Origin of the sequence: Eikenella sp. Marseille-P7795, from assembly GCF_916618725.1 — a bacterium.
Classification (GTDB): Bacteria; Pseudomonadota; Gammaproteobacteria; order Burkholderiales; family Neisseriaceae; genus Eikenella; species Eikenella longinqua.
Genome location: NZ_CAKAJZ010000011.1, coordinates 1 through 55,111, shown reverse-complemented (window position 1 = coordinate 55,111; position 55,111 = coordinate 1). Strand labels below are relative to the sequence as shown.

The 55,111-nt window shown below is 59.2% G+C and carries 54 protein-coding genes, 2 tRNA genes and 3 pseudogenes (1 of these 59 cut by a window edge); 28 read left to right on the top strand and 31 right to left on the bottom strand.

The window, feature by feature from the left end:
* The 4 genes from LG371_RS11730 to LG371_RS11715 form a co-directional block, all read right to left on the bottom strand.
* Window positions 1–838, bottom strand: the 5' portion of a protein-coding gene (locus LG371_RS11730; RefSeq protein ID WP_225748595.1) for a phosphomannomutase/phosphoglucomutase. 542 nt of this gene lie to the left of the window's left edge; only the first 838 of its 1,380 coding nucleotides appear in the window; it begins with the start codon at window positions 836–838; the stop codon falls past the left edge of the window.
* A 176-nt stretch (window positions 839–1,014) separates the two neighbouring features.
* Window positions 1,015–1,320 carry a hypothetical protein gene (locus LG371_RS11725; RefSeq protein ID WP_067591719.1) on the bottom strand — a complete coding sequence of 102 codons (306 nt, stop codon included), beginning with the start codon at window positions 1,318–1,320 and terminating at the stop codon, window positions 1,015–1,017.
* Between the two features lie 113 nt (window positions 1,321–1,433).
* A complete protein-coding gene (locus LG371_RS11720) occupies window positions 1,434–1,820 on the bottom strand; it encodes a hypothetical protein (RefSeq protein ID WP_067591716.1) in 387 nt (128 codons plus the stop codon).
* 63 nt (window positions 1,821–1,883) lie between these two features.
* Complete coding sequence (locus LG371_RS11715) at window positions 1,884–3,461, bottom strand: von Willebrand factor type A domain-containing protein (protein WP_370632697.1); 1,578 nt, start codon at window positions 3,459–3,461, stop codon at window positions 1,884–1,886.
* Window positions 3,462–3,952: 491 nt separating this feature from the next.
* Here LG371_RS11715 and LG371_RS11710 point away from each other — a divergent pair, with 491 nt between their 5' ends.
* The 5 genes from LG371_RS11710 (at window position 3,953) to bfr (LG371_RS11690) (ending at window position 8,462) form a co-directional block, all read left to right on the top strand.
* Window positions 3,953–5,413 (top strand): TrkH family potassium uptake protein, encoded by a 1,461-nt coding sequence (locus LG371_RS11710; protein WP_225748593.1) that lies wholly within the window; start codon window positions 3,953–3,955, stop codon window positions 5,411–5,413.
* 162 nt (window positions 5,414–5,575) lie between these two features.
* Window positions 5,576–6,553 carry a 3-oxoacyl-ACP synthase III family protein gene (locus LG371_RS11705; RefSeq protein ID WP_225748592.1) on the top strand — a complete coding sequence of 326 codons (978 nt, stop codon included), beginning with the start codon at window positions 5,576–5,578 and terminating at the stop codon, window positions 6,551–6,553.
* A 47-nt stretch (window positions 6,554–6,600) separates the two neighbouring features.
* A complete protein-coding gene (greB, locus tag LG371_RS11700) occupies window positions 6,601–7,092 on the top strand; it encodes a transcription elongation factor GreB (protein WP_225748615.1) in 492 nt (163 codons plus the stop codon).
* Window positions 7,093–7,506: 414 nt separating this feature from the next.
* The gene (gene bfr / locus LG371_RS11695) at window positions 7,507–7,971 is read left to right on the top strand and encodes a bacterioferritin (RefSeq protein ID WP_067591702.1); all 465 of its coding nucleotides are present in this window, start codon (window positions 7,507–7,509) and stop codon (window positions 7,969–7,971) included.
* A gap of 17 nt (window positions 7,972–7,988) precedes the next feature.
* Complete coding sequence (gene bfr, locus LG371_RS11690) at window positions 7,989–8,462, top strand: bacterioferritin (protein ID WP_067591699.1); 474 nt, start codon at window positions 7,989–7,991, stop codon at window positions 8,460–8,462.
* 201 nt (window positions 8,463–8,663) lie between these two features.
* Here the strand turns inward: bfr (LG371_RS11690) and LG371_RS11685 are convergent, their stop codons facing one another.
* Window positions 8,664–9,170: a glutathione S-transferase gene (locus tag LG371_RS11685; RefSeq protein WP_225748591.1), complete on the bottom strand. Its 507-nt coding sequence runs from the start codon at window positions 9,168–9,170 to the stop codon at window positions 8,664–8,666.
* A 184-nt stretch (window positions 9,171–9,354) separates the two neighbouring features.
* Window positions 9,355–10,083, bottom strand: a complete 729-nt coding sequence (gene rph, locus LG371_RS11680) for a ribonuclease PH (RefSeq protein ID WP_225748614.1) — start codon at window positions 10,081–10,083, stop codon at window positions 9,355–9,357.
* A 216-nt stretch (window positions 10,084–10,299) separates the two neighbouring features.
* On the opposite strand from rph, the gene LG371_RS11675 reads away from it, so the two are divergent.
* From LG371_RS11675 to LG371_RS11665, 3 genes are all read left to right on the top strand, one after another.
* The gene (locus LG371_RS11675; protein ID WP_225748590.1) at window positions 10,300–10,590 is read left to right on the top strand and encodes a hypothetical protein; all 291 of its coding nucleotides are present in this window, start codon (window positions 10,300–10,302) and stop codon (window positions 10,588–10,590) included.
* Between the two features lie 103 nt (window positions 10,591–10,693).
* A complete protein-coding gene (locus LG371_RS11670; RefSeq protein WP_067591693.1) occupies window positions 10,694–11,254 on the top strand; it encodes a pseudouridine synthase in 561 nt (186 codons plus the stop codon).
* Window positions 11,255–11,335: 81 nt separating this feature from the next.
* Window positions 11,336–12,205 carry an NAD(P)H-hydrate dehydratase gene (locus tag LG371_RS11665; protein WP_225748589.1) on the top strand — a complete coding sequence of 290 codons (870 nt, stop codon included), beginning with the start codon at window positions 11,336–11,338 and terminating at the stop codon, window positions 12,203–12,205.
* 434 nt (window positions 12,206–12,639) lie between these two features.
* Here the strand turns inward: LG371_RS11665 and LG371_RS11660 are convergent, their stop codons facing one another.
* A complete protein-coding gene (locus tag LG371_RS11660) occupies window positions 12,640–14,178 on the bottom strand; it encodes a peptidylprolyl isomerase (RefSeq protein ID WP_225748588.1) in 1,539 nt (512 codons plus the stop codon).
* Window positions 14,179–14,294: 116 nt separating this feature from the next.
* Between LG371_RS11660 and LG371_RS11655 the strand changes: the two genes are divergently transcribed.
* Window positions 14,295–14,444 carry a hypothetical protein gene (locus LG371_RS11655; RefSeq protein WP_156503494.1) on the top strand — a complete coding sequence of 50 codons (150 nt, stop codon included), beginning with the start codon at window positions 14,295–14,297 and terminating at the stop codon, window positions 14,442–14,444.
* Between the two features lie 10 nt (window positions 14,445–14,454).
* On the opposite strand, the gene LG371_RS11650 is transcribed toward LG371_RS11655, so the two are convergent.
* On the bottom strand, window positions 14,455–14,724 hold the full coding sequence (locus LG371_RS11650; RefSeq protein WP_067591684.1) for an HU family DNA-binding protein: 270 nt from the start codon (window positions 14,722–14,724) through the stop codon (window positions 14,455–14,457).
* Between the two features lie 196 nt (window positions 14,725–14,920).
* The gene (gene lon, locus LG371_RS11645; protein ID WP_225748587.1) at window positions 14,921–17,362 is read right to left on the bottom strand and encodes an endopeptidase La; all 2,442 of its coding nucleotides are present in this window, start codon (window positions 17,360–17,362) and stop codon (window positions 14,921–14,923) included.
* A gap of 424 nt (window positions 17,363–17,786) precedes the next feature.
* Here lon and glnA point away from each other — a divergent pair, with 424 nt between their 5' ends.
* A complete protein-coding gene (gene glnA, locus LG371_RS11640; protein WP_225748586.1) occupies window positions 17,787–19,205 on the top strand; it encodes a type I glutamate--ammonia ligase in 1,419 nt (472 codons plus the stop codon).
* A 117-nt stretch (window positions 19,206–19,322) separates the two neighbouring features.
* Window positions 19,323–19,898 (top strand): RDD family protein, encoded by a 576-nt coding sequence (locus LG371_RS11635; RefSeq protein WP_225748585.1) that lies wholly within the window; start codon window positions 19,323–19,325, stop codon window positions 19,896–19,898.
* Between the two features lie 75 nt (window positions 19,899–19,973).
* On the opposite strand, the gene LG371_RS11630 is transcribed toward LG371_RS11635, so the two are convergent.
* Window positions 19,974–20,927 (bottom strand): asparaginase, encoded by a 954-nt coding sequence (locus LG371_RS11630; RefSeq protein WP_225748584.1) that lies wholly within the window; start codon window positions 20,925–20,927, stop codon window positions 19,974–19,976.
* 167 nt (window positions 20,928–21,094) lie between these two features.
* Complete coding sequence (locus LG371_RS11625) at window positions 21,095–21,862, bottom strand: FKBP-type peptidyl-prolyl cis-trans isomerase (RefSeq protein WP_225748583.1); 768 nt, start codon at window positions 21,860–21,862, stop codon at window positions 21,095–21,097.
* A 159-nt stretch (window positions 21,863–22,021) separates the two neighbouring features.
* Here LG371_RS11625 and nagZ point away from each other — a divergent pair, with 159 nt between their 5' ends.
* Window positions 22,022–23,104: a beta-N-acetylhexosaminidase gene (gene nagZ, locus LG371_RS11620; RefSeq protein ID WP_082890724.1), complete on the top strand. Its 1,083-nt coding sequence runs from the start codon at window positions 22,022–22,024 to the stop codon at window positions 23,102–23,104.
* Between the two features lie 319 nt (window positions 23,105–23,423).
* On the top strand, window positions 23,424–25,688 hold the full coding sequence (locus LG371_RS11615) for a nitric-oxide reductase large subunit (RefSeq protein ID WP_225748582.1): 2,265 nt from the start codon (window positions 23,424–23,426) through the stop codon (window positions 25,686–25,688).
* 284 nt (window positions 25,689–25,972) lie between these two features.
* Here the strand turns inward: LG371_RS11615 and prmB are convergent, their stop codons facing one another.
* Window positions 25,973–26,872: a 50S ribosomal protein L3 N(5)-glutamine methyltransferase gene (gene prmB / locus LG371_RS11610; RefSeq protein ID WP_225748581.1), complete on the bottom strand. Its 900-nt coding sequence runs from the start codon at window positions 26,870–26,872 to the stop codon at window positions 25,973–25,975.
* 194 nt (window positions 26,873–27,066) lie between these two features.
* Window positions 27,067–27,160, bottom strand: a tRNA-Ser gene (locus tag LG371_RS11605).
* 280 nt (window positions 27,161–27,440) lie between these two features.
* Here LG371_RS11605 and LG371_RS11600 point away from each other — a divergent pair.
* Window positions 27,441–28,865, top strand: coding sequence for a chloride channel protein (locus LG371_RS11600; RefSeq protein WP_067591659.1), 1,425 nt, complete (start codon window positions 27,441–27,443; stop codon window positions 28,863–28,865).
* Between the two features lie 39 nt (window positions 28,866–28,904).
* Here the strand turns inward: LG371_RS11600 and LG371_RS11595 are convergent.
* The 8 genes and pseudogenes from LG371_RS11595 to LG371_RS11560 all read right to left on the bottom strand — a co-directional run.
* Window positions 28,905–29,054, bottom strand: a pseudogene (locus LG371_RS11595) (IS5/IS1182 family transposase); the annotation flags it as partial.
* Window positions 29,055–29,137: 83 nt separating this feature from the next.
* A complete protein-coding gene (locus tag LG371_RS11590) occupies window positions 29,138–29,959 on the bottom strand; it encodes an undecaprenyl-diphosphate phosphatase (RefSeq protein WP_225748580.1) in 822 nt (273 codons plus the stop codon).
* A gap of 84 nt (window positions 29,960–30,043) precedes the next feature.
* Window positions 30,044–30,712: a thiol:disulfide interchange protein DsbA/DsbL gene (locus LG371_RS11585; protein WP_225748579.1), complete on the bottom strand. Its 669-nt coding sequence runs from the start codon at window positions 30,710–30,712 to the stop codon at window positions 30,044–30,046.
* Window positions 30,713–30,741: 29 nt separating this feature from the next.
* Window positions 30,742–31,506, bottom strand: a complete 765-nt coding sequence (locus LG371_RS11580; protein WP_067591646.1) for an SPOR domain-containing protein — start codon at window positions 31,504–31,506, stop codon at window positions 30,742–30,744.
* A 36-nt stretch (window positions 31,507–31,542) separates the two neighbouring features.
* Window positions 31,543–31,710 carry a hypothetical protein gene (locus LG371_RS11575; RefSeq protein WP_156503493.1) on the bottom strand — a complete coding sequence of 56 codons (168 nt, stop codon included), beginning with the start codon at window positions 31,708–31,710 and terminating at the stop codon, window positions 31,543–31,545.
* A complete protein-coding gene (locus LG371_RS11570) occupies window positions 31,707–33,203 on the bottom strand; it encodes a YifB family Mg chelatase-like AAA ATPase (protein WP_225748578.1) in 1,497 nt (498 codons plus the stop codon). The genes LG371_RS11575 and LG371_RS11570 overlap by 4 nt, the downstream gene beginning before the upstream one ends.
* Window positions 33,204–33,213: 10 nt before the next feature.
* Window positions 33,214–33,483, bottom strand: a complete 270-nt coding sequence (locus tag LG371_RS11565; RefSeq protein ID WP_067591894.1) for an accessory factor UbiK family protein — start codon at window positions 33,481–33,483, stop codon at window positions 33,214–33,216.
* 149 nt (window positions 33,484–33,632) lie between these two features.
* On the bottom strand, window positions 33,633–34,094 hold the full coding sequence (locus LG371_RS11560; RefSeq protein ID WP_067591640.1) for a DUF4149 domain-containing protein: 462 nt from the start codon (window positions 34,092–34,094) through the stop codon (window positions 33,633–33,635).
* A gap of 155 nt (window positions 34,095–34,249) precedes the next feature.
* On the opposite strand from LG371_RS11560, the gene ttcA reads away from it, so the two are divergent.
* The 3 genes from ttcA to LG371_RS11545 all read left to right on the top strand — a co-directional run bounded on the left by ttcA (window position 34,250) and on the right by LG371_RS11545 (window position 36,525).
* On the top strand, window positions 34,250–35,203 hold the full coding sequence (gene ttcA / locus LG371_RS11555) for a tRNA 2-thiocytidine(32) synthetase TtcA (RefSeq protein WP_067591637.1): 954 nt from the start codon (window positions 34,250–34,252) through the stop codon (window positions 35,201–35,203).
* Window positions 35,193–35,912 carry a CPBP family intramembrane glutamic endopeptidase gene (locus tag LG371_RS11550; protein ID WP_067591634.1) on the top strand — a complete coding sequence of 240 codons (720 nt, stop codon included), beginning with the start codon at window positions 35,193–35,195 and terminating at the stop codon, window positions 35,910–35,912. Before ttcA ends, LG371_RS11550 begins: the two co-directional genes overlap by 11 nt.
* Window positions 35,913–36,060: 148 nt before the next feature.
* Window positions 36,061–36,525, top strand: coding sequence for a DUF6678 family protein (locus LG371_RS11545; RefSeq protein ID WP_067591631.1), 465 nt, complete (start codon window positions 36,061–36,063; stop codon window positions 36,523–36,525).
* Window positions 36,526–36,776: 251 nt separating this feature from the next.
* Here LG371_RS11545 and hemH read toward each other — a convergent pair whose 3' ends face one another.
* The 3 genes from hemH to LG371_RS11530 all read right to left on the bottom strand — a co-directional run bounded on the left by hemH (window position 36,777) and on the right by LG371_RS11530 (window position 40,836).
* Window positions 36,777–37,787 carry a ferrochelatase gene (gene hemH, locus LG371_RS11540; protein WP_225748577.1) on the bottom strand — a complete coding sequence of 337 codons (1,011 nt, stop codon included), beginning with the start codon at window positions 37,785–37,787 and terminating at the stop codon, window positions 36,777–36,779.
* A gap of 211 nt (window positions 37,788–37,998) precedes the next feature.
* On the bottom strand, window positions 37,999–40,383 hold the full coding sequence (locus LG371_RS11535; RefSeq protein WP_225748576.1) for a DNA translocase FtsK: 2,385 nt from the start codon (window positions 40,381–40,383) through the stop codon (window positions 37,999–38,001).
* 222 nt (window positions 40,384–40,605) lie between these two features.
* Window positions 40,606–40,836 carry a hypothetical protein gene (locus LG371_RS11530; protein WP_225748575.1) on the bottom strand — a complete coding sequence of 77 codons (231 nt, stop codon included), beginning with the start codon at window positions 40,834–40,836 and terminating at the stop codon, window positions 40,606–40,608.
* Between the two features lie 164 nt (window positions 40,837–41,000).
* On the opposite strand from LG371_RS11530, the pseudogene LG371_RS11525 reads away from it, so the two are divergent.
* Window positions 41,001–41,653 (top strand): annotated as a pseudogene (locus LG371_RS11525) (IS1595 family transposase).
* A 157-nt stretch (window positions 41,654–41,810) separates the two neighbouring features.
* Window positions 41,811–42,894 (top strand): annotated as a pseudogene (locus LG371_RS11520) (metallophosphoesterase).
* Between the two features lie 174 nt (window positions 42,895–43,068).
* Here the strand turns inward: LG371_RS11520 and LG371_RS11515 are convergent.
* The 6 genes from LG371_RS11515 to upp form a co-directional block, all read right to left on the bottom strand.
* Entirely contained in the window at window positions 43,069–43,761 is a 693-nt protein-coding gene (locus LG371_RS11515) for a hypothetical protein (protein WP_225748574.1), read from the bottom strand.
* Window positions 43,762–43,774: 13 nt separating this feature from the next.
* Window positions 43,775–43,918, bottom strand: a complete 144-nt coding sequence (locus tag LG371_RS11510) for a hypothetical protein (RefSeq protein ID WP_225748573.1) — start codon at window positions 43,916–43,918, stop codon at window positions 43,775–43,777.
* Between the two features lie 68 nt (window positions 43,919–43,986).
* Window positions 43,987–44,577, bottom strand: a complete 591-nt coding sequence (locus LG371_RS11505) for a hypothetical protein (RefSeq protein WP_225748572.1) — start codon at window positions 44,575–44,577, stop codon at window positions 43,987–43,989.
* Window positions 44,578–44,989: 412 nt separating this feature from the next.
* A complete protein-coding gene (locus tag LG371_RS11500; RefSeq protein WP_225748571.1) occupies window positions 44,990–45,355 on the bottom strand; it encodes a hypothetical protein in 366 nt (121 codons plus the stop codon).
* A gap of 127 nt (window positions 45,356–45,482) precedes the next feature.
* Complete coding sequence (locus LG371_RS11495; RefSeq protein WP_225748570.1) at window positions 45,483–46,169, bottom strand: sulfite exporter TauE/SafE family protein; 687 nt, start codon at window positions 46,167–46,169, stop codon at window positions 45,483–45,485.
* A 227-nt stretch (window positions 46,170–46,396) separates the two neighbouring features.
* A complete protein-coding gene (upp, locus tag LG371_RS11490; protein ID WP_067593616.1) occupies window positions 46,397–47,032 on the bottom strand; it encodes a uracil phosphoribosyltransferase in 636 nt (211 codons plus the stop codon).
* Window positions 47,033–47,297: 265 nt separating this feature from the next.
* Between upp and LG371_RS11485 the strand changes: the two genes are divergently transcribed.
* The 9 genes from LG371_RS11485 (at window position 47,298) to LG371_RS11445 (ending at window position 54,510) form a co-directional block, all read left to right on the top strand.
* Window positions 47,298–47,373, top strand: a tRNA-Tyr gene (locus LG371_RS11485).
* 443 nt (window positions 47,374–47,816) lie between these two features.
* Window positions 47,817–48,074, top strand: coding sequence for a hypothetical protein (locus LG371_RS11480; protein WP_067593619.1), 258 nt, complete (start codon window positions 47,817–47,819; stop codon window positions 48,072–48,074).
* Between the two features lie 90 nt (window positions 48,075–48,164).
* The gene (locus LG371_RS11475) at window positions 48,165–49,355 is read left to right on the top strand and encodes a slipin family protein (protein WP_225748569.1); all 1,191 of its coding nucleotides are present in this window, start codon (window positions 48,165–48,167) and stop codon (window positions 49,353–49,355) included.
* Between the two features lie 444 nt (window positions 49,356–49,799).
* Window positions 49,800–50,000, top strand: a complete 201-nt coding sequence (locus LG371_RS11470) for a DUF2788 domain-containing protein (RefSeq protein ID WP_067593622.1) — start codon at window positions 49,800–49,802, stop codon at window positions 49,998–50,000.
* Between the two features lie 131 nt (window positions 50,001–50,131).
* On the top strand, window positions 50,132–50,458 hold the full coding sequence (gene trxA, locus LG371_RS11465; RefSeq protein WP_067593625.1) for a thioredoxin TrxA: 327 nt from the start codon (window positions 50,132–50,134) through the stop codon (window positions 50,456–50,458).
* A 246-nt stretch (window positions 50,459–50,704) separates the two neighbouring features.
* Window positions 50,705–51,964 carry a transcription termination factor Rho gene (gene rho, locus LG371_RS11460; RefSeq protein WP_067593630.1) on the top strand — a complete coding sequence of 420 codons (1,260 nt, stop codon included), beginning with the start codon at window positions 50,705–50,707 and terminating at the stop codon, window positions 51,962–51,964.
* A 104-nt stretch (window positions 51,965–52,068) separates the two neighbouring features.
* The gene (gene cysE / locus LG371_RS11455; protein WP_225748568.1) at window positions 52,069–52,863 is read left to right on the top strand and encodes a serine O-acetyltransferase; all 795 of its coding nucleotides are present in this window, start codon (window positions 52,069–52,071) and stop codon (window positions 52,861–52,863) included.
* 119 nt (window positions 52,864–52,982) lie between these two features.
* On the top strand, window positions 52,983–53,873 hold the full coding sequence (locus LG371_RS11450; RefSeq protein WP_225748567.1) for a lipid A biosynthesis lauroyl acyltransferase: 891 nt from the start codon (window positions 52,983–52,985) through the stop codon (window positions 53,871–53,873).
* Window positions 53,874–53,943: 70 nt separating this feature from the next.
* The gene (locus LG371_RS11445) at window positions 53,944–54,510 is read left to right on the top strand and encodes a hypothetical protein (protein ID WP_225748566.1); all 567 of its coding nucleotides are present in this window, start codon (window positions 53,944–53,946) and stop codon (window positions 54,508–54,510) included.
* A gap of 163 nt (window positions 54,511–54,673) precedes the next feature.
* Here the strand turns inward: LG371_RS11445 and LG371_RS11440 are convergent.
* A partial coding sequence (locus LG371_RS11440) for a PaaI family thioesterase (protein WP_370632695.1) occupies window positions 54,674–55,111 on the bottom strand: 438 nt, incomplete at its 5' end.

The following is a 55,111-nucleotide window of genomic DNA, read 5'->3' as shown; positions in this document are numbered from 1 at the left end:
CGTCGTAAATCACTTTGGCGCCGGGGTTGCGCCCGAGCACGTCTTGTGCGAAGAGCATGAGCTGGCGGTCGGGGTAGATGATGCTGCCGCTGCGCGTTACCACGCCGAGGCGGTCGCCGTCGCCGTCGAAGGCGAGTCCGACTTCGGCTGTGCCGTCCTGCACGGCACGGATGAGGTCTTGCAGGTTGGCGGGTTTGGCGGGGTCGGGGTGGTGGTTGGGGAAGCGGCCGTCCACTTCGCAGAAGAGTTCTTCCACTTCGCAGCCGAGCGCGCGATACAGCCGCCCGGCAAAGGCGCCGGCCACGCCGTTGCCGGCATCCACGGCGATTTTCAGCGGGCGTTGCAGGCGGATATGGCCGGCGATGTGGGCAATGTATTCGTCTGCCACATCCAAACTGCGCACGCTGCCCGGCTGGCTACCTGAAACAAAATCCTGCGCTTCGATGCTGCGGCGCAGTTCTTGGATGTTTTCGCCGGCCAGGGTGTTGCCGCCGAGCATCATTTTGAAGCCGTTGTAGTCGGGCGGGTTGTGGCTGCCGGTGATCATCACGCCGCTGCCGTGGCAATGCTGCACGGCGGCAAAATAGAGCATGGGCGTAGCCACCATGCCCACGTCGGCCACATCGACTCCGCCCGCGGTGAGCCCGCAGATGAGGGCGGCGGCGAGGGTGGGGCCGCTGAGCCGGCCGTCGCGGCCCACGGCGATTTGCCGCAGGCCTTGCTTGGCAGCGCGCGCGGCGATGGCGCGGCCGATTTGTTCGGCGGCTTCTTCGGTGAGGGTTTGGCCGACGATGCCACGGATGTCGTAGGCTTTGAAAATGCTGGGGGAAAGGGGCATGGTGGTTCCTTTGTTTGGGGTATGGAGGATACCTGAAAGTGCAGCTTCAACGAAGCGGAGCGATGTCTGGCGAAGCAAGGTGGAATTTCTGCGCAGCTAAAATCTGGGCGGGGATTTTCAGGTAGCCCACTATACGAAAATAAGGGGCTATATTGGATTTAATGTAAAAATATTGATTAGCCCTCAACTCTTAATCCTTGCGACTCCAAGTTATCTTTAAATCGCATAATAATCGGGCGGTGGTTTGCCGGAGGGAAATCATTATTGTCGGCAGACAGCCTGCTATACAGCCGGTACTCCAGGAATACAATATCACTAAAATCCTCATGGATACTGGTGCAGACTACAGACGAGCAATCTGCTTGGATAAGTCGGCCGCGGTGCACTACCGGATATTGGATTTGACTGCTGGCAGAATCGGCAATAGCTGCCATGCCACTCAACAGCATAATTAATAGGGCAAAATATCGGGCAAATTCCATATTATTTTTCTGTGAATATATTTTCAGGTAGCCTTTAGATGGAGCAGTAAGGCTGCCTGAAGGATTCAGCTTCAATGCAACGAAAGCAATGAAACAAAATCGACAGCCGCTGATTATGGCTCGCGGCGGGGGGTTTCTGTGCCTTCCGGCGGGGTGGCCGACACGCAAATCATGGTGCTGCCGCTGCGCGTTTTGAGGCACCGGGTATCGTTGCCGAAGCGGTGGTTTCGCACTTGGACGGCGGGCTGGTTGTTGATGGAGGCGGAGGAGCGGTTGCTGCCGATGGAGGTGCTGCTATACAGGCGGTATTGCCCAAACTCGATTTCTTCCATGTGTTCGCGCGCGTTGGAGCAGACGAAAACTTGGCAGCTGCCTTGGCTGATGATGCGGTTATCGCGTACGGCAAAGCATTGGCGGGTGCCGTCGCTGCCGCAGGCGGCAAAGGCGGCGGCGCTGCTCAACAGGATGGGCAGCAGGATGGAATATCGGGGAAGTTTCATGTTTGTTCCTTTGTAATATGTATTTTCAGGTAGCCTTTATGCGGATAAAGGCTACCTGAAAATTTATTGCGGCTTGCTGCTGAGCTGCTGGGCTTGCTCAATCAGGTGCACAAACTGGCGGCGCAGGCCGTGGCGGTCGGGGGATTGGGCGCTTCGGGCGAGCTCGAGGGTTTGCGGCCAGCCGAAGCTGCCGCTGTATTTGCCGCCGCGCAACAGTTCGCCAAACGAAGCGGCGGCGAGAGCCTGGCGGGTGGCGTTGCTGCCTTGGGCGAGCGGCTTGCTGCCGGCGGCCACGGGGCTGCTGATGAGGGTGCTGCTGCTCTGGCCGGGCAGTTTGTAGCGCAGGTTGATGAAGGCGTATTCGCTGCCGGCCTTGTCGTTTGCCGCACGGGCGGGGGCGGCCTGGTAGCGGCTTTCGGGCAGCCAGCCGGTTTGGCCTGCGGGGATGATTTCATACAGGGCGGTAACGTTGTGGCCGGCGCCGATGTCGCCTGCGTCCACTTGGTCGTTGTTGAAGTCTTCGCGGGCGAGCAGGCGGTTTTCATAGCCGATGAGGCGGTATTCTTTCATGGTGGCGGGGTTGAATTCCACTTGGGTTTTCACATCTTGCGCCACGGTGGCCAGGGTGGAGGAGAGCTGGCGGTGCAGCACTTTTTGGGCTTCTTCGGGGCTGTCGATGTAGCTGTGGTTGCCGTCGCCGGCGTCGGCGAGCTGCTCCATCAGGCGGTCGTTGTAGTTGCCGCTGCCGAAGCCGAGGGTGGTGAGGGAGATGCCGCTCTTGCGTTTTTCGGCCACCATGCTGCGCAGGGTGTTGAAATTGGTGATGCCCACGTTGAAATCGCCGTCGGTGGCGAGCAGGATGCGGTTGATACCGTTGCGGATATAGGCGCGCTGGGCGGCTTGGTAGGCCTGCTGGATGGCGTTTTCGCCGGCGGTTGAGCCGCCTGCGCGCAGGCCGTCGAGCGCGGCGAGGATTTTCTGCCGCTGGTTACCGGGCGTGGGCGGGAGCACGACTTTGTTGCCGTCGGCATAGGTAACGAGGGTGATGCGGTCTTGGGCGCGGGTTTGGTGCGCAAGGGTGCAGAGGGTGTATTTCACCAGCGGCAGCTTGTCGCGGCTATACATGGAGCCGGACACGTCCACCAAAAACACGAGGTTGGCCGGCGGCAGGGCGGCGTGGCTCATTTCTTTGGCCTGGATGCCGATGCGCAGAATTTTGGCGCCGCTGCGGAAGGGCGAATCCACGGTTTCGGTGTGCACGGCGAAGGGTTTGCCGTCGGCGGGGGCGGCGTAGCCGTAGTCGAAATAGTTGATGATTTCTTCAATGCGCACGGCATCGGCGGGCGGCAGGCGGTGGTTTTGGCTGAGGAAGCGGCGCACGTTGGCATAGCTGCCGGTGTCTACGTCGATGCTGAAGGTGGAAACGGGCTGCTCGGCCACGGCGTGCACGGGGTTGGGCTCGTGGTGGGCGTAGCGCTCGGTGTTTTGGCGCGGGAGCGGCGGGCGGATTACCTGCGGCCGCGCGCGAAGCGAGCCGTGTGCGCCTTCAAGGCCGATAAATGAATCTTTGGTGGCTGCCGCTTGCGGCGCGGGCGCGGCGGAAGGCGCCACTTCATACGAAGCCACCGAGCGGTTCATCATGGCTGCCGGCGGCACGGCGCGGGTGCCACCGAACCTTTGGTGGCGGCTCAAGCCCATCACGGGGCCGTAATCATTGCGCGGCTGTTCGTTTAAATAGTGCGAACAGGCCTGGTGGACGCGCTGGGCATTGTCGGCCAGCGCGGGCAGGACGGAGAGAGAGAGCAGCGCCAGCAAAGCGGCGCGGGCAAACGGCGGATAGCGCATGAAAACCCCCTTGGGCAAAAGCGTTGGAAACGGGTTGTATTATAGCCAAAGCCGGCCGCTTCTAACACTGCCCCGCCTGCCAACAGACTACCTGAAAAATACCGCCCGCGCAGGCAAACGCTTCCCGGCCGGGCAGAAACACCGCCCCGCTGTGTTTTAAGCGTTGAAGCTGCCGTTTTCAGGTAGCCTTTGCCATCCGAATGCCACCCGCCCGCGCCGATAGGTTAAAATACGCGCCGCCCAAACAGGCTACCTGAAAACTCCGCGCGCCCGCGGTGCCCGCTGCCATGTACCACAAACTCGCCCCCATCATCCACGTTCTCTCCCGCCTCGGCTTCATCTTTTCGCTGCTGCTCTTGGCGCCCACGCTGGTGTCTTATATTTATCAAGACGCGGCCTTTTGGGTGTTTGCCGACACCGCCATCGCCACCATCTGCGCCTCCGGCATCATCTGGCTCATCACCCGCCGCCATCAGCGCGAGCTGCGCACCCGCGACGGCTTCACCCTCGTTTTCCTGCTGTGGGTGGGTTTTGCCGTGGTCGCCTCCCTGCCGTTTTATTGGTATCTGCCCGGCATCAGCTACACCGACGCCTTCTTCGAAGCCATCTCCGGCCTCACCACCGCCGGCGCCACCGTTTTCACCAACCTCGACAGCTTCCCTCCCTCGCTCAACTTCTGGCGCCACCTGCTCAATTGGGTGGGCGGCATGGGCATCATCGTTTTGGCAGTGGCCATTCTGCCCATGATCGGCGTGGGCGGCACCCAGCTGTTCAAAGCCGAAATCCCCGGCATCCACAAAGACAGCAAGCTCGCCCCCCGCATCTCCCAAACCGCCAAGAACCTTTGGCTGATCTACGTTTTCTTCACCCTCGCCGTCTGCCTCGCCCTGCGCCTGGCCGGCATGAGCTGGCTTGATGCCGTGTGCCACGCCATGTCCTGCCTCGGCCTGGGCGGCTTCTCCACCCACGATCAAAACATCGCCTATTTCGATTCCGTGCCCATCGAAATGATTTTATCCGTCGGCAGCGTCATCGCCGCCATCAACTTCACCAACCACTACTACGCCTTCCGCCAACGCAGCCTCAACGTCTACCGCCGCGACAGCGAAGTGCGCGTGATGATCACCACCCTGATTACCAGCATCATCGTGTGCGCCCTCTATTTGTGGCACAAAGACTTCTACCCCGATTGGTCGCAATCCCTGCGCTTTGTCGGCTTCAACTTCATCTCCATCGGCCTGGCCAACGGCTACGCCAACACCGACTTCGCCGCCTGGCCGCTGCCCGTGTCCCTCTGGATGTTTTTCCTCGCCAATATCCTCGCTAACGCCGGCAGCGCCGGCGGCGGGCTCAAAACCATCCGCGCCATCGTATTGTTTAAATTCAGCCTGCGCGAAATGATGCTGCTGCTGCACCCCAACGCCGTGCACACCGTAAAAATCAACGGCATGCACATCGCCGAGCGCACCGCCATGACCGTGCTCGTGTTCACCGCCGTTTATTTCCTCACCATCATCTTCGCCACCTTCGCCCTCATGGCCACCGGCCTCGATTTCGTTACCGCCCTCACCGCCGCCACCGCCTGCATCACCAACGCCGGCCCCGGCCTCGGCAGCGTCGGCCCCGCCGGCAGCTACGCCAACCTTGCCGCCGTGCAAAAATGGCTGTGCGCCGCCGTCATGCTGCTCGGCCGCCTGGAAATCTTCACCGTGTTCATGCTCTTCACCCCCGCCTATTGGCGCAAATAGCGGAAAATTTTCAGGTAGCCTCTTCCCCCGCTTGAGGCTACCTGAAAACGAGCAAAGCGAGTTTCTGCGAAGCTAAAGCAGGTAAAGCGATTTTCAGGTAGCCTTTCCCCGCCTGCCGCGCGGGTTTACAATAGCCGCTTTATTAACATACACGCTTCCCCTATGCCTTTCCTTCCCCTTTCCCTGCTCGCCACCGGCAAGGCTCTGCCTGCACGCATCGTTAGCTCCGCCGAGCTGGACGAACGTTTGGGCAAACCGCGCGGCTATGTGCAGAAACGCAGCGGCATTGTGCACCGCCATCACGCCGAGCTGGGCCTGCTGCAATCCGATCTGGCGGCGCGGGCGGTGCGCGATGCCTGCGCTCGCGGCGGCATCGCGCCGGAGAGCATCGATTTGCTGATTAATGTGAACGGCGTGCCCGAACAGGCGCTGCCGTGCACCGCCGCGCATGTGCTGGCCGCGCTGGGCTGGCGGGGCAGGGCGGGCTACGACCTCAACGCCAGCTGTGTGGGCTTCCTGCCCGCGTTGCAACACGCCGCTGCGCTGCTCAACAGCGGCTGCCACCGGCGCATCGCCATCGTGGCTTGCGACCTCGCCTCGCGCGGCTTGAACTGGGCCGACGAAGAATCCTCGCTGATTTTCGGCGATGGCGCCGCAGCCGCCATCGTGGAGCGCGGCTGCGGCGAGGGCGGTATCCGACGCTTTGTGATGAAAAACTATCCCGACGCGGTTTCCCTGTGCCAAATCCCCGCCGGCGGCACGCGCCGCAATATGGTGTCCGGCATGCGGCCGCAGGATTTTTATTTCAAAATGCACGGGCGCGAATTGTTCCGCCGCAGCGCCGAAGTGCTGCCCGAAATCTTGGGCGAACTGCTCGCCGGCATGAGCATTGCCGATTGCGACCTGTGGCTGGTGCACCAGGCCAGCCACCTCGGCATGCAGCACATCACCAAACGCCTGGGCATCAGCGAGCGCCGCCTGGTCAATATCTACCCCACCCACGGCAACCAGGTATCCGCCTCCCTGCCCACCGTGTTGCACGAAGCGTTTACCGGCAATCTCTGGCAGCGCGGCAGCCGCGTGGCCATGGTCGGCACCGCCGCCGGCTTGGCCGTGGCCGGGCTGATATGGGAAGTGTGAACTCTTCCCCACACAGGCTACCTGAAAAATTGGATGCAAGCGAAATCATGAGCAACACCCCTCCCAACTACCTTACCCCCGCCGGCTGGCAGGCGCTGAAAAACGAGCTCTACCAGCTGGTAAACAAAGAACGCCCCGAAATCGTGCAAATCGTAAATTGGGCGGCCTCCAACGGCGACCGCAGCGAAAACGGCGACTACCTCTACGGCAAACGCCGCATGCGCGAAATCGACCGCCGCATCCGCTTCCTCACCAAACGGCTCGAAGCCGCGCAAGTGGTGGACCCCGCCACCCGCGAGCCCACCGACCAAATCTTCTTCGGCGCCACCGTGGAGATTTTGCGCGGCAACGGCAGCGAGCAAACCGTACACATCGTGGGCGTGGACGAAATCGACACCGCCCGCAACAAAATCTCCTGGACTTCCCCACTGGCCCGCGCCCTGTTCAAAGCCCGCGAGGGCGACGAAATCGTGTTCCACGGGCCGGAGGGCAGGGAGGAAATCGAAGTGTTGTCTGTGGCTTATGTGGCCATCGAGTAGAACTGCCGTTCCCAAAATTTTCAGGTAGCCTCCCAAGCATGAAAGAGGCTACCTGAAAATTTTCCACCATGGGCAGCGGCGCTGGAACGCCAATGGTTCTCATCTGCAAGCCAATGTTTCCCAAAGCATTCCAAAAAAGGCACACTTGCAGTGCAAAGAAAGGTAAAGATGGCGGGCAATGAGAATTGTTGGCAGATTCAGTTGCCTGGCCGCCCGCAGTCAAGCCTTTTATTTTATTTGGCTTTAGGCTACCTGAAAAATAGCGAAGCGCTTGTTTTGCAGGATAATTGTTCGCATTTATAACTGCGATATGAGAATTTTCGCAACAAGCTGCGTATAATTCCGCCCCAGCAAAAGGGCAGCACCGAAATCCCGCTGCCACACACCATCCATCACAAAAATCAGGAGCAAAAAATGCAAGGCAACAAAGAAGTTATCGATTACATGAACCAGCTGCTGGCCGGCGAGCTCGCCGCCCGCGACCAATATTTCATCCACTCCCGCATGTACGACGAATGGGGCTACAGCAAGCTCTTCGCCCGCATCGGCCACGAAATGGAAGACGAAACCGAGCACGCCGCCGATTTCATCCGCCGCATCCTCATGCTCGGCGGCACCCCGCAGATGGTGCCCGCTCCGCTGCGCATCGGCCGCACCGTGCGCGAAATGCTGCAACTCGATTTGGACACCGAATACGAAGTGCGCGAAAACCTCAAGCGCGGCATCAAACTGTGCGAAGAAAAACAAGACTATGTTACCCGCGATCTGATGGTGGCCCAGCTCAAAGACACCGAAGAAGACCACGCACACTGGCTCGAACAGCAGCTGCGCCTCATCGACCTGCTCGGCGAGCAAAACTACCTGCAAAGCCAGCTGTAAACCGGAAAGGACAAGCCATGAAAGGCGACCGCGAAGTTATCCGCCAGCTGAATAAAAACCTCGGCATCCTGCTCATCACCATCAACCAGTATTTCCTGCATGCCCGCATCCTGAAAAACTGGGGCTTGGAAGAGCTCGGCGGCTATTTCTACAAACAATCCATCACCGAAATGAAGGCAGCCGACGCCCTGATTGAGCGCATCCTGCTGCTCGAAGGCCTGCCCAACCTACAAGAGCTCGGCAAACTGCTCATCGGCGAAACCGCCGAAGAAATCATCCGCTGCGACCTGCAAAAAGAGCAGGACAAACACCAAGCACTGATTGAAGCCATCGCCGTGTGCGAAGAGAAGCAAGACTACGTTTCCCGCCAGCTGCTGGAAAAGCAGAAAGACGAAAACGAAGAACGCCTCGACTGGCTCGACACCCAGCTCGACTTGGTGGAGAATATGGGCTTGCAGAACTATCTGCAACTGGCGGCGCAAGAGGACTAAAACACAAACCACTGCCAAATCTCGAAGCGCTATCGCCAACAGCCTGCCCGCATCTGCGGCAGGCTGTTTTTTTGCACTGTGTGTTGCATCGCTCGGATTTCCGTTGCAGCACAGAATGAAAAGGCTACCTGAAAAACGTTCGGCCTGTATTGCCCAAACGTTTTCAGGTAGCCTTTTGCCGTTACGGCGGGGTGTCGGCGCTTAAGCGATGCTTTGCCGCAGTTGCGAAAGCGTGGCCGGGCCTTGCTCCAAGTTTTCCGGCGACACGGCGCGCACGTCGGCACGGGCGAGGAATGTTGCCAAGGCGCGCTGGTTGGCGGGGCTGAGCTGCGGCTGCAATTCGGGCAGGCGGGATTGCATGAAGGCGAAGGCCATGCCCAGCGCGAGATGGGCTACATCGCCGCTCTCGGCATCAAGCTGCGGGGCGTTGGCCAAACCGCGCTTGCAGGCGGCGCGGGCGCGTTCGGCAAGCGGGTGGTCGGGGGTGTTTTCGGCTTTGAATTTTTGCAGGCCGAAGGCTTTCACCAGTTGGTCGAGCAGGGCGAAGGCGTAGGCGGCGGTGGCGGTTTGCCCGGCGTTGTGCAGGGGGTGGCCGAGCAGGAAGTCGAGGATAAACGGGCTGTTGCAGATGGTGGTGCCGTTGTCGAACTGGAGGATGGGCACTTGGGAGAAGGGGTTGAGGGCTTGGAGCTCGGCAGGGTTTCCCAAGGATTGACGTAGGCGATGGCAAAATTAAGGTCGTGCCGGGGCAGGGCGGTGAGCAGGACGAGGCGGCCGTAGGGGGAGGTGGGGCTGATGTAGAGTTTCATATTTTTCTCCTGTTTGGTGCTTGTTTTGTGAGCTGATTTTGTTTTCAGGTAGCCTGCTATGCGGTGTGGAGGCTACCTGAAATTTATCCGGCTTGGCGGGCGGCGACGAGGGCGTTGCTTTGATGGCGGAACAGTTCGGCGGTGCCTTTTTGGCCGAGCTCGAGCAGGCGGGTGAGCTCGGGGATGCTGAAGGGGGCGCCTTCGGCGGTGCCTTGGATTTCGATGATTTTGCCGGAGGCGGTCATCACGAGGTTGACGTCGCTGTCGCAGCCGGAATCTTCGGGGTAGTCGAGGTCGAGCAGGGGGGTGCCGTCAACCACGCCGACGGAAACGGCGGCGATTTGTTCGCGCAGGGGGTTTTGTGTGATTTTGTCTTCGGCGAGGAGTTTGCCGATGGCGAGGTGCAGGGCGACGTAGGCGCCGGTGATGCTGGCGGTGCGGGTGCCGCCGTCGGCTTGGATCACGTCGCAGTCAATGAGGATTTGGCGTTCGCCCAGCAGGCTCAAATCGACGGCGGCGCGCAGGGAGCGGCCGATAAGGCGCTGGATTTCCTGGGTGCGGCCGGATTGTTTGCCTTGGGCGGCTTCGCGGCGCATGCGGGAGGCGGTGGAGGCGGGGAGCATGCCGTATTCGGCGGTTACCCAGCCTTGGTTTTTGCCGCGCAGGAAGGGGGGCACGCTCTCTTCGATGCTGGCGGTGCAGATGATTTTGGTGTGGCCGCAGGCGATGAGGGCGGAGCCGTGGGCGTGGGGGAGGAAGTGGGGGGTGATGCTCACGGGGCGGAGCTGGTCGGCAGCGCGGCCGGTGCGGATGGGGGCGGCATGGCGGTCTCGTTGGGGAAGGTGGAATCATTTCAGGTAGCCTCAAGCGGGCCGGGGGTGATTATACTGCTGCGCGGGGCGGGGCGCTTGGAAATACGGCGGACGGCGGGGCGGGTATGGCTGGAATGGCAATGGTTTCAGCTATATAATTCAGTTGTTTTGTTCACAGGCAGGCTACCTGAAAATGTTAGCGATAAAATGAGCGCCATGAAGTTCATTCCTTTGGCCGAACGGGTTTATGCCGATTTGGATAACGAGCGTTTAAGCCGGCACATTGTCGGGCTGACGCAAACGGATAGCGTTTGCTGTTTCGATGGCGATATGCGCACGATTAAAGCCGGTGATTATCTCTATTTGTATATGGATTGCGGCGACGATTATTGCGTGAGCGAAGGCGTCGTGATTGCCAACCCTTATCCGACTGCACACCGATACTGCTGCGTGTTGGATGAAGACATTCTCTTTTGGCAGGATTATTGTGCTGCAACCAATCGTTGATATGCTTCTAAACTTTTAGCTATCTTGTTTTTAGCTTTGCAGAAACTCAGCCTTGGCTGCGCCAAGACATCGTTTTCAGGTAGCCTTTATCTCCCATACCGCCATGTCCGATTTAATCGTTTTCAACAAGCCCTACGGTGTGATCTGCCAATTCAGCCCGCACGAAAAACACCGCACGCTCAAGGAATTTATCCCGCTGCCAGACGTCTATCCCGCCGGCCGGCTGGACACCGACAGCGAAGGCCTGCTGCTGCTCACCGCCAACGGCCGCCTGCAGGCCAAAATCGCCGACCCGCGCCACAAAATGGTGAAAACCTATTGGGCGCAGCTCGAAGGCAGCCCGGACGACGCCAAGCTGGATAGGCTGCGGCAAGGCGTGGATTTGGGCGACTTCATTACCCGCCCGGCGCAAATCAGGCTACCTGAAAAATGGGAAACCGACCGCCTGTGGCCGCGCGTGCCGCCGATACGGGTGCGCAAAAGCGTGCCGGACTTTTGGCTGGAAATCCGCATCAGCGAAGGCAAAAACCGCCAAGTGCGCCGCATGACGGCCAAGGCGGACTACCCCTGCCTGCGGCTGGTGCGCGTGGGCATCGGGCGGCTGGATTTGTGGCAGCTCGGCTTGGCGCAGGGGCAGTGGCGGGAAGCGCCGTTTTTGCCCTAGCTCAAGATTCCTGACGGCAGCCGCGCGGTCGGTATGCCGTTTGCTTGGCATTTCGTTAATTTTCATCACACGAGGTTTGATATGGCGGATTTACCCGAGTTTTTAGCGCAGTGGCAGCACACCGCGCGTTTCCGTTTCCCCCTGCTGGCCAAGCCGCGCGCCGAAGACAGCCACAAAGGCAAATTCGGCACGGTGGCGGTGATCGGCAGTGCGGCCGGCATGAGCGGCGCCGGCGTGCTGGCGGCCACGGCGGCGCTCAAGGGCGGCGCGGGCAAGGTGTGGCTCGGGGTTGCGCAAAACGGCCTACCGCTGCCCTATCTGCCCGCCTACCCCGAAATCATGCTTGCCACCGCCCTGCAGCTGCTGCAACGGCGCGACATCACCGTGTATGCCGTGGGTTGCGGGCTGGGCATGAGCGACGGCTCGCGCCAGCTGCTGGAGCAGGCCACCGCCGCCGCCATCCATGCCGACGCGCCACTGCTGCTCGATGCCGACGCGCTCAATATGCTGGCGGTGGAGCGCCTGTTTTTGCCCAACAACGTGGTGCTCACGCCGCACCCGCTGGAAGCCGCGCGCCTGCTGGATATTTCTGTGGAAGAAGTGCAGGGCAACCGCTATCTGGCCGCCGCGCAGATTGCCGAGCGCTACGGCAGCTATGTGGTGCTCAAAGGCGCGAACACCGTGGTGTGCACGCCCAACGGCCGCATCGTGTATGAAAACGACAGCGGCAACCCCGGGCTGGCCACCGCCGGCAGCGGCGACGTGCTCAGCGGCCTGCTTGCTGCGCTTCTGGCGCAGCAGCTGCCCATGCAGGAAGCCGCCTGCGCCGCGGTGTGGCTGCACGGCACGGCAGCGGAGCTTTTGGCCGCACGCGGCATCGGCCCCATCGGCCTCACCGCCGGCGAAATTGCCGACGCCGCGCGCGAACTGCGCAATTTGGCGGCGTGCTAGCGAGCCTACTTGCGCTGTATATTTGGAGGCTACCTGAAAACTATTTTTCAGGTAGCCTGTTTATTTATAGGATGAAGTAAGCGGAGTGTTGTTGCTCCGAGCATGATTTGCGGGAAGCCGCTTGAAGCATAGCAACACAGGCTACCTGAAAGTTTGAGCGGCAGGGAAGCTTAAATGGCAGGGCCGATATGGTTTTAACTTCGTTGAAGTTTGCGCTTTAGCTCCGCAGAAACTCAGCCTTGGCTGCGCCAAGACATCGTTTTAACTTCGTTGAAGCTCACGCTTTCAGGTAGCCGTTGCTCGCTAAAAGTTGGGTTTGAGCGCAAGCGTTGTCATACATTTCAAGCGAAATGAAACCTGCCATTTCCAATCAAAACAGGCTACCTGAAAAATAGTTTTCAGGTAGCCTGTTGGCATCGGGTGGAGGTGGGTTGCTACTCGTCCGGATTCAGTTTCTGGTTGCCGCTGCGCAGCGGGAATTTCTGCTCGAGGCCGCGGATGAATTGGGTGTAGAACTGTTCGCCGTTGCGCTGGCCGGCCAGTTGGCGCACCTGCGGCAGCTGCTCCTTGCTGTTTTCCGGTAGGGATACGGAGCGGACTTCCACCAGCGCGGCGCCGCTACCGGGCAGGTTCACCAGCGCATAGCCGGGCTTGCCGTTTTGCGGGCGGGCTTTCACGATGGCGGCGAAGTTTTCCATGCCTAGGTTTTGCTGCAGCTGGCTGGCGCCCACTTTTTCTACCTGGCCCCATTGCAGGGCAGGTGCGGCTTGGCCGGCTTGCAGTTTGCGCAGGGCTTCGGCGGCGGCGGCTTGGGCGAGCTTGGCACTTTCGGCGGCTATATAGTCGCGGCGCACGGCATCTTTGGCTTCTTCAAACGATTGGTTGCGCGCTTTGCTCACATCGGTGGCGCGCACGATGCGCAGCACGCCGTTGCCCATGTCGAGCAGCTCGGAATTGTGTCGGCGCTCCACCACTTCGGCGCTGAACAGGGCTTCTTTCACGGCGTCGGGCAGCTGGGAGGCGGCCACGTCGGGCTGGCTGAGCCATTCGTCTTGTTTTTGCAGCGGCAGCTTCATTTGCTCGGCCACTTTTTGCAGGCTATTGGGGTTGTCGAAGGCGAGCTGTTCCAGCTCTTCTCGGGCTTTGCCCATGGCCTGCGAGGCTTTGCGCTGGCGCACGCTGTCTTCCAGCTGGGCTTTCACGCTGTCAAACGAGGGCTTGGCTTCGCTGCCGGCGGCGAGCAGGTTTTGATAGGCTTCCTGCAATTCCTGCGCGCTCACGGGTTGCTGTTTGGCCAGCTCTTCCAGGCTCAGTTCGACGTATTCCAGCTTCACGGCCAGGGGCAGGGCGTAGCGGGCTTTGTTGGCCTCAAAATAGGTTTTCAGCACGGCGTCGGTGGGCTGCACTTTGCCGGCGTAATCGCTGGCTTGGAAGGGGGCGCTGCGCAGTTCGCGTTCGCTGTTGATCATGCCTAAAAGCTGTTCGGCCTGGCTGGTGCTGACGATGCTGCCGTTGGTGATCAGGCCGAGCAGGGTTTGGCGGCGGTATTGGCGGCGCATGTTGTCGATCAGCCGGTCTTCGCTCAGGCCGGCCGCGCTCAGGTAGTTGCGGAGCTTGGTGGGATCGAATTGGCCGTTGGTTTGAAATTCGGGGTCGCGCGCAATCACGCTTTTAATCTGCTCGACAGAGAGTTCGCCCACGCCCAGCTCGAGCGCGCCCTGTTCGATATAGGCCTGCTGTACCAGCGATTGGAAGGCGGATTCGTTGGTGGCGCCGGCGTTGCCGTTTTGATGTGCGGCGCGGACGATGCTCTGCACTTCTTCGGCGGTGATGGTGGTGTCGCCCACCTTGCCGACGTAGTGGCCGCGGATGCCGGAGGAGAGGCTTTCGGCACCGAAACCGATGAAGGTGATGCTGACCAGCGCCAGCAGGATTTGGGACAGGCGGCGGTGTTTTTCGACTATGGCAAACATAAGCGTGATGCGGTGGTTGGATGAAAGGCGGTATTGTAACGGTTCTGACGATGTCGGGCTAGGTGTTTGCTTAAACGGATTGGCCGGAGAGCAAAGGGAGTGATGCGGGCGATGCAATGGGTTTCAGCCAATATTTTTCAGGTAGCCTGATTGTGTGCGTCAAAGGCTACCTGAAAATCAAGGAAGGCTACCTGAAAACGGAGCTTTCGCTGGCTCGGGGCAAAATAAAAAGACAGGCGGAATACCTGTCTTTTTGGCAATCATAAGGCGCTTGATTTACAGCGCGTCTTTCAGCGCCTTGCCGGCACGGAATTTGGGAGACTTGGCAGCCGGGATAACCAGCTCGGCGCCGGTTTTCGGGTTGCGGCCTTTGCGCTCGGCGCGTTCGCCCACATAGAAGGTACCGAAGCCGACCAGCGTTACGGTGTCGCCTTTTTTCAGGGCGGTGGTAACGGCTTTAGTCAAACCATCCAATGCCTTACCGGCAGCAGCCTTGGAAATATCGGCTTCCTTGGCAATCGCTTCAATCAATTCAGACTTGTTCACAATAAGTCCCTTTCTGGTTGAGGAGTAACGAAAAGCTGCCGATTCGCACCGGCGAGCAATGCTTTTATTTGTAACAGGCTGCTTTATAGCAAGTCCAAAATCATTGGTCAAGCAAATAAGCGGCTTGCGGGCGGCTATTTTCAACGAATCCGGCAGGATTGAGCCTTTCGCACAACAAAGCCTGCCGGATTGCACGCTAATGCTTGGTGGCGCGGCCGCCGGTTTTGGCCGGAGTTTTCGGCTTGGCTGCCGGGTCTTCCTGCCAAGGCTGCGGCTGGTATTCCAGGCCGAAGGAGAGCACTTCGTCGATCCAGCGCACGGGGTGGATGCTCAAGCCTTCCTTCACGTTTTGCGGGATTTCTTCCAAATCCTTCACGTTTTCCTTGGGAATCAGCACATGCTTGATGCCGCCGCGCAGCGCGGCCAGCAGTTTTTCTTTCAAGCCGCCGATGGGCAGCACTTCGCCGCGCAGAGTGATTTCGCCGGTCATGGCCACGTCGGCGCGCACCGGAATGCCGGTGAGGGCGGACACGATAGCCAGCGTCATGCCGATACCGGCGCTGGGGCCGTCTTTCGGCGTGGCGCCTTCCGGCACGTGCACGTGGATGTCGGTTTTCTCGTAGAAATCCGGCGCGATGCCCAGCACTTCGGCGCGCGAGCGCACCACGCTCCAGGCGGCGGAAATGGATTCCTGCATCACATCACCCAGCTTGCCGGTGCGCAGGATGTTGCCTTTGCCTTTTAGGGCCACAGCTTCGATAGTGAGCAGCTCGCCGCCCACTTCGGTCCACGCCAAGCCGGTAACTTGGCCGATGCGGTTTTCGCTTTCGGCCACGCCGTAGTCGAAGCGGCGCACGCCGAGGTAGTCGTGCAGGTTGGCGGCATCCACCACTTCCGGCTCCAATTTGGCAGCACGTTGGCCGGCGGCAGACTGTTTGTCTTTCTCCAGCACTTTTTTCATCACCACTTTGCGGCAGATTTTGGCGATTTCGCGGTCTAGTGAGCGCACACCGGCTTCGCGAGTGTAGTAGCGGATGATGTCGCGCACGGCACTCTCTTCGATCACGATTTCGCCGCTTTTCACGCCGTTGCGCTCAATCTGCTTGGGCACGAGGTATTGCAAGGCGATGTTGACTTTCTCGTCTTCGGTGTAGCCGGAGAGGCGGATGATTTCCATGCGGTCGAGCAGGGCCGGCGGGATGTCCATGCTGTTGGAGGTGGCGAGGAACATCACGTTGCTCAAGTCGAAATCCACTTCCACATAGTGGTCGGCGAAGGAATGGTTTTGCTCGGGGTCGAGCACTTCCAGCAGGGCGCTGGCCGGGTCGCCGCGGAAATCGCGGCCGAGCTTGTCGATTTCGTCGAGCAGGAACAGCGGGTTGTTTACGCCGGCCTTGATCATGTTCTGGATGATTTTGCCGGGCATGGAGCCGATGTAGGTGCGGCGGTGGCCGCGGATTTCGCTCTCGTCGTGGATGCCGCCCAAGGCCATGCGCACGTATTTGCGGCCGGTGGCTTTGGCAATGGATTGGCCGAGCGAGGTTTTGCCCACGCCGGGCGGGCCCACCAGGCACAAAATCGGGCCTTTGAGCTTGTTCATGCGTTTTTGCACGGCCAAGTATTCCAAAATCCGCTCTTTCACTTTTTCCAGGCCATAGTGGTCGGCATTGAGCACCAAATCGGCCTGCACAATATCTTTGCTAACCTTGCTTTTCTTCTTCCAAGGAATATCCACCAGCGTTTCGATATAGTTGCGCACCACGGAAGATTCGGCCGACATCGGCGGCATCATGCGCAGCTTTTTCATTTCACCCAGGGCTTTTTCTTCCGCTTCCTTGCTCATGCCGGCTTCGCGGATTTGCTGTTCGAGTTGGTCGAGCTCTTCGCGCTCGTCGCCTTCGCCCAGCTCTTTTTGGATGGCTTTCACCTGCTCGTTCAGGTAATAGTCGCGCTGGGATTTTTCCATCTGGCGTTTCACTCGGCCGCGGATGCGTTTTTCCACGTGCAGGATGTCCAGCTCGGCTTCAAGCTGGCCGAGCAGGTGTTCCATGCGTTCGGCCACGTCGATGATTTCCAGGATTTCCTGCCGCTGTTCGAGCTTGAGCTGCAAGTGGGCGGCGATGGTGTCCACCAGGCGGCCTGGCTCGGCGATGCCGTGGATGGTGCTGGCCACTTCGCCGGGGATTTTCTTGTTGAGCTTGATGAATTGGTCGAACTGGGCGAGCAGGGTGCGGCGCAGGGCTTCGTAGTCGCAGCTGTCGGCTTGTTCGGCGGGCTCGAGCACCTCGACTCGGGCTTGGAAATAATCGCCGCTGTCGTCGATTTCGATGGCGCGGGCGCGGCGCACGCCTTCCACCAGCACTTTCACCGTGCCGTCGGGTAGTTTGAGCACTTGCAGGATGTTGGCCAGCGTGCCGATGGCGTGCAAATCATCGGCGTTCGGGTCTTCGTTGGCGGGGTTTTTCTGCGCCAAGAGGAATACGGGGCCGTCTTGCTCGATGGCGGCGTCGAGCGCGGCGATGGATTTGGGGCGGCCCACAAACAGGGGCAGCACCATGTGGGGATACACCACCACGTCGCGCAGCGGCAACATCGGCAGGGTTTGGATGTTGCTGGATGTATGTTGGTTTTGGCTCATTGTTTTCTCTTGTTATCTCGGTTGAAATAGGGTTGAGGCTTTGGATTTTCCTCATTGCGGGGCAACGTGGGGGCGGGCGGCGGGTTTTCAAGCGGCAGTTTGCTGTGATTGTATGTTGGCTGGTTTGCGTGCGGCCTGCCAAACCGCATGGAGGCTACCTGAAAAGGCTACCTGAAAACGAAGAAAGTGAGTTTTAGCGAAGTTAAAATGCTTAAAGCGGATTTTCCCATGCGCTGTTGTGGCGAAGCTGAGGCTACCTGAAAAACGGCTTCGGCATCTTAACTTCGTTGAAGATATTTTTCAGGTATCCTTTTACTCTTGCAGGGTGCGGTGCCGGATAGGATATGATAAAAATCTATACCGCCGGGCGGCAGTTGTGGCAGAATGGCCGCTTGATTTTGTTTCCGCACAAAGGAGTGCCACCATGTCCGTTACCGATGTAGTGAGAATGATTGAAGAAAACGACGTGCGTTTCGTCGATTTGCGCTTTACCGACACCAAGGGCAAGCAGCACCATTTCACCGTGCCCGCTTCCGTGGTGCTGGAAGACCCGGAAGAATGGTTTGAAAACGGCCAGCCCTTCGACGGCTCCTCCATCGGCGGCTGGAAAGGCGTACAGGCCTCCGATATGCTGCTGCGCCCCGACCCGGCCACTGCCTTCATCGACCCCTTCTACGACGACGCCACCGTGGTGCTCACTTGCGACGTGATCGATCCCGCCAGCGGCCAAGGCTACGACCGCGACCCGCGCTCCATTGCCCGCCGCGCCGAAGCCTACCTCAAAGCCAGCGGCGTGGGCGACACCGCCTATTTCGGACCCGAGCCCGAATTTTTCGTGTTCGACGGCATCGAATTTGAAACCCATATGCACAAAGCCCGCTTCGAAATCACCTCCGAAAGCGGCGCCTGGGCCAGCGGCCTGCACCTGGAAGGCCAAAACACCGGCCATCGCCCGACGGTGAAAGGCGGCTACGCTCCCGTTGCCCCCGTGGACAGCGGGCAAGACTTGCGCTCCGCCATGGTCAATATCTTGGAAGAAATCGGCATTCCCGTAGAAGTGCACCATGGCGAAGTGGGCACCGGCAGCCAGATGGAAATCGGCACCAAATTCAGCACCCTCGTGCACCGTGCCGACCAAACCCAAGACATGAAATACGTGATCCACAACGTGGCGCACAACTTCGGCAAAACCGCCACCTTCATGCCCAAACCCCTGATGGGCGACAACGGCAGCGGCATGCACGTGCACCAATCCATCTGGAAAAACGGCCAAAACCTGTTTGCCGGCGACGGCTACGCCGGCTTGAGCGACACCGCCCTCTACTACATCGGCGGCATCATCAAACACGCCAAAGCCCTCAACGCCATCGCCAACCCCTCCACCAACTCCTACAAACGCCTCGTGCCGCACTTTGAAGCGCCCACCAAATTGGCCTATTCCGCCAAAAACCGCTCCGCTTCCATCCGCATCCCCACCGTGCACAGCGTGAAAGCCCGCCGCGTGGAAGTGCGCTTCCCCGACCCCACGGCCAACCCCTACCTCATGTTTGCCGCGCTTCTGATGGCCGGGCTCGACGGCATCCAAAACAAAATCCACCCCGGCGACCCGGCCGACAAAAATCTCTACGACCTGCCGCCGGAAGAAGACGCGCTCGTGCCCACCGTGTGCGCCTCCCTGGAAGAAGCGTTGGAAGCCCTCAAAGCCGACCACGAATTCCTGCTGCGCGGCGGCGTATTCAGCCAAGATTGGATCAACAGCTACATCGCCTTCAAGGAAGAAGACGTGCGCCGCATCCGCATGGCACCGCACCCGCTGGAATTTGAAATGTATTACTCGCTGTAAGGTGATTGATAAACGCGCTTGTTTTGCTAGGTAGCTACCTGAAAACAAGCGCGTTTAATTATCCATCTCTTAAATAATGTGCTTTTTAGTTATTGGATATAAATTGGGGAAAACAGCATGAGCAAACTCCAATCCGATGAACAAGGAAATATTTCAAATTCTAGAATTATCGTAATGCAGCCAGTAGGAAATCAGGATAGTAGAGAATTAGAACTGGCTACACCAGGACTGAGATTAATATCAGGATTATTGGATAGGCTTCTATTTGTAATTTTCGGATTCTCGTTTTTAGCTACTTTATCTCAAGCGGTGCTTGCTATGGGTTCAAGTGGTGATACAGTTGTAATGGCAATGGTAGTAACGGGAATTTTATTGGTGCCATGGACAATACTCGAATTAATTTTTATGAGCATAAAAGGCCAATCAATTGGCCAGATGATAATTGACATTAAAGTGATTGCTGAGAATGGAGAGAGTCCTGGATTTTTGCGATATGTATTAGTGCGTGAAGTTGCATTTGCTTTTTTGTTGAAAGTTATTACTTATCCAATAGCTAAATATTGTGGGTGGCCGTTTATTTTCATTATCCCAGCATCTATATATTTTATTTGTTTTGTGATGATGTATAACAAAAAACGTAATCGTCAAACGCTTCAAGACATGATAGCTGGAACTTTTGTCGTTTTTACATAGCAGTTATAAGCGAAAGAAGGCTACCTGAAAAACCGTTTATCAGTTTTTCAGGTAGCCTTTTGTGCTGCGGGGCAATCAGGCTAAACCGAGCTGTTGCAGGGCTTGTTGCAGCTGGCCGGCTGTCCAGCGGTTGCCGGCGGCGAGGGTCATGAGGGCGGTGGCGGTTTCGATGTTGCATTTGCCGCCGCCCACGGCGCCGGCTTGGCGCAGGGCGTTGCCTTGGGCGTAGTCGGTGCCGGTGCGGCCGTGGTGGGCTTGGCTGAGGTTGAGCAGGAGGCCGCCGTGTTGGGTGAAGTGCTGGATGGCGTGGAGCAGCTCGGGGCTTTCGGGGGCGTGGCCTTGGCCGTAGCCGAGGAGGATGGCGGCCTGTTGGGGGAAGTGGCGCAGGCTGTGGGCGATTTGTTCGGCGCTGCTGCCGGGGGTGAGTAGGTGGCTGCACACGCGGGCTTGGGGCTGGAATTGGGCGCTCAGGGGGCTGAGCAGGCTGTGGGGCTGGGCTTGGCCGGGCTGCCAGGTGCCGAAGTGGGGGTTGTCGAAGCCGTCGTCGCGTTCGGTGCTGTATTTGCTGCTGCCGATGGCGGGGTAGAGCCGGCCGTCGAAGGCGATGACGGTGCTGTGCAACTGGGGGTTTTGCAGGGCGGCAACGGCGGTGCGGAGGTTGGCGGGGGCATCGCTGTGCGGGGCGTGGTAGGGCTTTTGCGAGCCGGTGAGGACGATGGGTTTGGCTTGGTTGTCGAGGGCGAGGGCGAGGAGGTTGGCGGTGTAGGCGAGGGTGTCGGTGCCGTGGAGGACGAGGATGCCGTCGTGTGCGGGGAGGGCGGCTTGGATGATGGCGAGCCATTCTGCCCAGTGTGCGGGGGTGAGGTTGGAGCTGTCGATGAGGGGCTGGCAGATGTGCCAGTGGAAGGTGGCTTGGCTTGAGTAGGGGCGGAGGGCGCTTTCGGCGAGCTCGGTGTCGGGAAGGAGACCGAAGGGAGTGGATTTCATGCCGATGGTGCCGCCGGTGTAGAGGACGAAGATTTTTTGCATGGTGGGCGTTTCGCTGGATAGGGATGGGGGATTATAGAGGCTACCTGAAAAGTTGTGATAGGGGTTTGGGTTTCTTTTTCAGGTAGCCTGGATGTGTTTGGGGCTAAACAAAAGGCTACCTGAAAATGCTTTTTGCTTTTCAGGTAGCCTTTGGGGTGGCTGACGGCTTACTGGACTTTAATCAGCTTCACGTTAAACACGAGCACGGCATTGGGCGGGATGTTGCCGCTGCCTTTTTCACCGTAGGCGAGCTCGGCGGGGATGTAGAGGGTGTATTCGCCGCCTTCTTTCATCAGTTGCAGGCCTTCGGTCCAGCCTTTGATGACTTGGTTCAGCTTGAAGGTGGCGGGCTCGCCGCGCTGGATGGAGCTGTCGAACACGGTGCCGTCGAGCAGCTTGCCTTCGTAGTGTACGGTAACGGTGCTGTTGGCGTTGGGCTGTTTGCCGGTGCCTTCGGTTTTCACGCTGTATTGCAGGCCGGAAGCAGTGGTTTTCACGCCTTCTTTGGCTTTGTTGGCTTCGAGGAAGGTTTTGCCTTCTTCTTGCTGGCGGGTGGCGAGCTTGGCCATCTGCGAGGCTTGGTATTGCTGGAGGATGTTGTTGGCTTCTTCATCGCTCACGGGCTGCGGCTCGCTGGCCATGCCGGCTTGCAGGCCTTTCACCACGGCTTCCATATCCAATTCCATGCCGCTGTCGCTGGCTTCTTTGAGCTGGGTGCCTTGCAGGTAGCCGATTAAGAAGCTGGCTTTCTGCTGGTCGTTCATATTGGCCAGGGCGCCGGAAGCGGCGGGGGCGCTGGCGGATGCGGCGGCGGAAGCCGAAGAAGCGGCTGCCGGGGCAGAAGCGCTGCCGGAAGCGGGCTGTTGGTTACAGGCGGCCAGGGCAAACATCACGGCGGCGGCCAGCAAACCGGTGCGGAACATATTTTTTTGCATAACACTCCCTAATTGAGGACAAAGAAAATAACGGCTGGCATTACAACATTTCCGCCGCGCCGTTTCAATCGGTTTTACCAGAATTAAAAGGCTGCGGCTTGTGTTTTGGCGGCGGAAGTGATGAAATCCGCGCTTTCATTGATACGCAGAAAGATTGATATGCCAGTTTGCCTGCCGCGCGGCCCGGTTATGGCCGATGTTGCCGCCTACCGTTTGACCGAAGAAGAAAAACAGCGCCTGCTGCATCCGGCCGTGGGCGGGGTGATTTTATTTCGCCGCAATTATCAGAGCCGCAGCCAGCTTCAGGAGTTGTGCGCCGAAATCAAGGCGCTGCGTACGCCGGAGCTGGTGATTGCAGTGGACCACGAAGGCGGGCGCGTGCAGCGTTTTATCGAAGGCTTCACCCGCCTGCCGGCCATGAACGTGCTGGGCAAAATCTGGGAAGAACAGGGGCAGGCTGCGGCGGAAGCGGCGGCGGAGAAAATAGGCTGGGTACTGGCGGCGGAGCTGCGCGCCTGCGGCGTGGATTTGTCGTTTACGCCGGTGCTGGATTTGGATTGGGGGCAGTGCGCCGTGATTGGCAACCGCAGCTTCCACCGCCAGGCCGAAATCGTGGGCGCGCTGGCTTTGGCGCTGCAACGCGGCCTGAACCGCGGCGGCATGCAGAGCTGCGGCAAACATTTTCCTGGCCACGGCTTTGTGGCGGGCGACAGCCACCATGTGCTGCCGGAAGACCCGCGCAGCCTGGCCGAGCTGATGGCGGCGGATATCCAGCCCTTCCGCGCTTTGGCTGCCGCGGGCATGGCCGCCGTGATGCCGGCGCACGTGGTGTATCCGGCGGTGGACAATCAGCCGGCCGGTTTCTCCGGCGTGTGGCTGAAGCAGATTCTGCGGCAGGAGCTGGGTTTCAACGGCGTGATTTTTTCTGACGACCTCACCATGGAAGGTGCGGGCGCGGCAGGCGGCATCCGCGAGCGGGCGGCGCAATCCTTTGCCGCCGGCTGCGATATTGTGTTGGTGTGCAACCGCCCGGATTGGGTGGACGAACTGCTGGAAGGCTTCAGGCTACCTGAAAACCCGCAGCTGGCCGCGCGCTGGCAATACATGGCCGGGCGCGGCACGAGTGCCGACTATGCCGCGGTGATGGCGCAACCCGAATTTCAAGCCGCCCAAGCCTTCACCGCCGCGCTGGCCTCGCCGCAGGATGTGGCCGGCGGCGTGAAAGTGGGCGAGGCGTTTTGATGGTGGATGAGGGGCTACCTGAAATTTTCAGGTAGCCTTCCCGTTGCTTGCCACACCAACTGTATTCCCATGCCGGAATACGGTTTTTCATTTTTCAGGTAGCCTTTCCAGCCTGCTTCTTCACACAAATTCATACTTTCTAGCTAGATATTTCCCCACGCAAAATCGCTATAGTGACAGCGGGAACGGATGCGGCCGCGCGGCGTGCAGCACGGTTGAAACGCCTGCCAAACAGCAAACTGCCCGCCGCACAGCCGCTTTCCGTTTCCGCATCACGGCGCAAACCGCCGCCAACAAAACCATCACTAGAGGAATGACCATGGGACAATATAAGAAACTCTGGTTGTCGCTCATCATTGTGTTGACGATAACCTTCTCCATATTGGGCTACCTGGGCGTGGAGGTGTACCGCAAGGCGCCGCCCTTCCCGGAAGCCTATGTATCCGCCAACGGGCAAACCGTCATCAGCAAGGCCGACATCCTGGCCGGGCAATCCGCCTGGCAGAGCACCGGCGGCATGGAGCTGGGCTCGATTCTCGGCCACGGTGCCTACCAAGCCCCCGATTGGACGGCCGACTGGCTGCACCGCGAGCTGGTGGCCTGGCTGAACATCAGCGCGCAAGCCCAGCACGGCAAAATGTTCGACGAGCTGAATGCCGATCAACAGGCCGCGCTGAAAGCCGCCATGACCGAAGAATACCGCAACGGCAGCCGCATGGGCGCCGACGGCAAAGTAGTGCTCAGCGACACCCGCATCCAAGCCATCCGGACCGTGGCTCCGTACTACATCGCGCTCTACGGCAACGACCCTGCCATGGAGCAGACGCGCGAACACTTCGCGATGAAAAACAACACGCTGCCGGATGAAGCACGCCGCGAGCGCCTCACCAACTTCTTCTTCTGGACGGCCTGGGCCTCCGCCACCAACCGCCCCGACCACAACGCCACCTACACCAACAACTGGCCGCACGAGCCGCTCATCAACAACGTGCCCACTGCGGAAAACGTGATGTGGTCGGTGGCCAGCATCGTGTTTTTGCTGGCCAGCATCGGCTTGCTCGTGTGGGGCTGGTCGTTCCTGCACCGCCACGAGCCCGATCCGCAAATGCCGGAGCGCGACCCCATCAGCAAGGTGCAGCTCACCCCCTCGCAGCGCGCGCTGGGCAAATATGTGTTCCTCACCGTGGCGCTGTTTGTGGTGCAAATCCTGCTCGGCGGGCTCACCGCGCACTACACGGTGGAAGGCCAGCGCTTCTTCGGCATCCCGCTCTCCGACTGGTTCCCCTATGCCTTGGTGCGCACTTGGCACTTGCAATCCGCCATTTTCTGGATTGCCACCGGCTTCCTCACCGCCGGCCTGTTTCTCGCGCCGGTGGTGAACGGCGGCAAAGACCCGAAATTCCAGGCGCTGGGCGTGAACGCGCTGTTTGTGGCGCTGTTTATCGTGGTGGGCGGCTCCTACGGCGGCAACTTCCTGGCCTTGAGCCACGCCATGCCCGCGCATCTGAACTTCTGGTTCGGCCACCAGGGCTACGAATACTTGGATTTAGGCCGCTTCTGGCAGATTCTGCTGATGGTCGGCCTCCTGCTGTGGTTGTTCCTGATGCTGCGCTGCACCGTGGCTGCGTTTAAAGACAAAACCAGCGATAAAAACCTGCTGGCGATTTTCGTGGCCTCCATGGTGGGCGTGGGCGTGTTTTATGCGCCGGGCCTGTTCTACGGCGAGCACGACAGCCTCACCGTGATGGAATACTGGCGCTGGTGGGTGGTGCACCTGTGGGTGGAAGGCTTCTTTGAAGTGTTTGCCACCGTGGCGCTGGCCTTTATTTTCTACACCCTGGGCTTGGTGAGCCGCAAATCGGCCACCGTGGCTTCTCTTGTGGCCGCTTCGCTGTTTATGATCGGCGGTGTGCCCGGCACTTTCCATCACCTCTATTTCTCCGGCACCACCACGCCGATTATGGCTGTGGGCGCTTCCTTCTCCGCGCTGGAAGTGGTGCCGCTGATCCTGCTGGGCAAAGAGGCGCACGAGCATTGGTCTTACCAGCATGCCACACCGTGGATGAAACGCCTGCGCTGGCCGCTGATGTGCTTTGTGGCCGTGGCGTTTTGGAACATGATCGGCGCCGGCGTGTTCGGTTTCCTCATCAACCCGCCGATTTCGCTGTTTTACCTGCAAGGCCTGAACACCACTGCGGTGCACGCCCATGCCGCGTTGTTCGGCGTGTATGGCTTCCTCGCCTTGGGCTTCGTGCTCTTGGTAGCACGCTACCTGAAACCGGACTACGAGTTTGAAGAAAAGCTGATGAGCTACGGCTTCTGGCTGCTGAACTTGGGCTTGGTGGGCATGATTATCACCAGCCTGCTGCCGGCCGGCATCATCCAAATCCACGCCGCCATCACCGACGGCCTGTGGATGGCGCGCAGCGAACACTTTATGCAGCAGGATTCGCTGGTGATGCTGCGCTGGATTCGCACCATTTCTGATTTGGTGTTTATCGCCGGCAGCTGCTGCGTGGCCTGGCAGGCAACGAAAATTGTGTTCAGCAAAGGCAGCGGCGGGCAGGAGCAGAAGTCTGCCTGATGCCTGGTAATTAAACGCTGAATGAAGCAAAGGCTACCTGAAAAATATTTCAGGTAGCCTTTTTGGCATGGGCGGTTGCGTTTATGCGTTAGCTTAGCTTTTTGGCAGCTTATGTTTTCAGGTAGCCCTTCTTGGCGTAAGGGGCTACCTGAAAATCAAACAGGCAAAGCAAGGCGTGTTCGAAGCGCTAAAAATTTTCAGGTAGCCTCCGAACGGATAGAGGCTACCTGAAAAGCAAGCGTCTGCAGCGAAGCCAGCCGTTGGTTTCAACGGCGCGGAACGGCTTACGCTTCGCCCAGCAGCTGCTCGCGGGTGAGCAGGAAGACGCTGCTGCCGCCGTCGCTCTGTTCGGGCCAGAAGAAGGGCAGGTCGGGGCGGGCGGCTTCGAGGACTTCGCGGTTGTGGCCGATTTCCACCAGCAATATGCCGTTGGGGTTGAGGAAGCGGGCGGCTTGGTTGAGGATTTGGTGGGTGGCGTCGAGGCCGTCTTCACCGCTGCCGAGCGCCATTTCGGGCTCGTGCAGGTATTCGGCGGGCAGCGCGGCCACGCTTTCGGCATTGACATAGGGCGGGTTGGAGATGATGAGGTCGTAGGTGCCGGAAAGATTGTCGAAGAGGTCGCTTTGGATGAGGCGGATGCGTTCTTCGAGGCCGTAGTTGGCCACGTTGATGGCGGCCACTTCGAGGGCGTCGGGGCTGAGGTCGGCGGCGTCGATTTGGGCTTCTGGGTAGTGGTGGGCGGCTTGGATGGCGAGGCAGCCGCTGCCGGTGCAGAGGTCGAGCACGCGGCGGACGCGGTCGGCTCCGTCTGTCCACAGGGCGATGGGTTCGCCGAGCATTTCGTAGATGAAGGAGCGGGGGATGAGCACGCGTTCGTCCACATAAAATTCGAAGTCGCCCTGCCAGGCTTGGCGGGTGAGGTAGGCCATGGGGATGCGTTCGTTTACGCGGCGTTCGGCTAGGCTGAGCACGGCGTCGATTTCTTGGGGCAGTAGGGCGGCGTCGAGGTAGGGCTCGAGGGTGTCGAGCGGGAGGTTTAGGGTGTGGAGGATGAGGTAGGCAGCTTCGTCGTGGGCGTTGTCGCTGCCGTGGCCGAAGCTGAGGCGGGCTTGGTTGAAGCGGCTGATGCAGAAGCGCAGGAGGTCGCGCGGGGTGCGGAGGTGCTGGCGGACTTGGGTAAACATGGTTTGCGGTGTTGGGAAAAGGAAAAGAGGGAAAGGCGGGATTATAGCGGATTTGGGCGGGCGATTGGCTTGGGGAAAGCTGGCAGGAGACAGCTGAATTGAAGGTATCGGCCAAGCCGGAAGGGTTTTCAGGTAGCCTTTTATCATTCGCGCAAAGCAAACTCCCCAACCGCCAGGTTGGGGAGTTTGGATGTTGGCGGAGTAGGAGGGATTCGAACCCTCGATACAGGTTTTAGCCCATATGCACCCTTAGCAGGGGTGTGCCTTCAGCCTCTCAGCCACTACTCCGAATTCGGAACGGCGGATAATATAGGAAACGTGCGTAAAAGGCAAGATGTTTTGTGCGGGAAATGCGCGGTTTTTGGTGAGCGGCTTGAGATTGCTGGATTTTATTCCGCCAAAAGCCGGGTTTGGCGCGGGCGTTTGCGGCAGCGGCTTACGCTTGGCATGCGGTTTGCTATAATGCGCAAAGAAATGTTTGTGTGTGTTTACATTAAACGGCGGCTCGGAACGCTCGGCAATTGGCTGAAGCCAAGGCTGTTTCCGAACTGCGGCGGATAGAAACGGTATGAAACGATTAGGCATTAAGGTGAGCGGCAAAATCGGCAGGGGTTTGTCGCACAAAATCAAGCAAACGCAGCGGCTGTCGCGCAAAACGGCGGCGGTGATTCTGCTGCTGATGGGCGCGGCGCTGGTGTCGCTGGTGTCGCTGGGCTTTGCCAAGCTGGCGGATTATGCGCTGGAGCTAAACCGGGAATGGGCGCGGCAATATCCGCTGGCGGCATTTGCGGTGCTGCCCTTGGGGCTGATGCTGATTGTGTGGCTCACGCGCCGTTTTGCGCCTTATACGGCGGGCAGCGGCATCCCGCAGGTGCTGGCCACGCTGTCGATGCCGAAAGTGAAGGGCGGCAACCGTTTGGTGGCATTGGGTCGCACGATTTTGAAAATCCCGCTCACATTTTTGGGCATGTTGGCCGGGGCTTCGGTGGGCCGCGAGGGGCCGTCGGTGCAGGTGGGTGCGGCGGTGATGCTGGCTTGGGGCAGCTGGTGCAAACGCTACAATTTGGCGTTTAAGCGTTTGCAGGAAAAAGAATTGCTGGCGGCCGGCGCGGCTGGCGGTTTGGCGGCGGCGTTTAATGCGCCGCTGGCCGGGGTGATTTTTGCGATTGAGGAGCTGGGGCGTTCGGTGTCGTTGCACTGGGAGCGGCAGATTTTTATCGGCGTGCTGGCTGCGGGTTTCTTTTTGGTGGCGATTGAGGGTAACAGCACGTATTTTCAGGGCTTCAACGCCGGGCAGCCGGTGGAAAACATGCTGCAATGGGCGCTGTTGTGTGCGGTGGTGTGCGGGGCGGCGGGCGGTTTGTTTGCCCGTTTTCTGAGCAAGGGTGCCACTTGGCTGGCGCCGCCGAAGTGGCGCAGCTGGATGCGGCGGCACCCGATTTGGCTGGCGGGCATTTTCGGCCTGATGTTGGCGGCTTTGGGCGTGCTGTTTGACGGCCAAACCTACGGCACGGGCTACGCCATCGCGGCCGCTTCGCTGCACGGGCACACGAATTTGACGCCGGGCCTGGCCGGGGCGAAGTGGGCGGCCACGGTGCTGTCGTATTGGGCGGGCATTCCGGGCGGGATTTTCACGCCGTCGCTGGCCATCGGCGCGGTGCTGGGGGTGCACATTGCGCAGATTGGCGGCGATACGGCGCCGGTAGCGATTTTGGCGCTGCTGTGCATGGCGGCGTTTCTGGCGGCGGCCACGCAGGCGCCGCTCACGGCCAGCGTGGTGGTGATGGAGATGACGGGCAGCCAGTCGCTGCTGTTTTGGATGCTGGTGTCGTCGATTGCCGCTTCGGTGATTGCGCGCCAATTCTGCCCGCAGCCATTTTATCATTTCGCGGCGGGTCGTTTCCGCCAGCGGCTGCGTGAGGAATTACAGCAGGAGCAGGCGAATAGGCTGGAGCAAGATAAGGCGGCGCAGGAGGCGGCGAAAGCGGAGTAGGGCTGCATGAAGAAGGCTACCTGAAAACCGGTTTAGGGTTTTCAGGTAGCCTTGCTTATGCAGCAAACGTTTGAACGGCCGATGATATAGATATAGTGGATTCAATTTAAACCAGGACTGCGTTGCCTCGCCTTGCCGTACTATCTGTACTGTCTGCGGCTTCGTCGCCTTGTCCTGATTTTTGTTAAGCCACTATATGGGAAGGATAAAGGCTACCTGAAATTTTTCAGGTAGCCTTCATTGCAGAGACAAGCAGTTTGCCGGAAACGGGTTTACCAATTCACCCAGCCGCCCAGCCAAGTGAGCAGGATGATGCCGCCGAACACGATGCGGTAGTAGGCGAAGGGCACGAAGTTTTTGCTCGACACAAAGCGCAGCAAGGCTTTTACCGCCACCAGGCCGGACACGAAAGCGGCAATAAAGCCCACGGCGATCAGGCCGAAAACCTGCGCGCTGAAGGCGCTCAGGTTTTTTAAAATGCTGTAGCCGGAAGCGACCACCATAATCGGCACCGCCAAGAAGAAGGAAAACTCGGTGGCGGTTTTGCGGTCGAGCCCCCACACCATGCCGCCCATGATGGTGCTGCCGGAGCGGGAAGTGCCGGGAATCAGCGCCAAAATCTGAAACAGGCCCACGGCAAGCGCGTCGCGCGGGCGCATATCGTCCACGCTGCGCACCCTCGGTGGGATGCGGCTCTGCCGTTTTTCAATCCACAAAATCAAAAAGCCGCCCACCACCAGCGCGGCGGCCACGCTCACCGGGTTGAACAGCACTTTTTCAATAAAATCATTTAGCAGCAGGCCGACGGCGGCGGCGGGAACGAAGGCGATGGCGAGGTTGAGCACGAAGCGGTTGGCCAGCCGGTCTTTGCCCAAATGGGTGGCCACATGGAGGAAGCGGGCGCGGTATTCATACACCACGGCGAGGATGGCGCCGAGCTGGATGGCGATGTTGAACACGGCATGGCTTTCGGCATCAAAGCCGATCAGGCTGCCGGCCACAATCAGATGACCGGTGCTGGAGATGGGCAGGAATTCGGTGAGGCCTTCCACGATGCCGAGAATCAGGGCTTTGAAGGCGAGGAGCAAACTCATGGTGAAACTCTTGAAAACAATCTGAAAAATGTTTCAGGTAGCCCATAGTCCCGGCTACAGGCTACCTGAAAATCCAGGCGCGGTTTAGCGGTTGGCCTGGCCGGCAAGCCCGGCGGCTCGGCTGCGCACGGTGGCGCGCGGGGCGGGGGCGGGCATGCCGCGTTCGGCGCGCACTTTCTCAATCAGCTCCTGCAACACCTGCATGTTTTTGGAGTCGGTGAGCTCGTATTTGCCGCCCACGATGATGACCGGAGTTTTGGTGATGTTGTAGGTAACAGTTTGCTGCTGCATGATTTGGGCGGCGGCGGCGGCCTGCGGGCTGTTATAGGCGGCGAGCAGGCGGCTGCCGTAGGGCTGCTGCTGAATCCAGTTTTTCAGGCTGGCTTCGTCGGTTACTTTGCCGTCCATCAGCGCTTTGAAAATGGGCTGGTTGGCCTGGCGGGTGAGGCCGGTGGATTTCACGGCGGCGAGCAGACGGGCCAGGGTTTGGTGCGCAGGCTGCCACACCACGTGTTCTTGGCGCAGCACGGTGTCGGAGGCGAAGCGTTTGCTTTGCTGCTCGAGGGCGGGCTCCAAGTGTTGGCAGTGAACGCAGAAATAGCCGAAGAATTCGGTTACTTCGATTTTGTTGGGGTTTACGGGCTTGATGACGTTGGTGCGCACGATGTAGTCGGTGTTTTCCACGGCTTTGGCTTGGGCGGTGCCGACGGCGAAAACGGTGAGTGCGGCGAGGAATAGGGCTTTCAGTTTCATTTTAATCTTTCGTGGTGGGTGGAATGGGGTTAGTCGGCTTGGCGGGTGAGGCTGTCGATGCCGTTGCCGCGCAGGCGCTGGCTTAAGGCGTCGGCTTGGGCGCGGCTGAGGCGGCCGCTTTGGATGCGGTATACGGTTTGGCCGTTGCGCTGGCTGCTGCTCACGCGGGCGTCGATGCCGAGCATGGCGAGTTTGGCGCGTTGGGAATCGGCGGCTTCGGGGTTGTTGAAGGAGCCCATCTGCACGATGTAGCGGCCGCCGCTGTTGCCGCGTGCTTCGGCATCGCGCTGGCTGTTGCGCTGTTCGGCGGCTTTGGCCTGGGCTTCGCGTGCTTCGGCTTCGCGGCGTTCGCGCCTGGCCTGCTCGCGGGCGCGCTCTACGTTGCCGCTTTCCAGAATCTGCTGCGGGGTGGGCTTGGCTTCAGGCTCGGGTTTGCGCTGCGGCTCGCGTGGCTTGGCCTGCTGTTGCGGCTTGGGCTGCTCGGGGCGGGCTTCGGGGGCGCTGGCTTGGGCGGGCACGGAAGCGGCCACGGGCGGTTTGTCGGTGATGTCGCCGGGGGGCAGGGCGTAGTGGCCGCTGCTGCCGGAGGCGTCGCTGCCGGCGGCGGTGTCGGGTGCGCGCTGCTGGCGGGGGGTGAGGATTTCGGGCTGGATGTCGGTTTTCGGGGCTTCGGGCTGCTTGATGCCGGAGGGCGTGTTGTTGAGGAAATATAACACGACGCCGATGATGAGGGTGGCGAGCAGGAGGCCGAAGATAAAGCCGGAAAGGCCTTTGCCGTGGGGTTTGGTTTGCATGGGGAAAAGGGCTTGCTAAAAATGTGCCGCATTTTATCAAAACCGTTTGCGGCGGCGGAAGGTTTTTACATGTTCTTTCAGGCTGGGCGGGCGGGAATGGTTTTCAGGTAGCCTGTTTGGCTGGCGGGAAGGGGAAAAGGCTACCTGAAAAATGGATTGGAGCTGGGGGATGTGGCGCGTTTGATTTTTCAGGTAGCCTTTCAAGACGGGGTGCGGCGGAAGCTCACGGCCTGCATGACGTGGCGCTGGTTTACGCTATCGCTGCCGGCGAGGTCGGCCAGGGTGCGGGCGATGCGTAGGATGCGGTGGTAGCTGCGGGCGGAGAGGGAGAGTTTTTCCAGCACGGCGGAGAGGGCGGCTTTGGCTTCGGGCTCGATGGTGGCGAGGTCGTCGAGTTCGCTTACGTTAAGCTCGGCGTTGCTTTTGCCTTGGCGGAGGTATTGCCTTTCACGGGCGGCGAGCACGCGCTGCAACACGGCGGCGCTGCTTTCGCCGGGGGCGGCCTGGGTGAGCTCGGCGGCGGTGAAGGCGGGCACTTCGATAATCAAATCAATCCTATCCAAGAGCGGGCCGGAGATTTTGCCGCGATAACGGGCGATGCTCTCGGGTGTGCAGCGGCAGGGCTTGGCGGGGTGGCCGAGGTAGCCGCAGGGGCAGGGGTTCATGGCGGCCACGAGCTGGAAGCGGGCGGGATAGGTGGCCTGGCGGCTGGCGCGGGAAATGTGGATGAGGCCGTTTTCCAACGGTTCGCGCAGCATTTCGAGCACTTTGCGGTCGAACTCGGGCAGCTCATCAAGAAAGAGTACGCCGTTGTGCGCCAAGGAAATTTCGCCGGGCTTGGGGTCGGAGCCGCCGCCCACCATGGCGGCGCTGCTGGCACTGTGATGCGGCGAACGGAAGGGGCGGCGGCGGGAGAAGCCGTGCTGCTGGGGCAGCAGCGAGCGCAGCGCCCAGGTTTCGGTCATTTCGTGGTCGGAGAGGGGCGGCAGGATGCCGGGCAGGCGCTGGGCGAGCATGGATTTGCCGGTGCCGGGCGGGCCGCTCATCAGCAGGCTGTGGCCGCCGGCGGCGGCGATTTCCAGCGCGAGGCGGGCGGTGTGCTGGCCTTTTACGTCTTGCAGGTCGGGATAGGGGGTTTCTTTGCTGATGTGGATTTCGGGGCGGCAGCGCTCGAGTGCGGCGATGCCGTTGAGGTGGGCGGCCACGGCGCCGAGGCTGTCGGCGGCGAGCACTTCGGCGCTTTCAATCAGCGCGGCCTGTTCGGCGCTTTGCTGCGGCAGGATGAAGCGGCGCTGCGCCTGCGTGCTCTGCCACACCATCGCCAGTGCGCCGCGCACCGGGCGCAATAAGCCGGAAAGGGCGAGTTCGCCGGCCATTTCGTAGCGGGCGAGCTCTTCGGGGGCGATGGCGATTTGGCCGGAGGCGGCGAGGATGCCGATGGCAATCGGCAGGTCGAAGCGGCCGGATTCTTTGGGCAGGTCGGCCGGAGCGAGGTTTACAGTGATTTTCTTGGCGGGGAAATCGAAGCCGCTTTGGATGATGGCGGCGCGCACGCGGTCGCGGCTTTCCTTCACTTCGGTGTCGGGCAGGCCGACGATGTTGAACGCGGGCAGGCCGTTGGCCAAGTGGGCTTCCACTTCCACTAAGGGCGCGGCCATGCCGCTGAGGGCACGGCTGTATACCACCGCCAAGCTCATGTCGCGCTTCCTATTGCTGTTCGGAACGGTTGGGCAGGGCGGCTGCCGGGGCGGCGGCTTCCAGCTTGGCCAGGCGCGCTTCTAGGGCGGCCAGCTTTTCGCGGGTTTTGATGAGCACCTGCTGCTGGATGTCGAACTCTTCGCGCGTTACCAAATCCAGCTTGTTAAACGTGCTGCCGAGCAGGGTTTTCACGTTTTTCTCGGCATCTTTCACCGGGCTTGCGGCGATGGTGCTGCTGATTTTTTCGGCGAGTTCGTCGAGGATTTTTTTGGCCAGCATGGCGGTTTCCTTGTGTTGGGATGTGAACGGCTGCATTTTATCGGCGCAGGGGTGGGGCAGCAAGCATTAAGGGCGGCAAACGTGAAAAAGGCTACCTGAAAACCCTGCGGCAGATATTTTCAGGTAGCCTTTCATTTTTCAGGTAGCCTTTAATGCCACTCGAAGCGCACCAGCCGCATCAGCAGCACCAAGCCCAGCAGGCTCACCAGCATATACAGGCTGCTCGACATGCCGTGCCAGAAGCCCATTTCGCCGCCGAGCAGGTTGGATAGCCAATGCGTTTGCCCCGTGCGCAGCGCGCGGATGAGCGGCACCAGCACGAATTGCGACACCGCCAGCAGCAGCCAGGTGAACGCCACCAAGCGCGAGGAAAGCTTGCTGTTGCCTCCCCGGCCAAACGACTGCCGCCGCGCCGAAACGCCGGCCAGATACACCACCGCCCACACAAACAGCCCGATATAGTTCACCGTGCTAAACAGCACCCCGGCCAGCGTGCCGGCCTGCTCCTTGGGCAGCGATTGGAACAACAAAGGCGCCACGCCGTAGCCCGCCAGCACATAAGCCCCGAACCACACCGACACCAACAGCGCCAACACTCGATTTGCAAACATTCGCATCCTTTCTCTGCCAAAATAGGTAAAACAAGGCGCAGTGTACCGTATTCTTCACATTCTTTCAGCCGCTCCCGCGCTGATTTACCTGCTATAAAATCCGCCTACACTGCGTTACAATCCCGCATTTTTCGTTTCCGCCCCATACCCGCGCCATGTCGAACAAACCGAAAACCGAACACGAAGCCAACAAACTGCACAAACGCCTGCGCCACGCCGTAGGCCAAGCCATCAACGATTTCAACATGATCGAGCCGGGCGACAAAATCATGGTCTGCCTCTCCGGCGGCAAAGACAGCTACGCCTTGCTCGACATCCTGCGCCAGCTGCAAGCCAGCGCGCCGATTGATTTCGAGCTGGTGGCCGTGAATCTCGACCAAAAACAGCCCGGCTTCCCCGAAGACGTGCTCCCAGGCTACCTGAAAAGCATCGGCGTACCCTTCAAAATCGTGGAAGAAGACACCTATTCCACCGTAAAACGCGTGCTCGACGAAGGCAAAACCACCTGCTCGCTATGCAGCCGCCTGCGCCGCGGCATCCTCTACCGCACGGCTAAAGAGCTGGGCTGCACCAAAATCGCCCTCGGCCACCACCGCGACGATATTCTCGCCACGCTGTTTTTAAACATGTTTTACGGCGGCAAACTCAAAGCCATGCCGCCCAAGCTGGTGAGCGACAACGGCGAGCATATCGTGATCCGCCCGCTGGCTTATGTGAAAGAGAAAGATTTGATTAAATATGCGGAACTGAAGCAGTTTCCGATTATCCCGTGCAACCTGTGCGGCTCGCAGCCGAATTTGCAGCGGCAGGTGGTGGGCGAGATGCTGAAAGATTGGGACAAGCGCTTCCCCGGCCGCATCGAAAGCATGTTTTCCGCGCTGCAAAACGTGGTGCCCTCGCATTTGGCCGATACCGAACTGTTTGACTTCGCCAACCTGCAACGCGGCCAGAGCTTGAAACATGGCGGCGATTTGGCGTTCGACAGCGAAACGGTGTCGTTTGATGCGCCGCGCGATGAAGAAGACGAAAGGCTACCTGAAAAATCCGGCCGCAAGGTAATCAACATCTTGGCCAGCAAGCCGAAGGAAGGGGGTTGCGGTGCGCGATAACGTGCTGGCCGTGCTGCGGCTGCTGGGCCTGCTGCTGGTGATGACTGCGTTGCCGATGTTGGCGGGATTGTTCATATATGCCAACGCGGTGCAGGGCTGGCACGCGGCAGGCGGCATGGCTTGGTATGCGGCGCAGGGCGTGGAAACGCTGCTGTTTGGCGCGGCGGGCGGGGCGGTGGTGTATTGGTTTGCCCGGATTTACCGGCGCGGCGCCAAGGGACATTTCCTGGCGCTGTCTGAGCCGATCTGCGCCAAAAAGCTGCTGCTCGCGGCGGGCTACCTGCTGCTTCTGCTTGCCGTGGGGCCGCTGTATGAGTCGCTGATGCGCGCGCTGGGCGTGGATGTGGGGGTGGACAATTTGGCCAACCAGCAGATTTTGCTGCATTTGGTGCGCCAATTGCCGCTGCCGATGGTGCTGTATATCGTGCTGCTGGCGCCGCTGCTGGAAGAGCTGTTGCTGCGCGGCATTTTCTTCCAGAGCTTCGGCGTGCCGCACGGCCGCGGTAAACGCCTGGCCTTGCTGGCGGCTTCGGCCTTTGTGTTCGGCAGCCTGCACAACCCGCCCGCGGAGCCTGCCTTTTTGCTGTATTTTTCCATGGGACTGGTGCTGGGCGGCGCGTATCTGCACACCAAAGATTTGAAATATCCGGTGCTGATTCATATGCTAAACAACGCCATCAGCCTGGTATCGGCGTTTTGGCCGGAGTAGGGCGCGGCAATCCGGAAGGCTACCTGAAAACGCAGCTTCAACGAGGTTAAAACGAAGCTGCCGAAGGAAGCGGAGTTTCTGCGAAGCTAAAAATCACAGCGGCAGGGCGTTTCGGTTTTCAGGTAGCCTGGCGGGAAAGGAGAACATCATGCAGACACAAACAGACGAACAGGCAGGGCTCAAAAGCAAAGCAGAACGCTACCGCCGCCGCGTGCGCGAATTTGTGCGGCAACATGGGCTGGTGGGGGCGATGAACAACACCAAATGGCGGGAGCTGCGCGGGGCGATGGACGAGTGGGAAAATGCGCCGGCCTATGAAATCAAGTATTTGTTTGATGAAATATCGGAAGCAGAAGTTGAGCAAGCCATAGTGGAAACCACGGTGGCAATCGGCGATTGGGGCGATGAGCATTTCTATCCAATGTTTGACATCGAATGGGTGAAAATCCGCAAATTGCGTTCGGTGTTCCGCGGGCATTTGATTGCGCCGGAAATTGTGGACAACAGCGCGGGCATCCGCGCGATATTGGAGCGCTTCAGTATTCCGTATGTGGAAAATGAGTTTTGCTTTACGGTGTATGGCTACCTGAAAGGCTATAGCGAACCAACTTAACTTTCGCTACGGTGTATGGCTACCTGAAAGGCTATAGCGAACCAACTTAACTTTCGCTACGGTGTTAGCTCGCCTTGCCGTACTCCTGTACTGTCTGCGGCTCGCTGCCTGGTATCGAAAGCCAATTTGATTCGCTATAAATTGCCGGAAGGTAAGGATAAAGGCTACCTGAAAATGAGCTTTGCGCGTGTTTGCGAAGTTAAATTTTCAGGTAGCCTTTTTCTGTGTTCAGCCAGTCTGGCGGCTTTTCACTACACCCAGCCACCGAGGTTTTCCAGGGCGATGTCGGCGAGGGCTTCGATGAAGACGGGGTTGTCGTTGAGGCAGAGGATGAAGCGGAAGGTTTGGCCGCCGGCTTCGTGGAATTGTTCGCGCCCTTGGATGGCGAGCTCTTCGAGGGTTTCGAGGCAGTCGCTCACGAAGCCGGGGCAGAAGAGGTCGAGCTCGCGGATATTGTGTTTGGCGGGGAGCTCGGTGAGCAGTTGGTCGGTGGCGGGGCCAATCCAGCGGGCGCGGCCGAAGCGGCTTTGGAAGGCGAGATACCACTCTTGGGGGGAGAGGTGGAGGGCTTCGGCCAAGAGTTGGGCGCTGGCGCGGCATTCGGCGGCGTAGGGGTCGCCTTGTTGCACGGAGGCTTCGGGGATGCCGTGGAAGCTGAAGAGGATGCGCTGGCCGCGGCCGTGCTGCTGCCAGTAGGCGCGGATGTGGGCGGCCATGGCTTGGATGTAGTCGGGGTGGTTGTAGAAGCGGCTGATGGTGCGCAGGCTGATTTGGTTGCGCTGTTTGACAAGTTCGTTCAGCACTTTATCGAGCGCGGCGCCGCTGCTGCTGGCGGCGTATTGGGGATAGAGGGGCAGCACGAGCAGGCGGTCTACGCCTTGGGCTTTCATGGTGGCGAGGGTGTGGGCCACGGAGGGCTCGCCGTAGGACATGGCGTGCTCCACCAATACTTGCGGCAGCAGTTTTTGCAGGGCGGCGGCTTGTTTGGCGGTGAACACGGCCAGCGGGGAGCCTTGGGGCTGCCAGATTTGCCGGTAGCCGTGGGCGCTTTTTTTGGCGCGGAAGGGGAGGATGAGGCCGCGCAGCAGGGGCTGCCACAGCAGGCGGGGCAGCTCGACCACGCGCTGGTCGGAGAGGAATTGGCGCAGATAGGGGCGTACGGCTTCGGCGGTGGGGGCGGAGGGGGTGCCGAGGTTGATGAGCAGGATGCCGACGCGGGTGGGGTGGCTGCCGTGGGGCGGCTCGGGAAGGAAGTGGGGCATGGGCGGGTGTTCCTTGCGGTGTGGTTGGGTGTTGTGTTGTTGTTGGGCTACCTGAAAAGGGTTGGCAAGCCGGTTTTGTTTTTCAGGTAGCCTGTTGTGTGCTTGGGGCTACCTGAAAAATATTGCTGCTTTGCCGGGCATGAATGCCCGGCCTACGTTGCTTGTTTTCAGGTAGCCTTTTCTGTTGCCAAAGGCTACCTGAAAAGTTGCGCTACAAATCATCCTTCCTGGCCAATATTTTGCGCGCGCCGCTCACATCGGCGGGGGAGACGATGCCGGCGTCTTCCAGCGCCTGCATCAGGTTGGCGGCGCGGTTGTAGCCGATGCGCAGCTGGCGTTGCAGCGAGGAAATGGAGGTTTTGCGGCTTTCCAGGATGAAGGCGACGGCTTGGTCGAACATTTCGTCGCTGCCGGCATTGGGGTGCACGGCGTTCACGGTTTCCTGCGCGGCTTCGCCGGAGAGCAGGCCTTCGATGTAGTCGGCGCCCTGCTGGCGTTTGGCGAAGGAGGCCACTTCGTGCACTTCGTGGTCGCTCACAAAGGCGCCCTGCAGGCGCACGGGCTCGGCGCTGCCGGGCTGGAGGAAGAGCAAATCACCGTATTTGAGCAGGTCTTCGGCGCCCATTTGGTCGAGGATGGTGCGGCTGTCGATGCGGCTTTGCACGGTGTAGGCCATGCGGGTGGGGATGTTGGCTTTAATCAGGCCGGTTACCACGTCCACGCTGGGGCGCTGTGTGGCCACGATGAGGTGCATGCCGGCGGCGCGGGCTTTTTGTGCCAGGCGGGCGATTTGCGTTTCCACCGCCTTTTTCTCGGTCATCATCAAATCGGCCAATTCATCAATCACAATCACGATATAGGGCAGCTTTTGCAGCGGCTTGGGCTCGTCGGGATTGGGGCTGAAGGGGTTGGGCAGCGGCTTGCCGGCTGCGGCGGCTTCGGCCACTTTCTGATTGAAGCCGGCCAGGTTGCGCACGCCGGCGTGGGAGAGCAGGCGGTAGCGTTTTTCCATTTCGGCCACGCACCAATTGAGCGCCTGCCCGGCCTCGCGCATATCGGTTACCACCGGGCAGAGCAGGTGCGGGATGCCTTCATACACGGAAAGCTCCAGCATTTTCGGGTCGATCATGATGAAGCGCACTTCATCCGGCGCGGCCTTATACAGAATCGACATAATCATGGCGTTCACGCCCACCGATTTGCCCGAGCCGGTCATGCCGCCCACCAGGAGGTGCGGCATTTTGCCCAAATCGGCCACCACCGGCTGCCCGGCAATATCCTTGCCCAGCGCCACGGTGAGCTTGGATTGCGCCTCGGTGAACACCGGGGAGGAGAAAATCTCGCGCAGCAGCACTTCCTGCCGCTTCTCGTTCGGCACTTCGATGCCCATGGTGCTCTTGCCGGAGATGGTTTCCACCACGCGCACCGACTGCATGGAAAGCGAGCGCGCCAAATCTTTGGCAAGATGCGTAATCTGGCTGCCCTTCACGCCCTGCGCCGGCTCGATTTCAAAACGCGTGATCACCGGCCCGGCGGTGGCGCTCACCACGGTTACCTGAATGCCGAACTCCGCCAGCTTGGCTTCGATGCGCTCGGCCATGCGTTGCAGCGCTTCGGGGTTGATTTCCGATTTGTGCTCCTGCGGGCGCGTGAGCAAATCCAGCTCGGGCAGGCGGTATTCGCCGTCTTCCGCGTGGCGTTTCGGGTCGAACAAATCCTTCTGCCGCTCCGGCGCCGGTTTTTCAGGTAGCCTCTGCTCAGCCGGCTGGCTAATCTGCACCGCCACCGGCTTGCGGTTGCTGCTGGCGCCGGCCACGGTTTCCACCTCTTCCGCCGTGATGCTTTTCGCCGCGCGCACCATACGGCGGGCAAACTTCGCATTCGGCATTTCGCGCACAAACTGGTGCGGCCGGCGGATCAGCCGATACCACAGCCATTCCAGCTGCGCCCCCGCCTTTTCCAAAAGCGTGAGCCACGACACCTGCAACAGCAGCGAAAGCCCCGCCACAATCAGCACCACCTGCACCAGCAGGCTGCCCGACACCCCCAACAGCCGCGTAAAACCGCCGCCAATCGACTGCCCGATTAAGCCGCCCGCGCCCATCGGCAGGCTCTCGCGCAATTCCGCCGACCAAGCCGCCGCCTCCAAAAGCGGGCTGCCAAACAGCAACAGCGCCGCCCCGCCCAAGCCCATGCCCAAGTGATACGGCTTCTCGCTGCTCTGCTTCACGCTGCGGAAATTGTGATACAGCCACACCGCCGCCGCCAGCAGCAGCCACCACACCGACAGCCCAAACAAATAATAAGCCACATCCGCCGTATAAGCCCCCGCGAGCCCCGCCAGATTGCGCGGCGCCGCATCGTTGGGAATACTGCGCGACCAGGCCGGGTCTTCCATGGTGAAGCTTGCCAGCGCCAGCGCCAGGCACACCGTGAGCAGCAGCACCAAGAGCCACAGCATATCCGCCAGCAGCGAAATGGATTGCGACGCCGCCGCAGCCGCCGAAGGCACATGGCTCCGGCGCGCGGATTTGGAAGGGGGATTATGCCGGTTCGGCTTCGGCTTGGCGGGTTTGCGGGAAGGTTTCTTGCTCATATTTCACAACTGCCGGCAGCCCGATAGGGGCTACCTGAAAAACGGTGGATAACTGATTACAGCCTGGGATGACGGCCGGGCGCGGCCATACAAAACGCCGCATTATAGCAGCATTGCCCAAGGCTCGGCGCGGCAGGGGCGGGAGGAAAAGGCTACCTGAAAATTTCAGGTAGCCTTTTGGGTTTGGGCTTACGGCTGGGAGGAGACAGTGGGTTCGCTGGCTCAAGGTGGTGGGATTAAAACTTTAATAGCAAATGTAATCGTTTTTTGCTTAAACTCACTTTCCCTAGGACAGCGCATCCCTCTGCCCCAAGGGTTTGGATTCTGCTCAAATTTGGAATAGCCTAATTCTGGCACAAAGGCATACATGGTTTTCTCAGCCATCAGCTCATTGGTTTGGGTATCGATAATCTTGATAGTTGTTCCGGCTATCCAATGTTTGCGGTTTCCCAAGAAACATCGTTTTCGTAGGTAACGGCATAGCGGGCGCGGAGATGGGGATTGGGTTGTTTATCTAAACTCCATTCCTGATCTGCCTTGTAAGCGCTGTAACGAATAATTGAATTGTCTTTCTGTAAGGGACTGACGTAGATTAGCAGCTATGCTAGGCTACGAAAATGCAAATAACCAATTGTAAACTAAGTGGGAAAATACAAAAGAAACTGCTCGAGTTTTTGTACTCGAAGTTACCGCCCGTGCCGCTGCTGATATTTTGGGCATACAGCCCAACTCTGCTATCCTGTTCTACCACAAAATCCGCCAAGTCATCAGCCATCATCTGGCACTGGCGGCCGATGAAATTTTCGCCGGCCCGGTCGAATTGGACGAAAGCTATTTCGGCGGACGCCGCAAAGGCAGGCGAGGACGTGGTGCGGCAGGCAAGGTAGTGGTATTCGGCATCCTGAAACGGCAGGGACGGGTCTACACTATTGTGGTGGATAATGCCAAGTCTGAAACATTGATGCCTGTAATAAAAAGGAAAATTATGCCGGACAGCATTGTCTATACCGACAGCCTGAGCAGTTACGACAAGTTGGGCGTGAGTGGTTTTATCCATCACCGTATTAACCATTCCAAGGAATTTGCAGACCGTCAAAACCACATTAACGGCATTGAGAATTTCTGGAATCAGGCAAAACGTGTCTTACGCAAATACAACGGAATCGACCGCAAATCTTTCCTGCTGTTCTTGAAAGAATGCGAATTTCGGTTTAACTTCGGTACACCGTCTCAACAGCTTAAAATCCTGCGGAGATGGTGTGGAATTTAGGGCTAATCTACGTCAACCCAAACGAAATGAAATGCGGCGCGGGTAGCGTTTGCCATGCGGAAGATTAAGCCGCATACCGCCGCGCGCGCTAAACGGCGGTTTACATTTGCCTGCGCTACAATCCGCGCCCTTTTCTTATGCAAACGGATGAAAGCTTATGTGGTGGGTTTTGCTGCTGACGGTGTTGCTGATGCAGCTGTTTACTTGGCTGTTTGGGCGCGGCTTGCTGTGGCTGCTGGAAGGCTACCTGAAAAAGGGCGGCCGGCGTGCGGTGTGGTTGCTGGTGTTTGGAGGGGGCAATGCGCTGCTGGCTTTGTCGTTGCTGCGCGTGTGGCCGGGCGCGTTCCGGCTCACGGCGCTGTGGATGGTGGTGCTGAATTACGGCGCGCTCACCATGCTGGCGGTGTGGCTTTTAGGGCGGCTGTTGCGGCTGAAGTGGGCGCCGGAGCGCACGGCGCGGCTGCGGCGGGTGGCGGCCGTGTTGTTGTTTGGCGGGCTGTTTGCGCTCTCGCTGTATAACGCCTACACGCCGGTGGTGCGGCATTATTCTGTTAGGATTAACAAGCCTTTGGGCAAGCCGGTGCGTATCGGGCTGGCCAGCGATTTGCATTTGGGCGTGCTGTTTGGCAGCCGGCAGATCGACGAACTGGTGGCCATCATGCAGCGCGAGCGGGTGGACATCATCCTCTTGCCCGGCGATTTGATGGACGACAACACCGTGGCCTACGGTGGAAAACATGCGCCCGCATTTGCAGCGGCTGCGCGCGGCTTTGGGCGTGTATGCCACGCTGGGCAACCATGATTTGTTTGGGCATCAGGCGGAAATCGCCGCCGCGCTGCAAGAGGCGGGGATTAGCGTGCTGCACGACAGCGCGGTGCTGGTGGACAACCGTTTTTGGGTGCTCGGCCGGCCGGACGAGCTGGACAGGCAGCGCGCCGACACCGCCGATTTGCTGGCCAAAATCGACACCGAGCGCCCCGTGTTCCTGCTCGACCACCGCCCCACTTCCATCGCGCGGCACGAAAAGCTGCCGATCGACGTGCAGGTGTCCGGCCATGTGCACAACGGGCAGATTTTCCCCGCCAACCTGCTGGTGAAGCTGTTCAACGATTTAGCCTACGGCTACGAGGCGCGCGGGCGCGGGCATTATTTTGTTACCTCGGGCTACGGCTTCTGGGGCGTGCCGCTGCGGCTGGGCTCGCAATCGGAGGTGGTGGTGATTGATGTGGCGGGGGAGTAGGGCTGGGTTGATGATGAAGTGGAGAGGCTACCTGAAAAAGCTAGGCAGGTTGGGCATTGATGTTTGGTTGATGGTAGGGGAAACGAGGCAAGAGAAATTTTTCAGGTAGCCTTTTGCCGGATAGATGGGCTACCTGAAAAAAGATGGGTGCGAATTTGGCAGAAATGAGATGCGCTAGCCCTGCTGATTAGGAAAGTGCAATAATTTCCGACGCTCTGGATGTACCCAGCTTTCAAACACACAGGCCCTCCCGCTGTAAAAATCGGGATTGAATAAGTCGATACCGAAATGGCTGCAATAGCGCTCCACCATTTCCGGAGTCAGCCGGTCTTTGATGCGCCGGGCTTGGTATTGTTCAAATTCCTCAAATGGGAGGGGGTCACCCCTTCCTTCAAACTCCCAGCGGCTTTCATGATGTGCCGCAATATAACGGTAGGGAAATTGATTGTGCCAGCCTGTCCCTGTTGCAGAAAGCACTTTTTCTGGCCGTGTACCATCTTTATAAAGAAACTGTGTTGAACCTGGTTTGATTTTAGGAATATTCCGCACCAAGGTTACGGCTATTTCGCGCACTCCTAATTTCTCACATAAATAAGGAGGATCCGAATTAAGACAGGTGCCATGCATACTATTATTAACATAAACGCACCAATTAGACTTGGTTTCGGAAACCATCACTTTGGAACGGTTGAGCGGCAGCAGGCTATTCAATCGCTGCTCCCATGTGCCACCGATGTCGATTTTTCTAGTGGGAATAGGATATTCACTAATCACATCCCGATTACGCTCCCATTGCACGATAAAATCGACCAGCTCGTCATAGGGGATGTCAAAAAAAAAGCCATAAAATTTGAGACTAATAGACAAAAGGGATGATTTTTCATCCCTTTTGTCCTTTCTTGACTCTGAAGAAATTATCTATAAACAATTTCTTAGTCTGCACACCCATCCCCGCATGACAGCGGATTTTGACCTTCAATTCACCAAATCGCCCTTCCAACATATTGGTGGTGTTCGGCATCATCCATTCCCGGTTCCGTTCAAAAGTAAACAGGTATGGCAGGCCGCTGTTCAGGCTGTGATATGCACGCCTCAGGTGTTTGTGGGTAACCACCATCGTGCCCCCCCTTCTTCTTCCCCATAGCTCTTCTCGTTCAGGTAGTCGCGGTATCGGCTGTGCCATTGTTGCAATTGTCGGGTGAAGTCTGCCTGGGATAGCCGGAACAGGCTGTCTGCCAGGGCTTTGAGTTCCTTAGCGGCTGCGGATTTGGGTTTGCGTGTCAGGTAGCGCCGTATGGTTTGCTGTTGATGAAACTGGCATAGCTGAAAGGGAATGTCGGGAAGAAGCTTGGCTAGGCCTTTGAAGCCATCGGCAGTAATGCTCTGGATGGAGATGCCTTGCCTGAGGATGTGCCTCAATCCTGCTTGGTAGAGGGCGGCGGTTTCGCGTTCGACGTATTGGTGGTGCAGTACTTGTCCGCTCAGGCTGTCGAGAAACACCATGACGCCGAAGTTCCTGCCGAAGTAGGTGGTGTCCATAATGAGGTTGGCGGCCCATACTTTTTGGGCGGTGTTTGCAGGCGGAGCGACTTGCCGGATATGGCGTTGGATGGTTTTGGCGCTGCATTGGTAACGGACGGCCAATTGTGCGAGCGTTTGCTTGCCGTGGATGTACTCTTGCAACAGTTGGCTGGGAGAAGGGAGTTTGGAGACGGGCAGGTACTTTTGGCAGGCGGAACATTTATATCTTTGCCGGCCGTTTTTACAGCCGTTCTTAACGAGGGTACTTTTATGGCAAAAAGGGCATTTTTAACGAACATTGGCAAAAAATCGCTGAAAGCCATGTATGGTAAGGCTTCCAGCGATTTTTATCATCCCATTTGTCCTTTAGTCCGAAAAATGGTTCCGTGCTGGGTGTAGTGCAACGAGCCATTCGCTTTGTTCCCGTTGTTTGATTGTGTTCCCGTCAAGCCAAAAGGCTACCTGAAAAACATGTCGTTGTTTTTCAGGTAGCCTTGGCAATGGGCTTTATGAACGGGGTTGCCTGGTTTATTCAGGCGCAATGCTTCGCGCAAGGGGCCGTCGTGCAGCCAAATCATGGCGCACAGGCCGTAGAGGCAGGCGGAGGCGGGGCGTTGCCGCTGCGCATCATGGCGAGGGCGGCCGGGTCTTGCCATGACCAATAAAGCCAGTAGATGCCGTCCACGGAAAACCACATGCCGAACAGGGCGAGCGGCAGCCATTTCCAGCGGCGGTGGGCGAGGGTACGCGAGGTGATGGGAGCAAACAGATAGGTGCTGAAGGCCATCGGGAAGCTGATGGGGATGTCCCAATCGGGAGCGGGCTGGAGGTAGGAGCCGGCGATGAGGATGGCGATGCCGCAGGCTAGGGTAAAGAGTTTCCAGGGGCGGAGGTAGTCGTGCAGGGAGATAAGAGGTATGGCGGGGTTTGGGGTGGGCATATTGGGTATTTGGACTGTGTTGAAGCTGCGTTTTTAGCTTTGCAGAAACTCAGCCTTGCTGCGCAAGACATCGTTTTAGCTTCGCATTAGCTTCGCAGAAACTCGTCTTCCTTCGGAAGCCTCGTTTTCAGGTAGCCTGAAGCCAGCCGGCTATGTTGTGCCACAGCTGCCACGCTGCCCACAGGCTCACGGAAAGCCCGGCGGCCAAACGGAAACGGCGGTGTTGCAGCAGCGGCTTGAGCTGTTGGGCAAACAGCCCCATCGCCAAGAGGTTGGGCAGGGTGCCCAGGCCGAAGGCGAGCATCATCAGTGCGCCGTCGGCGGCGCGGCCGCTGCCCAGCGCATACAACGAGGCGCTATACACCATGCCGCAGGGCAGCCAGCCCCACAACACGCCCACGCCGAAGCAGGCGGGCGTGTTTTTAATCGGCAGCAGGCGGTTGAGCAGCGGGTTGAGCCGCCGCCAGATGGGGCGGCCGAGTTTTTCCACTTGCGCGGCGTAGGCGTTGAGCCCGGCCAGATAGAGGCCGATAAACAGCAGCAACAGGTTGGCGGCGAGGGCGAGGCCATGTTGCAGCAGGCGGGTGTGGTCGAGCGAGATGCCGAGCTGCCCGAGGCCGCCCAGCATCAGGCCGATGAAGGTGTAGCTGGTGATGCGGCCGAGGTTCATCAGCACAATCAGTTTCGTGCGCCCCACCTGCGGCGGCAGTTGCAGGGCGAAGGCGGTGCTCAGCCCGCCGCACATGCCGGCGCAATGGCCGCCGCCGAGAAAGCCGGTGGCGGCGAGGGAGAGTAGGGTGAGGGTGGAAACCATTTTTCAGGTAGCCTTTGGCGGGGGTGAGCGGAATAGGTGTCGGATTACATCCATTTTGGGTACAAGACCGCAGCGGGAATGAAGTTAATCCGCTGTGGGCTACCTGAAAATAGGTTTGCCATGTCAGGCAGCCCGGATGAACGGCATGGGGCGCTTGGCAATACAGGCTACCTGAAAAAGGTTGCCTGATTTTTCAGGTAGCCTGTTGGTTGGGTAAGCTTGAAGAATCAGGCTTTTTGCTTGGTGCCGAAAATTTTGTCGCCGGCATCGCCCAGGCCGGGGATGATGTAGCCGTTTTCGTTCAGGTGGCTGTCAAGTGCGGCGCTGTAGATTTTCACGTCGGGGTGTTTTTCGTTCACCAGCTTCACGCCTTCGGGCGCGGCCACAAGCACCAGGGCGGTGATGTTGCGGCAGCCTTTTTTCTTCAGCAGATCGATGGTGGCCACCATGGAGCCGCCGGTGGCGAGCATGGGGTCGAGGATCATGGCGGGGCGTTTGTCCATCTTGCTCACCAGTTTTTCGAAGTAGGAAACGGGCTGCAAGGTTTCTTCGTCGCGCTGGAGGCCGACCACGCTGATTTTGGCGGTGGGCAAAAGGTCGAGCACGCCGTCGAGCATGCCCAGGCCGGCACGCAAAATCGGCACCACGGTTACGGTTTTGCCCTTAATCTGCTGCCCTTCGATGCGGCCGCACCAGCCTTCGATGGCCAAGGGCTCGGTTTCCAGATGGCGGCTGGCTTCGTAGGCCATCAGGCGGGCGAGCTCTTTCACCAGGGTGCGGAATTGGTAGGTGTTGCAGCTGGTTTTGCGCATCAGCGTGATTTTGTGCTTAATCAGCGGATGGTCGATAACGGTGATGTTCATTTTGTCTCCTTTGGGTTGGTTTGGCGGGGCGTATTGTAGCGCAAGGGCCGGGGCGGAAAAAGCGGCCTTGCGCGGGGCGGATTGTTTGCCGGCGCTTTTTTGCCTACAATCCGCCTGCCGCAGATTAAATGCCGAAACAGCGGTGTTATCTCGCAAAGATAAACCTGTGCGGGCGGCGTGCCGATTCCGTATGCAGTTTTGCCTTTATGATGCGCGCTTGGTTTGGCTCAGGCGCTTTCAAGCGGCTGTGCCCACACCAAAACCCTTTGAATTAGCTCATTCGGTAGAGCATAAGACTGTAAATCTTAGTGTAGCGGGTTCGATTCCCGCATTCAAAACCAATGGTTTAAGAGAGCAATCTCGAGGGGGTTCGAGTCCCCCCCTTTGTTATGGGAACAAAGTAGTATCTGGCAGTATCAGGCAGTACCCGCAATTTGCGTCGCCCGCCTTTTGCCTTGCGCCGCGCTGTGCCGTTTGGCAACAACGCGCAGGGCAAACCGGCCTCTTGGCCGCAGGCACGGCTGAAGCGGCAGCGGGCAAGCCCGTTTCCCCCGCAGAACGGTTTAGGCAGGATGTGAAACCTATGCGGGCGGGCGGCTGGCAGAACATCGCCGCCGCCCCAGGCAACCGGCTTGCTCCCCGCCGCCCACACGCTGCCTGCCGCCAATCAGGCCGGCACGGCGGCGGCGCAGATTGCTCCATTTCTATTTTCAGGTAGCCTCACTATGTTTCTAAAGGCTACCTGAAAACTCAAGCTTGCAAATTTTCAAACACGGAAAACATCATGTTCTTCAGCAAACTCAAGCTCCTTCCCAACGAACGCGCCATCATTGTGTTCGACGGCAGCCTGCACGGCATCCGCGGCAGCGGCAAGCATACCGTGTGGCACCTTGGCAAAAAATGCGAAACCATCGTAAACAAACTGGACAGCCTGGCCGTGCAATGGAACGGTGCGGCGGCCTGCCTGCGCTTCCAACGCGAAAAAGCCGAGCAATTCTGGCAAATCATCGATAGCCCCGTGGGCACCGACACGCTGGTGTAGCACGACCGCTATCTCACGCCGCAAATCATCCCCAGCGGTGAGAGCCGCGCCTTTTGGAAGCCGGAAAGCGGCGAAATCCACACCTGCCCCTTGCCACAAGAGGCCTTCAGGCTACCTGAAAACGTGGAAGCCGCCCTGTTGCAGCAGCCGAAATTGCAGGCGCCGCTGAAAAAATACACCGTGAGCGCCGACGAAAAAATGCTGGTGACGGTGCGCGGCGAATTGCAGGCCGTGTTTGGCACGGGCGAATATGTGCTGCACCTGCCGGCGGGAAACGACATAAAGGCATTGTTTGCCAACAGCCGGCAGCCCGTGTTCGACGATACCGCCGCAGTACAGGTGTGGGCGAAAACCCAGCCCGCGTTGGTGGCCGAGCATTTCGAATGCGTAGAAGCCGGGGCAGACGAGCTGAAACTGTATTTCGTGGGCGGCAAGCTGGCAGGCTACATCGCGCCCGACACCCGCACCTATTTCTGGAAGCAGGCCGCCGCGCCGTATGCCATCCAAACCGTTGATTTGAAAAACAGCCTGCGGATTGATGCCGATATGCAGGCCAAGCTCAAAGCCGCCGATTTCTGGCGCAGCAGCCTGGCCGATATCGTGTATTTCTTCCAAGTGCCCGCCCAGCACCAGGGCCTGCTGTATATCAATCAGGAGCTGCAGCCCGTGCTGCCCGCCGGCGAGTATTACTATTGGTCGGCCAACCGCGAGCTGCAAGCCGAAATCATCGACCTGCGCCCGCAAACCTGCGAAATTTTCGGCCAGGAGCTGCTGAGCGAAGACAAAGTTACCCTGCGCGTGAACGCCGTGTGCAACTACCGCATCACCGACGCGCCGCTGTGGCTGGCCCAGCACCGCGAGCCGGAGCAATACCTCTACCGTGAGCTGCAATTCGCCATCCGCGCCGTGGTGGGCGGCAAAACGATGGACCAGCTCCTGGCCGACAAGCAGGCCATCGACGCCGAGCTTTCCGCCGCCATGCGTGCCAAACACCTGCGCGGCATCGAAATCAGCGATGCGGGCGTGAAAGACATCATCCTGCCCGGCGAAATCCGCAGCATCCTCACCCGCGTGGTGGAAGCCGAAAAATCCGCGCTGGCCAACAACATCCGCCGCCGCGAAGAAACCGCGTCCACCCGCTCGCTGCTCAACACCTCGCGCGTGATGGAGGAAAACCCGGTGGCCCTGCGCCTGAAAGAGCTGGAAACGCTGGAGAAGGTAACCGAGAAAATCGACAAGATTTCCGTGTACGGCGCTTGGACGGCGTGCTCAACGGGCTAATCAACATCAACACGCCGAAACCGTAGGGCAGACTTTCGCGGCGCGCAAACCGTGCCGATTGTGCCGAAATATTTTTCAGGTAGCCTCCGAGCGATAGGGGCTACCTGAAAAATTTTGGCGGCGAGAAAACATCGTTTTAGCTTCGCAGAAACTCTGCTTCCTTCGGGAACATTGTTTTAGCTTCGCAGAAACTCTGCTTCCTTCGGGAACATTGTTTTAGCTTCGCAGAAACTCTGCTTCCTTCGGGAACATCGTTTTAGCTTCGCAGAAACTCTGCTTCCTTCGGGAACATCGTTTTAGCTTCGCAGAAACTCTGCTTCCTTCGGGAACATCGTTTTAGCTTCGCAGAAACTCTGCCTTGCTGCGCAAGACATCGTTTTCAGGTAGCCTCCCCGCCGCAGAATTCCTATAATACCGCTCCCACACCACCGCAAAGGAATAATCATGACCGAAGCCGAATTCTCCGCCTGGAGCATGAAAATCGGCCTCAGCGTGCTGATTGTGTTTATCGGTTTTATCATTTGGGATTTGGGCAAAAAGTCCGGCGCCAGCAAGTTTGGCATGGCCGTGCTGTTTTTCGTGCTCGGGCTGGGCGTGATGGGCTTTTTGCTGAAAGAAGTGCTGGTAAACCTGGTGCTGAATTAAGGCCGCTTCGGGCTACCTGAAAGCCGATTGCCAGAAACTATAAGCACTATTGCCGCGCCGCCCTTGTTATTTTGCCGCAAAACCCTTATCTTGCCCGCCATCTGCCAATCCCTATCTGAAAAGGAAAAAACATGAGCAATTTGATTATCCATTCTTCCGACGCCGCTTTCGAACAAGACGTGCTGAAGTCCGACCTGCCCGTATTGCTGGATTTTTGGGCGCCCTGGTGCGGCCCCTGCAAAATGATCGCCCCGATTTTGGACGACATCGCCGAAGAGCTGCAAGGCAAGCTGAAAGTGGTGAAAATCAACATCGACGACAACGAGCAAACCCCCGCCCAATTCGGCGTGCGCGGTATCCCCACGCTGATGGTGTTCAACAACGGCCAGCGCGTGGCCACCAAAGTGGGCGCCCTGAGCAAAGGCCAGCTTGTTGATTTCCTGAACGCTTCCCTGTAAGCCGCCATACTCTGCCACCGCTGCTTTGCCGGCGGTGGCTTTCCTTGACAAGCCGCCGGCAAAATCCTAGAATGCCGCCCGTTTTATCGCCCGGTTTTCTGCGGGCAACCCGTTTCTCAGGCGCACTGCCACACCGTTCTTAAAGTTTCCATCCCGTTTCCACACACAATCTTTCCGTTCCCCATGATCTGAACCGCCGTTCACATCATCCCCGTTTCATATTTTTATTTAACAGCACAACACCCTATGCACGTTTCCGAACTACAAACCCAGCATATTTCCAAACTGCTGGAAATGGCCGAGCAGCACGGCATTGAAAACGCCAACCGCCTGCGCAAACAAGATTTGGTATTCGCCATCGTCCGCCACATGATGAAGCAGGGCGAGAGCTTCACCTGCTCCGGCACGCTCGAAATCCTGCCCGACGGCTTCGGCTTCCTGCGCAGCACCGATACCTCCTATCTGGCCAGCCCCGACGATATTTATGTGTCGCCCAACCAAATCCGCCGCTTCAACCTGCACACCGGCGACACCATCGAAGGCAGCGTGCGCGTGCCCAAAGACAACGAGCGCTACTTCGCCCTGGTGCGCCTCGACACCATCAACGGCGACGACCCGGAAGTGTGCAAACACAAGATTTTGTTTGAAAACCTCACCCCGTTGTTTCCCACCCGCCCGCTCAAATTGGAGCGCGACATCAAGGCTGAGGAAAACATCACCGCCCGCGCCATCGATTTGGTTTCCCCCATCGGCATGGGGCAGCGCGGCCTCTTGGTGGCGCCGCCGAAAACCGGCAAAACCGTGATGCTGCAAAATATCGCCCATGCCATCACCGCCAACTATCCCGACGTGGTGCTGATTGTGCTGCTGATCGACGAGCGCCCGGAAGAAGTTACCGAAATGACCCGCTCCGTGCGCGGCGAAGTGGTGGCCTCCACCTTCGACGAACCGGCCGCGCGCCACGTACAAGTGGCAGAGATGGTGATTGAAAAAGCCAAGCGTATGGTGGAACACAAAAAAGACGTGGTCATCCTGCTCGATTCCATCACCCGCCTTGCCCGCGCCTACAACGCCGTGGCACCCACCTCCGGCAAAATCCTCACCGGCGGCATGGACGCCAACGCGCTGCACCGCCCCAAACGCTTCTTCGGCGCCGCCCGCAACATCGAAGAAGGCGGCTCGCTCACCATCATCGCCACCGCGCTGGTGGAAACCGGCAGCCGCATGGACGACGTGATTTTCGAAGAGTTCAAAGGCACCGGCAACATGGAGCTGCACCTCGACCGCCGCATGGCCGAAAAACGCGTGTTCCCCGCCATCAACATCAACAAATCCGGCACCCGCCGCGAAGAGCTGCTCGTGCCCAACGACCAGCTCCAGCGCATGTGGCTGCTGCGCAAATTCCTGCATCCGATGGACGATTTGGAAGCCACCGAGTTCCTGGTGGGCAAGCTCAAAGACAGCAAAACCAACGACGAATTTTTCGAGCTGATGCGCGGCAAATAAGCCCCAATATTTCAGGTAGCCTCACACCAAGGCTACCTGAAAACCATATCAGCCCCGCTGCAAAACCCAGCTCCTAGCCGCCCAAAGGCTACCTGAAAAACAAAATGACCACCCTCGATTACGAAGACAGCCGCACCCTGTGGCAAACCATCCTGGCCGAAACCGCCCAAGCCGCCGAAAGCGAGCCCATGCTGGCCAGCTTCCTGCACCAAACCGTGCTGCGCCACAGCAGCATCGACCGCGTGCTTGCCTTCCATCTTTCCAGCAAGCTCACCAGCCCCGTGATGGACAGCCGCGCGCTCAACGAAATCTTCTTCCAAGCCCTCAGCAGCGACACCCACATCTCCAAAGCCATGCAGGCCGACATCGTCGCCTACTACGAGCGCGACCCCGCCTGCGACGCCTACTACCTGCCTCTGCTCTACTACAAAGGCTTCCACGCCATACAAGCCCACCGCATCAACCACTGGCTGTGGCAGCACGGTCGAAAAACCCTTGCCTACTTCCTGCAAAACCGCGCCTCCGAAGTGTTCGGCATCGACATCCACCCCGCCGCCCGCTTCGGCCACGGCATCATGGTCGACCACGGCACCGGCCTCGTGGTGGGCGAAACCGCCGTGCTCGGCAACGACATCTCCATCCTGCACGGCGTCACGCTGGGCGGTTCCGGCAAAGAAGGCGGCGACCGCCACCCCAAAATCGGCGACGGCGTGATGATTGGCGCCAACGCCTCCATCCTCGGCAACATCCGCGTAAACGAATGCGCCAAAGTCGGCGCCGGCAGCGTGGTGGTGAGCGACGTGCCCGCCCACAGCACCGTGGTCGGCGTGCCCGCCCGCGTGATTGGGCAGGGCAACGTGCGCCCCTCCGCCGATATGGACCAAAGCCTGGATGCGTGATGGCTGCATATCAAGGCTACCTGAAAATGTGCCCCAATCATTTTCAGGTAGCCTTTTTCAGGTAGCCTTCCCGCCCGCTGCGCTATAATCCGGCCAACCCTTTCCACCGCACCCCGCCCATGAAAGCCGCCTTCTTCCTGCTCTACCTCATCCAGCTCCTGCCCTTCGCCGCCATCCAAAAGCTGGCCGACGCCATCGGCACGCTCGCCTACTACGCCGTCGCCCCCCGTCGCCGCATCGGCCAAATCAACCTGCGCCTGTGTTTTCCCGAATTAAGCGAAGCGCAGCGCCAAACCCTGCTCAAGCGCCACTTCCGCCACATGGCCAAGCTCGTGCTCGAATACGGCCTCTATTGGTACGGCAGCGCCGCGCGGCTCAAATCCCTGGTGCGCTACCAAGACAAACATCATCTCGACAACGAACTCGCCGCCGGGCACAAAGTCATCCTGCTCTACCCGCACTTCACCGCCTTCGAGCTCGCCGTATACGCCCTCAACCAAGACGTGCCGCTCACCAGCATGTATTCCCACCAGAAAAACCCCGAGCTCGACGCGCAAATCCTGCGCGGCCGCCATCGCTACGATAACGTCTTCCTCATCGGCCGCACCGAAGGCCTGCGCGCCATCATCAAACACTTGCGCGCCGACCCCGCCCCCTTCCTCTACCTGCCCGACCAAGATTTCGGCCGCAAAGATTCCATCTTCGCTGATTTCTTCGGCATCCCCACCGCCACCATCGCTGGCCTGCCCCGCATCGCCGCGCTCACCCAAGCCAAAGTCGTACCCGCCATCCCCACCCGCCAGCCAAACGGCCGCGTCGTGCTGCGCTTCTATCCCGCTTGGGAGCACTTCCCCGGCGAAGACACTGCCGCCGACGTGCAGCGCATGAACGACTTCATCGAAGCGCGCGTGCGCGAGCAGCCCGAGCAATATTTCTGGCTGCATAAACGCTTCAAAACCCGCCCCGAAGGCAGCCACGATTTCTACGCCAAGCCCGAAAAAGCCGATTAGGCGCCCGCCCGGCAAAGGCTACCTGAAAATGATTTTTCAGGTAGCCTCATCTATATGAAAGAAAACAAAAATGGAAGAAGCCGATTATCTCGCCGCCCGCCGCGAAGTGCGCGAATGGTCGTTTGGCAGTACGCTGCTCAACGGCTGGGCAACGCTGTTTGGCGCGGCGGCTTTATTGTCCGTTATCAGCCGGATTCTGCTGCTCACCCGGCAGCACCGCGTGATGTGGATATTATTGTTGCTGCTGCTATTGCTCGCCGCGGCGCTCGGCCTGGCGGTACGCTCGTGGCGGCGCCGCGCCCACTTGGGCGGCAAACCGCAGTTTCTGCGCTTGGAAGAAGCAGGCATCCGCTATTGCCTGGCCGGCGCGGGCGAAGGCTTTGTTGGCTACGACGGGCTGCAATTTGTAAACCTGCGCGGAGGCAACTTCCCCACCAAGATGTTGCTGCAATACCGCGAGCCGGGGCAAACGGGCGTGTTGCCGCAAAAAATAACGCTGGATTTGGGCAAAATCCGTCCGCTGCCCGGCCAAGGCTCGCGGCTGTGGCGCGACAGCGCCAGCGAGGCGATGAAAGTGGCGGAGGAAATCCGCCGCCGCTGCAAGCCTGGGCAGCTTTATGGGAAATTGGTGTTTTGACTGGGCGCGAAGAGGCTACCTGAAAGCGATGTCTTGCGCAGCAAGGCGGGGTATTAAGAAGCGGGGGACGCTGCGCATTTTCAGGTAGCCTTTTGTGCCGCCCAATAGCAAACCACAGCATCGATAGGGATGCTGTGGTTTTGTGTGCCATGATTGCCGAAGGTTAGCGCGGCGGCCGAGCTTCGCTGGCGGGCATTTGGAAGTGGCAGCGGGCCACGACGATGGGTTTGGCGGGGTCGGACTGCCAGGCTTCCACGGCTACGTTGGCGATGCGGCTGCCTTGGCGGGTGAGGGAGCAGCGGGCGTAGGTGGTTTCGGGCTTGCCGCTGCGCAGGTAGTCGAGAGAGAAGTCGATCATTTTGGGCAGCTCGTTGAGGCCGGCTTGGTGGTAGAGGAAGAGGACGGCGCAGCTTTCGATGAAGCCGCCGAGCATGCCGCCGTGCAGGGCAGGGAGGAATACGTTGCCGATGTTTTCGCGTTTGTAGGGCAGGGCGAAGAGGGGGCTGCCGTTGGATTCGCCGCATTGCAGACCGATGAATTCGGTGTAGGGGATGAGGTCGGCGGCTCGGGCGGTAAACTCGGGGATGGGGGTGAAGGGGGT

Excerpts from the sequence above, each read along its gene's own strand:
- cysE (WP_225748568.1), top strand. The coding sequence starts at position 52,069 with ATGACCACCCTCGATTACGAAGACAGCCGCACCCTGTGGCAAACCATC.
- LG371_RS11600 (WP_067591659.1), top strand. The coding sequence starts at position 27,441 with ATGAAACGATTAGGCATTAAGGTGAGCGGCAAAATCGGCAGGGGTTTG.
- prmB (WP_225748581.1), bottom strand. The coding sequence starts at position 26,872 with ATGTTTACCCAAGTCCGCCAGCACCTCCGCACCCCGCGCGACCTCCTG.
- LG371_RS11635 (WP_225748585.1), top strand. The coding sequence starts at position 19,323 with ATGAGCAAACTCCAATCCGATGAACAAGGAAATATTTCAAATTCTAGA.
- LG371_RS11495 (WP_225748570.1), bottom strand. The coding sequence starts at position 46,169 with ATGGTTTCCACCCTCACCCTACTCTCCCTCGCCGCCACCGGCTTTCTC.
- nagZ (WP_082890724.1), top strand. The coding sequence starts at position 22,022 with ATGCCAGTTTGCCTGCCGCGCGGCCCGGTTATGGCCGATGTTGCCGCC.
- bfr (WP_067591702.1), top strand. The coding sequence starts at position 7,507 with ATGCAAGGCAACAAAGAAGTTATCGATTACATGAACCAGCTGCTGGCC.
- glnA (WP_225748586.1), top strand. The coding sequence starts at position 17,787 with ATGTCCGTTACCGATGTAGTGAGAATGATTGAAGAAAACGACGTGCGT.
- LG371_RS11480 (WP_067593619.1), top strand. The coding sequence starts at position 47,817 with ATGTTCTTCAGCAAACTCAAGCTCCTTCCCAACGAACGCGCCATCATT.
- LG371_RS11510 (WP_225748573.1), bottom strand. The coding sequence starts at position 43,918 with ATGATGCCGAACACCACCAATATGTTGGAAGGGCGATTTGGTGAATTG.
- LG371_RS11590 (WP_225748580.1), bottom strand. The coding sequence starts at position 29,959 with ATGAGTTTGCTCCTCGCCTTCAAAGCCCTGATTCTCGGCATCGTGGAA.
- greB (WP_225748615.1), top strand. The coding sequence starts at position 6,601 with ATGAGCAACACCCCTCCCAACTACCTTACCCCCGCCGGCTGGCAGGCG.
- LG371_RS11565 (WP_067591894.1), bottom strand. The coding sequence starts at position 33,483 with ATGCTGGCCAAAAAAATCCTCGACGAACTCGCCGAAAAAATCAGCAGC.
- LG371_RS11450 (WP_225748567.1), top strand. The coding sequence starts at position 52,983 with ATGAAAGCCGCCTTCTTCCTGCTCTACCTCATCCAGCTCCTGCCCTTC.
- bfr (WP_067591699.1), top strand. The coding sequence starts at position 7,989 with ATGAAAGGCGACCGCGAAGTTATCCGCCAGCTGAATAAAAACCTCGGC.
- LG371_RS11580 (WP_067591646.1), bottom strand. The coding sequence starts at position 31,506 with ATGCAAACCAAACCCCACGGCAAAGGCCTTTCCGGCTTTATCTTCGGC.
- LG371_RS11630 (WP_225748584.1), bottom strand. The coding sequence starts at position 20,927 with ATGCAAAAAATCTTCGTCCTCTACACCGGCGGCACCATCGGCATGAAA.
- LG371_RS11655 (WP_156503494.1), top strand. The coding sequence starts at position 14,295 with ATGGGTTTCAGCCAATATTTTTCAGGTAGCCTGATTGTGTGCGTCAAA.
- LG371_RS11560 (WP_067591640.1), bottom strand. The coding sequence starts at position 34,094 with ATGTTTGCAAATCGAGTGTTGGCGCTGTTGGTGTCGGTGTGGTTCGGG.
- LG371_RS11445 (WP_225748566.1), top strand. The coding sequence starts at position 53,944 with ATGGAAGAAGCCGATTATCTCGCCGCCCGCCGCGAAGTGCGCGAATGG.
- lon (WP_225748587.1), bottom strand. The coding sequence starts at position 17,362 with ATGAGCCAAAACCAACATACATCCAGCAACATCCAAACCCTGCCGATG.
- LG371_RS11675 (WP_225748590.1), top strand. The coding sequence starts at position 10,300 with ATGAAGTTCATTCCTTTGGCCGAACGGGTTTATGCCGATTTGGATAAC.
- LG371_RS11570 (WP_225748578.1), bottom strand. The coding sequence starts at position 33,203 with ATGAGCTTGGCGGTGGTATACAGCCGTGCCCTCAGCGGCATGGCCGCG.
- LG371_RS11670 (WP_067591693.1), top strand. The coding sequence starts at position 10,694 with ATGTCCGATTTAATCGTTTTCAACAAGCCCTACGGTGTGATCTGCCAA.
- LG371_RS11615 (WP_225748582.1), top strand. The coding sequence starts at position 23,424 with ATGGGACAATATAAGAAACTCTGGTTGTCGCTCATCATTGTGTTGACG.
- LG371_RS11545 (WP_067591631.1), top strand. The coding sequence starts at position 36,061 with ATGCAGACACAAACAGACGAACAGGCAGGGCTCAAAAGCAAAGCAGAA.
- LG371_RS11710 (WP_225748593.1), top strand. The coding sequence starts at position 3,953 with ATGTACCACAAACTCGCCCCCATCATCCACGTTCTCTCCCGCCTCGGC.
- LG371_RS11625 (WP_225748583.1), bottom strand. The coding sequence starts at position 21,862 with ATGCAAAAAAATATGTTCCGCACCGGTTTGCTGGCCGCCGCCGTGATG.
- LG371_RS11705 (WP_225748592.1), top strand. The coding sequence starts at position 5,576 with ATGCCTTTCCTTCCCCTTTCCCTGCTCGCCACCGGCAAGGCTCTGCCT.
- LG371_RS11715 (WP_370632697.1), bottom strand. The coding sequence starts at position 3,461 with ATGATGAACCGCTCGGTGGCTTCGTATGAAGTGGCGCCTTCCGCCGCG.
- trxA (WP_067593625.1), top strand. The coding sequence starts at position 50,132 with ATGAGCAATTTGATTATCCATTCTTCCGACGCCGCTTTCGAACAAGAC.
- LG371_RS11660 (WP_225748588.1), bottom strand. The coding sequence starts at position 14,178 with ATGTTTGCCATAGTCGAAAAACACCGCCGCCTGTCCCAAATCCTGCTG.
- LG371_RS11725 (WP_067591719.1), bottom strand. The coding sequence starts at position 1,320 with ATGGAATTTGCCCGATATTTTGCCCTATTAATTATGCTGTTGAGTGGC.
- LG371_RS11665 (WP_225748589.1), top strand. The coding sequence starts at position 11,336 with ATGGCGGATTTACCCGAGTTTTTAGCGCAGTGGCAGCACACCGCGCGT.
- LG371_RS11720 (WP_067591716.1), bottom strand. The coding sequence starts at position 1,820 with ATGAAACTTCCCCGATATTCCATCCTGCTGCCCATCCTGTTGAGCAGC.
- hemH (WP_225748577.1), bottom strand. The coding sequence starts at position 37,787 with ATGCCCCACTTCCTTCCCGAGCCGCCCCACGGCAGCCACCCCACCCGC.
- ttcA (WP_067591637.1), top strand. The coding sequence starts at position 34,250 with ATGTCGAACAAACCGAAAACCGAACACGAAGCCAACAAACTGCACAAA.
- LG371_RS11500 (WP_225748571.1), bottom strand. The coding sequence starts at position 45,355 with ATGCCCACCCCAAACCCCGCCATACCTCTTATCTCCCTGCACGACTAC.
- LG371_RS11470 (WP_067593622.1), top strand. The coding sequence starts at position 49,800 with ATGACCGAAGCCGAATTCTCCGCCTGGAGCATGAAAATCGGCCTCAGC.
- upp (WP_067593616.1), bottom strand. The coding sequence starts at position 47,032 with ATGAACATCACCGTTATCGACCATCCGCTGATTAAGCACAAAATCACG.
- LG371_RS11535 (WP_225748576.1), bottom strand. The coding sequence starts at position 40,383 with ATGAGCAAGAAACCTTCCCGCAAACCCGCCAAGCCGAAGCCGAACCGG.
- LG371_RS11585 (WP_225748579.1), bottom strand. The coding sequence starts at position 30,712 with ATGAAACTGAAAGCCCTATTCCTCGCCGCACTCACCGTTTTCGCCGTC.
- rho (WP_067593630.1), top strand. The coding sequence starts at position 50,705 with ATGCACGTTTCCGAACTACAAACCCAGCATATTTCCAAACTGCTGGAA.